The 51820-nt window shown below is 58.7% G+C and carries 49 protein-coding genes, 4 pseudogenes and 1 riboswitch; of the genes and pseudogenes, 26 read left to right on the forward strand and 27 right to left on the reverse strand.

The window, feature by feature from the left end; all coding sequences use genetic code 11:
* The first annotated feature begins 234 nt into the window (after nucleotides 1–234).
* The 7 genes from cyoA to EIEH_RS04280 all read left to right on the forward strand — a co-directional run bounded on the left by cyoA (nucleotide 235) and on the right by EIEH_RS04280 (nucleotide 8354).
* Nucleotides 235–1185 (forward strand): cytochrome o ubiquinol oxidase subunit II, encoded by a 951-nt coding sequence (cyoA, locus tag EIEH_RS04250; RefSeq protein WP_015871526.1) that lies wholly within the window; start codon nucleotides 235–237, stop codon nucleotides 1183–1185.
* Nucleotides 1186–1188: 3 nt separating this feature from the next.
* The gene (cyoB, locus tag EIEH_RS04255) at nucleotides 1189–3180 is read left to right on the forward strand and encodes a cytochrome o ubiquinol oxidase subunit I (RefSeq protein WP_015871525.1); all 1992 of its coding nucleotides are present in this window, start codon (nucleotides 1189–1191) and stop codon (nucleotides 3178–3180) included.
* Nucleotides 3170–3787, forward strand: a complete 618-nt coding sequence (locus tag EIEH_RS04260; protein WP_015871524.1) for a cytochrome o ubiquinol oxidase subunit III — start codon at nucleotides 3170–3172, stop codon at nucleotides 3785–3787. Before cyoB ends, EIEH_RS04260 begins: the two co-directional genes overlap by 11 nt.
* Nucleotides 3784–4122 carry a cytochrome o ubiquinol oxidase subunit IV gene (locus EIEH_RS04265; protein ID WP_015871523.1) on the forward strand — a complete coding sequence of 113 codons (339 nt, stop codon included), beginning with the start codon at nucleotides 3784–3786 and terminating at the stop codon, nucleotides 4120–4122. The genes EIEH_RS04260 and EIEH_RS04265 overlap by 4 nt, the downstream gene beginning before the upstream one ends.
* Before the next feature lie 17 nt (nucleotides 4123–4139).
* The gene (gene cyoE / locus EIEH_RS04270; RefSeq protein ID WP_015871522.1) at nucleotides 4140–5030 is read left to right on the forward strand and encodes a heme o synthase; all 891 of its coding nucleotides are present in this window, start codon (nucleotides 4140–4142) and stop codon (nucleotides 5028–5030) included.
* 256 nt (nucleotides 5031–5286) lie between these two features.
* Complete coding sequence (locus EIEH_RS04275; protein WP_015871521.1) at nucleotides 5287–6651, forward strand: MFS transporter; 1365 nt, start codon at nucleotides 5287–5289, stop codon at nucleotides 6649–6651.
* A gap of 818 nt (nucleotides 6652–7469) precedes the next feature.
* Nucleotides 7470–8354, forward strand: a complete 885-nt coding sequence (locus EIEH_RS04280; RefSeq protein WP_015871519.1) for an N-acetylmuramoyl-L-alanine amidase — start codon at nucleotides 7470–7472, stop codon at nucleotides 8352–8354.
* A gap of 573 nt (nucleotides 8355–8927) precedes the next feature.
* Here the strand turns inward: EIEH_RS04280 and EIEH_RS18820 are convergent.
* The 3 genes and pseudogenes from EIEH_RS18820 to tnpA form a co-directional block, all read right to left on the reverse strand.
* Nucleotides 8928–9080, reverse strand: a pseudogene (locus tag EIEH_RS18820) (IS630 family transposase); the annotation flags it as partial.
* 16 nt (nucleotides 9081–9096) lie between these two features.
* Nucleotides 9097–9794, reverse strand: a protein-coding gene (locus tag EIEH_RS17320) for an IS1 family transposase (protein ID WP_107775265.1) whose coding sequence is annotated in 2 segments (ribosomal slippage) — nucleotides 9097–9545 and nucleotides 9545–9794 — 699 coding nt in all. Because the reading frame shifts where the segments join, the coding sequence is not laid out codon by codon here.
* Nucleotides 9795–9826: 32 nt separating this feature from the next.
* Nucleotides 9827–10219 (reverse strand): IS200/IS605 family transposase, encoded by a 393-nt coding sequence (tnpA, locus tag EIEH_RS17330; RefSeq protein WP_015871514.1) that lies wholly within the window; start codon nucleotides 10217–10219, stop codon nucleotides 9827–9829.
* Nucleotides 10220–10241: 22 nt separating this feature from the next.
* On the opposite strand from tnpA, the pseudogene EIEH_RS17335 reads away from it, so the two are divergent.
* A pseudogene (locus EIEH_RS17335) lies at nucleotides 10242–11004 on the forward strand (RNA-guided endonuclease InsQ/TnpB family protein).
* 687 nt (nucleotides 11005–11691) lie between these two features.
* On the opposite strand, the pseudogene EIEH_RS18385 reads toward EIEH_RS17335, so the two are convergent.
* The 9 genes and pseudogenes from EIEH_RS18385 to EIEH_RS04335 all read right to left on the reverse strand — a co-directional run.
* Nucleotides 11692–11866: pseudogene (locus EIEH_RS18385) on the reverse strand (transposase); the annotation flags it as partial.
* Between the two features lie 340 nt (nucleotides 11867–12206).
* On the reverse strand, nucleotides 12207–13391 hold the full coding sequence (locus EIEH_RS04300; RefSeq protein WP_015871508.1) for an acetyl-CoA C-acetyltransferase: 1185 nt from the start codon (nucleotides 13389–13391) through the stop codon (nucleotides 12207–12209).
* A gap of 29 nt (nucleotides 13392–13420) precedes the next feature.
* Nucleotides 13421–14743 (reverse strand): TIGR00366 family protein, encoded by a 1323-nt coding sequence (locus tag EIEH_RS04305; RefSeq protein WP_015871507.1) that lies wholly within the window; start codon nucleotides 14741–14743, stop codon nucleotides 13421–13423.
* Complete coding sequence (locus tag EIEH_RS04310) at nucleotides 14740–15390, reverse strand: 3-oxoacid CoA-transferase subunit B (protein ID WP_015871506.1); 651 nt, start codon at nucleotides 15388–15390, stop codon at nucleotides 14740–14742. Before EIEH_RS04310 ends, EIEH_RS04305 begins: the two co-directional genes overlap by 4 nt.
* Nucleotides 15390–16052: an acetate CoA-transferase subunit alpha gene (gene atoD / locus EIEH_RS04315; protein WP_015871505.1), complete on the reverse strand. Its 663-nt coding sequence runs from the start codon at nucleotides 16050–16052 to the stop codon at nucleotides 15390–15392. The genes EIEH_RS04310 and atoD overlap by 1 nt, the downstream gene beginning before the upstream one ends.
* 232 nt (nucleotides 16053–16284) lie before the next feature.
* Nucleotides 16285–17661, reverse strand: a complete 1377-nt coding sequence (gene atoC / locus EIEH_RS04320; protein WP_015871503.1) for an acetoacetate metabolism transcriptional regulator AtoC — start codon at nucleotides 17659–17661, stop codon at nucleotides 16285–16287.
* Nucleotides 17658–19484: a two-component system sensor histidine kinase AtoS gene (gene atoS / locus EIEH_RS04325; RefSeq protein WP_015871502.1), complete on the reverse strand. Its 1827-nt coding sequence runs from the start codon at nucleotides 19482–19484 to the stop codon at nucleotides 17658–17660. The genes atoC and atoS overlap by 4 nt, the downstream gene beginning before the upstream one ends.
* A 74-nt stretch (nucleotides 19485–19558) precedes the next feature.
* A complete protein-coding gene (locus EIEH_RS04330) occupies nucleotides 19559–20320 on the reverse strand; it encodes a hypothetical protein (RefSeq protein WP_015871501.1) in 762 nt (253 codons plus the stop codon).
* A gap of 1187 nt (nucleotides 20321–21507) precedes the next feature.
* Nucleotides 21508–22374 carry a GHMP family kinase ATP-binding protein gene (locus EIEH_RS04335; protein WP_015871495.1) on the reverse strand — a complete coding sequence of 289 codons (867 nt, stop codon included), beginning with the start codon at nucleotides 22372–22374 and terminating at the stop codon, nucleotides 21508–21510.
* A 294-nt stretch (nucleotides 22375–22668) separates the two neighbouring features.
* Nucleotides 22669–22843, forward strand: a riboswitch (cobalamin riboswitch).
* A gap of 97 nt (nucleotides 22844–22940) precedes the next feature.
* Here EIEH_RS04335 and EIEH_RS04340 point away from each other — a divergent pair.
* The 15 genes and pseudogenes from EIEH_RS04340 to cobU all read left to right on the forward strand — a co-directional run bounded on the left by EIEH_RS04340 (nucleotide 22941) and on the right by cobU (nucleotide 35370).
* On the forward strand, nucleotides 22941–24320 hold the full coding sequence (locus EIEH_RS04340; protein ID WP_015871494.1) for a cobyrinic acid a,c-diamide synthase CobB: 1380 nt from the start codon (nucleotides 22941–22943) through the stop codon (nucleotides 24318–24320).
* On the forward strand, nucleotides 24317–25276 hold the full coding sequence (gene cbiB / locus EIEH_RS04345) for an adenosylcobinamide-phosphate synthase CbiB (protein WP_015871493.1): 960 nt from the start codon (nucleotides 24317–24319) through the stop codon (nucleotides 25274–25276). The genes EIEH_RS04340 and cbiB overlap by 4 nt, the downstream gene beginning before the upstream one ends.
* Before the next feature lie 12 nt (nucleotides 25277–25288).
* Nucleotides 25289–25921 carry a cobalt-precorrin-8 methylmutase gene (locus EIEH_RS04350; protein WP_015871492.1) on the forward strand — a complete coding sequence of 211 codons (633 nt, stop codon included), beginning with the start codon at nucleotides 25289–25291 and terminating at the stop codon, nucleotides 25919–25921.
* A complete protein-coding gene (gene cbiD / locus EIEH_RS04355; RefSeq protein ID WP_015871491.1) occupies nucleotides 25918–27057 on the forward strand; it encodes a cobalt-precorrin-5B (C(1))-methyltransferase CbiD in 1140 nt (379 codons plus the stop codon). Before EIEH_RS04350 ends, cbiD begins: the two co-directional genes overlap by 4 nt.
* Entirely contained in the window at nucleotides 27051–27656 is a 606-nt protein-coding gene (locus EIEH_RS04360) for a cobalt-precorrin-7 (C(5))-methyltransferase (protein WP_015871490.1), read from the forward strand. The genes cbiD and EIEH_RS04360 overlap by 7 nt, the downstream gene beginning before the upstream one ends.
* Nucleotides 27646–28215 (forward strand): decarboxylating cobalt-precorrin-6B (C(15))-methyltransferase, encoded by a 570-nt coding sequence (locus tag EIEH_RS04365; protein WP_015871489.1) that lies wholly within the window; start codon nucleotides 27646–27648, stop codon nucleotides 28213–28215. Before EIEH_RS04360 ends, EIEH_RS04365 begins: the two co-directional genes overlap by 11 nt.
* A complete protein-coding gene (locus tag EIEH_RS04370) occupies nucleotides 28208–28981 on the forward strand; it encodes a cobalt-precorrin-4 methyltransferase (RefSeq protein WP_015871488.1) in 774 nt (257 codons plus the stop codon). Before EIEH_RS04365 ends, EIEH_RS04370 begins: the two co-directional genes overlap by 8 nt.
* A complete protein-coding gene (cbiG, locus tag EIEH_RS04375; protein WP_015871487.1) occupies nucleotides 28962–30023 on the forward strand; it encodes a cobalt-precorrin 5A hydrolase in 1062 nt (353 codons plus the stop codon). The genes EIEH_RS04370 and cbiG overlap by 20 nt, the downstream gene beginning before the upstream one ends.
* Nucleotides 30017–30742: a precorrin-3B C(17)-methyltransferase gene (locus EIEH_RS04380; protein ID WP_015871486.1), complete on the forward strand. Its 726-nt coding sequence runs from the start codon at nucleotides 30017–30019 to the stop codon at nucleotides 30740–30742. The genes cbiG and EIEH_RS04380 overlap by 7 nt, the downstream gene beginning before the upstream one ends.
* Entirely contained in the window at nucleotides 30739–31524 is a 786-nt protein-coding gene (locus EIEH_RS04385) for a cobalt-precorrin-6A reductase (RefSeq protein ID WP_015871485.1), read from the forward strand. The genes EIEH_RS04380 and EIEH_RS04385 overlap by 4 nt, the downstream gene beginning before the upstream one ends.
* A gap of 10 nt (nucleotides 31525–31534) precedes the next feature.
* Complete coding sequence (cbiK, locus tag EIEH_RS04390) at nucleotides 31535–32329, forward strand: sirohydrochlorin cobaltochelatase (protein WP_015871484.1); 795 nt, start codon at nucleotides 31535–31537, stop codon at nucleotides 32327–32329.
* Entirely contained in the window at nucleotides 32326–33039 is a 714-nt protein-coding gene (locus EIEH_RS04395) for a cobalt-factor II C(20)-methyltransferase (protein ID WP_015871483.1), read from the forward strand. Before cbiK ends, EIEH_RS04395 begins: the two co-directional genes overlap by 4 nt.
* Nucleotides 33036–33176: pseudogene (locus EIEH_RS18390) on the forward strand (cobalamin biosynthesis protein CbiM); the annotation flags it as partial. The gene EIEH_RS04395 and the pseudogene EIEH_RS18390, both read left to right, overlap by 4 nt.
* 122 nt (nucleotides 33177–33298) lie before the next feature.
* The gene (locus EIEH_RS04405) at nucleotides 33299–34828 is read left to right on the forward strand and encodes a cobyric acid synthase (RefSeq protein WP_015871481.1); all 1530 of its coding nucleotides are present in this window, start codon (nucleotides 33299–33301) and stop codon (nucleotides 34826–34828) included.
* Nucleotides 34825–35370, forward strand: a complete 546-nt coding sequence (gene cobU / locus EIEH_RS04410; RefSeq protein ID WP_015871480.1) for a bifunctional adenosylcobinamide kinase/adenosylcobinamide-phosphate guanylyltransferase — start codon at nucleotides 34825–34827, stop codon at nucleotides 35368–35370. Before EIEH_RS04405 ends, cobU begins: the two co-directional genes overlap by 4 nt.
* Before the next feature lie 259 nt (nucleotides 35371–35629).
* Here the strand turns inward: cobU and EIEH_RS04415 are convergent, their stop codons facing one another.
* The 11 genes from EIEH_RS04415 to EIEH_RS19240 form a co-directional block, all read right to left on the reverse strand.
* Entirely contained in the window at nucleotides 35630–36034 is a 405-nt protein-coding gene (locus EIEH_RS04415) for a PPC domain-containing protein (protein ID WP_015871479.1), read from the reverse strand.
* Between the two features lie 405 nt (nucleotides 36035–36439).
* Nucleotides 36440–36745, reverse strand: a complete 306-nt coding sequence (locus EIEH_RS16835) for a hypothetical protein (protein WP_015871478.1) — start codon at nucleotides 36743–36745, stop codon at nucleotides 36440–36442.
* Between the two features lie 341 nt (nucleotides 36746–37086).
* Nucleotides 37087–38388, reverse strand: a complete 1302-nt coding sequence (locus tag EIEH_RS04425) for an SLC13 family permease (protein WP_015871476.1) — start codon at nucleotides 38386–38388, stop codon at nucleotides 37087–37089.
* 178 nt (nucleotides 38389–38566) lie between these two features.
* Nucleotides 38567–40516, reverse strand: coding sequence for a sigma 54-interacting transcriptional regulator (locus EIEH_RS04430; protein WP_015871474.1), 1950 nt, complete (start codon nucleotides 40514–40516; stop codon nucleotides 38567–38569).
* A gap of 87 nt (nucleotides 40517–40603) precedes the next feature.
* Complete coding sequence (locus EIEH_RS04435) at nucleotides 40604–41779, reverse strand: 2-methylaconitate cis-trans isomerase PrpF family protein (RefSeq protein WP_015871473.1); 1176 nt, start codon at nucleotides 41777–41779, stop codon at nucleotides 40604–40606.
* On the reverse strand, nucleotides 41769–42272 hold the full coding sequence (locus EIEH_RS04440) for a LeuD/DmdB family oxidoreductase small subunit (RefSeq protein ID WP_015871472.1): 504 nt from the start codon (nucleotides 42270–42272) through the stop codon (nucleotides 41769–41771). Before EIEH_RS04440 ends, EIEH_RS04435 begins: the two co-directional genes overlap by 11 nt.
* An 8-nt stretch (nucleotides 42273–42280) precedes the next feature.
* Nucleotides 42281–43546: a 3-isopropylmalate dehydratase large subunit gene (locus tag EIEH_RS04445; RefSeq protein WP_015871471.1), complete on the reverse strand. Its 1266-nt coding sequence runs from the start codon at nucleotides 43544–43546 to the stop codon at nucleotides 42281–42283.
* A 48-nt stretch (nucleotides 43547–43594) separates the two neighbouring features.
* The gene (locus tag EIEH_RS04450) at nucleotides 43595–44539 is read right to left on the reverse strand and encodes a hydroxymethylglutaryl-CoA lyase (protein ID WP_015871470.1); all 945 of its coding nucleotides are present in this window, start codon (nucleotides 44537–44539) and stop codon (nucleotides 43595–43597) included.
* A 22-nt stretch (nucleotides 44540–44561) separates the two neighbouring features.
* A complete protein-coding gene (locus EIEH_RS04455; RefSeq protein ID WP_015871469.1) occupies nucleotides 44562–45755 on the reverse strand; it encodes a CaiB/BaiF CoA transferase family protein in 1194 nt (397 codons plus the stop codon).
* Nucleotides 45756–45973: 218 nt separating this feature from the next.
* Nucleotides 45974–46429, reverse strand: coding sequence for an SgcJ/EcaC family oxidoreductase (locus EIEH_RS04460; protein WP_015871468.1), 456 nt, complete (start codon nucleotides 46427–46429; stop codon nucleotides 45974–45976).
* A 79-nt stretch (nucleotides 46430–46508) separates the two neighbouring features.
* The gene (locus tag EIEH_RS19240) at nucleotides 46509–46658 is read right to left on the reverse strand and encodes a hypothetical protein (protein WP_015871467.1); all 150 of its coding nucleotides are present in this window, start codon (nucleotides 46656–46658) and stop codon (nucleotides 46509–46511) included.
* 456 nt (nucleotides 46659–47114) lie between these two features.
* Here EIEH_RS19240 and ykgO point away from each other — a divergent pair, with 456 nt between their 5' ends.
* Nucleotides 47115–47240 carry a type B 50S ribosomal protein L36 gene (ykgO, locus tag EIEH_RS17340; protein WP_012848801.1) on the forward strand — a complete coding sequence of 42 codons (126 nt, stop codon included), beginning with the start codon at nucleotides 47115–47117 and terminating at the stop codon, nucleotides 47238–47240.
* Between the two features lie 174 nt (nucleotides 47241–47414).
* On the opposite strand, the gene EIEH_RS04465 is transcribed toward ykgO, so the two are convergent.
* A complete protein-coding gene (locus EIEH_RS04465) occupies nucleotides 47415–48299 on the reverse strand; it encodes a GNAT family protein (RefSeq protein ID WP_015871466.1) in 885 nt (294 codons plus the stop codon).
* Nucleotides 48300–48361: 62 nt separating this feature from the next.
* On the opposite strand from EIEH_RS04465, the gene EIEH_RS04470 reads away from it, so the two are divergent.
* A complete protein-coding gene (locus tag EIEH_RS04470) occupies nucleotides 48362–48781 on the forward strand; it encodes a hypothetical protein (protein WP_035608820.1) in 420 nt (139 codons plus the stop codon).
* On the opposite strand, the gene EIEH_RS20070 is transcribed toward EIEH_RS04470, so the two are convergent.
* The 3 genes from EIEH_RS20070 to EIEH_RS04480 all read right to left on the reverse strand — a co-directional run bounded on the left by EIEH_RS20070 (nucleotide 48689) and on the right by EIEH_RS04480 (nucleotide 50835).
* Nucleotides 48689–49114 (reverse strand): sugar transferase, encoded by a 426-nt coding sequence (locus EIEH_RS20070; protein ID WP_368288049.1) that lies wholly within the window; start codon nucleotides 49112–49114, stop codon nucleotides 48689–48691. The two genes, EIEH_RS04470 and EIEH_RS20070, sit on opposite strands and share 93 nt — an antisense overlap.
* A 186-nt stretch (nucleotides 49115–49300) precedes the next feature.
* The gene (locus EIEH_RS16840; protein ID WP_050977398.1) at nucleotides 49301–49930 is read right to left on the reverse strand and encodes a Rossmann-fold NAD(P)-binding domain-containing protein; all 630 of its coding nucleotides are present in this window, start codon (nucleotides 49928–49930) and stop codon (nucleotides 49301–49303) included.
* A gap of 461 nt (nucleotides 49931–50391) precedes the next feature.
* A complete protein-coding gene (locus tag EIEH_RS04480) occupies nucleotides 50392–50835 on the reverse strand; it encodes a GNAT family N-acetyltransferase (RefSeq protein WP_015871462.1) in 444 nt (147 codons plus the stop codon).
* A 388-nt stretch (nucleotides 50836–51223) separates the two neighbouring features.
* Here EIEH_RS04480 and EIEH_RS04485 point away from each other — a divergent pair, with 388 nt between their 5' ends.
* Nucleotides 51224–51487: a hypothetical protein gene (locus EIEH_RS04485; RefSeq protein WP_015871461.1), complete on the forward strand. Its 264-nt coding sequence runs from the start codon at nucleotides 51224–51226 to the stop codon at nucleotides 51485–51487.
* Nucleotides 51488–51820 lie beyond the last annotated feature (333 nt).

Raw genomic sequence — 51820 nt, forward strand, 5'->3', positions numbered from 1 at the left:
AATCGAAAGGGGACATTTCAACTGATTGGATGCATTGCCGAACCAGCTTACCATCTTGTTGATATTATGGGTAAATTATTACTACATGATGATACGTGTGATCCATTTGGCAAAAAGTATCAATGAAAGGATACCTTTTGCTGACAATCTTTACATTTATTTAACCATGCCATAAAATGTCAGTGTGAATGAGGCTACGGTAAATCATTATTATGATGTCATTGGGGTCGTTAGATGAGACTTAAGAAATACAATCGACGCATTGGGATGCTGTCATTGGTGGCAGCCTCTGGGTTGCTCAGTGGTTGCAATATGGTATTAATGGATCCCAAAGGTGCTATTGGTGTTGAACAACGGACACTGATCCTCACGGCAATCGCGTTAATGCTGATAGTGGTGATACCGGTTATCTTCATGACATTCATCTTTGCTTGGAAGTATCGCGCCTCCAATAAAGATGCTAAATACATGCCGAACTGGGCCCACTCCAACAAGATCGAAGTGGTCGTCTGGACAATCCCTATCATTATCATTGTCATCCTTGGCACGATTACCTGGAAGACAACCCACGAACTCGATCCATTCAAGCCGATTGTCGCCGACAAGAAACCGATGACGATCGAAGTAATTTCTCTGGATTGGAAATGGTTGTTTCTCTATCCAGAACAAGGTATTGCGACCGTTAATGAGCTCGCTTTCCCGCAGGATGTTCCCGTCGAGTTCAAGGTTACGTCGAATTCGGTAATGAACGCATTTTTTATCCCGCAGTTAGGTGGACAAATTTATGCGATGGCCGGGATGCAGACCAAGCTGCACCTGATCAGCAATCAAGCGGGCGCTTACAAAGGTATCTCCAGCAGCTACAGCGGGGCAGGTTTCTCCGGTATGAAATTTACCGCTATCGTTACCCCGACCGAAGGAGACTTCACGCAGTGGGTTGCTAAAGTAAAAACATCTCCTAACAACCTGAATACTATCGATAAGTTTAATAAATTGGCAGAGCCGAGTAAAAACAACCCGGTTGAGTATTTCGCTGCTTTCAAACCGAATTTATTCCAAGACACTATTGCCAAATTTATGGGTGACATGACGATGCACAATGGCGCTGGTGCGCACAAAGGCATGGACATGAACCAAGGTATGGACATGAGTGAACACACTGGTCACGTCGGATCCGAGGAATAATTGATGTTGGGAAAATTAACACTTGATGCGGTTCCGTACCATGAGCCGATCATCATGGTCGCTGTTGCTGGAATGCTTGTTGGGGGGCTGGTGATCCTGGCGCTACTGACCTATTTTGGCAAATGGACGTGGCTGTGGCGCGAATGGTTGACATCGGTCGATCATAAGAGAATTGGTATCATGTATATCATCGTGGCGATGGTCATGTTGCTACGCGGCTTCGCCGACGCCATCATGATGCGCGGTCAGCAGGCGTTGGCGTCCGCCGGTGAAGCCGGATTCCTGCCACCGCATCACTACGACCAAGTCTTTAGTGCGCACGGCGTGATCATGATCTTCTTCATGGCGATGCCGATGGTCGTCGGCCTGATGAACGTCGTGGTACCGCTGCAAATTGGTGCGCGTGACGTTGCATTCCCGTTCCTGAATTCACTGAGTTTTTGGCTCTTCGTGGTCGGTGTGGTATTGATCAACCTCTCTCTGGGGGTCGGTGAGTTTGCGCAGACCGGTTGGCTGGCCTATCCGCCGCTGTCAGGTAAGGAGTTCAGTCCTGGTGTCGGCGTTGATTACTGGATCTGGAGTCTACAAATTTCCGGTCTGGGCACACTGTTGACCGGTGTGAACTTTATCACCACCATCCTGAAGATGCGCGCCCCTGGCATGTCTTTGATGAAAATGCCGGTATTCACCTGGACGGCGCTGTGTTCTAATATTTTGATCACCGTTGCATTCCCTATTCTGACTGTCACTATCGCGCTACTGACCCTGGATCGTTATCTGGGTACCCATTTCTTCACCAATGAGATGGGTGGCAATATGATGATGTACATCAACCTGATTTGGGCCTGGGGTCACCCAGAGGTGTATATCCTGGTTCTGCCGGTATTCGGCGTATTTTCCGAAGTCACCGCCACTTTCTCTAAAAAACGACTCTTCGGCTATACCTCACTGGTATGGGCAACCATCGTGATCACCGTCCTGTCGTTTATCGTATGGCTACACCACTTCTTCACCATGGGTGCCGGCGCGAACGTTAACGCTTTCTTCGGTATCGCCACCATGATCATTTCCATCCCGACCGGGGTGAAAATTTTCAACTGGCTTTTCACCATGTACCGGGGGCGTATCCAGTTCAACACGGCGATGCTGTGGACCATTGGTTTTATCGTTACCTTCACCGTGGGGGGAATGACCGGCGTTCTGCTGGCGGTACCGGGCGCAAACTTCGTGCTGCACAACAGCCTGTTCCTGATCGCACACTTCCATAACGTCATCATCGGTGGTGTGGTGTTTGGTTGCTTTGCGGCCGTAAACTACTGGTTCCCGAAATCCTTCGGTTTCACGTTGAATGAAAAATGGGGCATTCGCGCCTTCTGGTTCTGGCTGATCGGCTTCTTCATCGCCTTTATGCCGCTATACGTATTGGGCTTTATGGGTATGACCCGTCGTATCAGCCAGGACATCAACGCTGAGTTCCATCCGTTGCTGTTGGTCGCCGCCGGCGGTGCAGCACTGATTGCCTGTGGTGTCTTGTGCCAGATAATCCAGATCGTCGTCAGCGTGCGCGACCGCGAACAGAATCGCGATCTGACCGGTGATCCGTGGGACGCACGTACTTTGGAGTGGTCTACGTCGTCTCCACCACCGTTCTATAACTTTGCCATCGTCCCGCAAATCCATGATCGTGATGAATTTTGGGAGATGAAGGAAAGAGGTGACGCCTATAAAAAACCGGCACACTACGAACCGATTCATATGCCTAAGAATACCGGCGCCGGCGTTATCATCGCCTGCTTCAGTTTGATATTCGGTTTCGCAATGATTTGGGAAATCTGGTGGATGGCGCTGGTTGGCTTTATCGGTATCCTCGTTGTCTGGATCGGCAAGAGCTTCGATCACGATGTTGACTACTTTGTGCCGGTTGATGAGATCGCGCGCATCGAGAACCAACACCACGAACAAATCCGTAACGCAGGCGTGAAACATGTCAACTGAAACTCTGACCCATCAGAATACAGCCCATGCAGAGCATGGACACCATGACGCAGGAGAGACCAAGGTCTTCGGATTCTGGATCTACCTGATGAGCGACTGCATTTTGTTTGCGGGCTTGTTCGCGACTTATGCAGTACTGGTAAACGGGACTGCAGGCGGCCCCACCGGAAAAGAGATCTTCGATCTGAAGTTCGTCCTGGTCGAAACCTTCCTACTGTTGTTCAGCTCGATCACCTATGGTATGGCGATAGGCGCGATGAATAAGGGGAGCGTCGGCGGTGTTAACGTCTGGCTGTTGCTGACTTTCCTGTTTGGTTTGGGCTTCGTGTCGATGGAGGTCTATGAATTCCATCATCTGATTACAGAAGGTTTTGGGCCGGATCGCAGTGGGTTCCTCTCCAGCTTTTTCGCGCTGGTCGGCACCCATGGTCTGCACGTAACGGCCGGACTGACTTGGATCGTCGTCATGATGATCCAGATCAGCAAGTTCGGCCTGACCGCCGCCAATAAAACCCGTCTGATGTGTCTGAGCCTGTTCTGGCACTTCCTGGATGTGATCTGGATCTGCCTATTTACAGCCGTCTACCTACTGGGGGTTATGTCATGAGCCATTCATCCCATGAAACCTCTCACGGTGGCGCAGGCCATGGCGGAGTGAAGTCATACCTGATCGGCTTTATCTTGTCGATCGTTCTGACGGTGATCCCGTTTGCGGTGGTGATGAGTGGTGGTGTTGCTCATTCCACCACCCTGGCAGTGGTCGTCGGGATGGCGGTTATCCAGGTAATTGTTCACCTGGTTTGCTTCCTCCATATGAACACCTCATCGCAAGGGCGCTGGAACCTGGTGGCACTCCTGTTCACCGCTGTGATCATCGGTATCGTTGTTGTTGGCTCACTCTGGATTATGTACAACCTCAACATCAATATGATGGTCGATTAAGGGCTGAGTGGCGCGTGATGATTAAGCAATACCTGCTAGTCACTAAACCAGGCATTATTTTCGGCAACCTCATTTCTGTTGTTGGCGGATTTCTGCTCGCGGCTAAAGGGATCATCGACTATCCCCTGTTTCTTGCGACTCTGGTGGGGGTCTCATTGGTTGTCGCGTCGGGTTGTGTGTTTAACAACTACATCGATCGCGACATCGACAAGAAAATGGAGAGAACGAAGAATCGGGTGCTGGTGAAAGGGCTGATTGCGCCGAGTGTTACCCTGATTTATGCGACCGTTCTGGGTATTGCGGGCTTTGTGTTGCTGTATATCGCGGCTAATCCGCTGGCCATGTGGCTGGCCGTGATGGGGTTTGTGGTTTATGTCGGCGTTTACAGCCTGTACATGAAGCGCCACTCGGTCTATGGCACGCTGATCGGTAGCTTGTCGGGTGCCGCACCGCCGGTCATCGGTTATTGTGCGGTCACCAACGCGTTCGATGCTGGTGCGTTGATCCTGCTGGCTATCTTTAGCCTGTGGCAGATGCCACACTCTTATGCCATCGCCATCTTCCGCTTTAAAGATTACCAGGCGGCTGGCATTCCCGTGTTGCCAGTGGTGAAAGGCGTTTCCGTCGCCAAGAACCATATCACGCTCTACATCCTGGCGTTTATGATCGCCACGCTGATGCTGGCCCTGGTGGGCTATGCCGGCTATAAGTACCTGATTGTTGCGGCGGTGGTGAGTATTTGGTGGCTGGGGATGGCGCTGCGTGGTTATAAGACCGAGAACGACAGCATCTGGGCGCGAAAACTGTTTGTGTTTTCCATTGTCGCCATCACCTCCCTGAGCGTGATGATGTCGATTGACTTCAGCGTCAGCAGCGCGTCGCCAGCACTGCTGACCTACGTTTGGTAAGTCAGTGTGTGGACAGACGCACTCAGGGCCACTTCTGTGAATGGATCGCGGATATAGCCAATGTTATTGGTTTATCACAATATTGTCGTATGCAGGGTGAGCGGTAGCGCAATGAGCCGTTATAAAACAGGCCCGCTCCTCTCTGTCCGACGCCGTTTGATTTACCCTTGCTCTCCCATACTGGACAGTTTTGTATAAACCCTGCGATCAGGCGCTCTCTCAACGCGTGATCGCATGATGTTTACCGAGGTTTGCTGTGAACGATAATTCAATGACCCCACAGGAGCGTCGCGCCACCTGGGGATTGGGTTGCGTATTCTCCCTGCGTATGCTTGGCATGTTTATGGTATTGCCGGTGCTAACTACGTACGGTATGGCGCTCAACGGTGCCAGCGAAACGCTGATCGGTATCGCCATCGGTATCTATGGCCTGATGCAGGCGCTGTTTCAGATCCCATTGGGTTTGCTCTCCGATCGTATTGGTCGCAAGCCGTTGATCATCGCTGGACTGCTGATCTTTGCCCTTGGCAGCGCCATCGCCGCCGTCACCGATTCGATCTGGGGTGTGATCCTTGGCCGCGCGCTGCAAGGCTCCGGTGCAATTGCTGCTGCAGTGATGGCACTGCTCTCTGATCTCACCCGGGAGCAGAACCGCACTAAGGCGATGGCATTTATCGGCGTCAGCTTTGGTATCATCTTTGCTATCGCCATGGTCTTGGGGCCTATCATCACCCACGCCTGCGGCCTGAGTGCATTGTTTTGGATGATCACCGTGCTGGCGTTGGCCGGCATCGTCATCACCCTGGCTATAGTACCTTGCGCTGATACCCATCTGTTGAATCGCGACTCAGGCATTGTGCGCGGTAGCTTCAGCCGAGTGCTGAACAATTCGCGTTTATTGAAGCTCAACATCGGCATCCTGTGCCTGCATACCTTGTTGATGTCGAGCTTCGTGGCACTGCCGCTGGCGTTGGAGAGAGCCGGTCTGGCGGCCAATATGCATTGGGTAATCTACCTGGTGACCATGCTGATATCATTTGTCGCCGTGGTGCCTTGCATCATCTACGCCGAGAAATGCCGCCGTATGAAACGGGTCTTTATGAGTTGCGTCGCGCTACTGTTCTGTGCCGAAGTGTTGATGTGGCTCTCCGGCACACGCCTGTGGGGTCTCATCGTTGGCATACAGCTGTTCTTTATGGCCTTCAATGTGATGGAGGCGATCCTGCCTTCGCTGATCAGCAAAGAGTCACCGGCAGGCTATAAAGGTACCGCGATGGGGGTTTATTCCACCAGCCAGTTTATCGGAGTGGCGCTTGGTGGCGGCCTCGGCGGCTGGCTGTATGCTTTGCAGGGGGCCGGTCTGGTGTTTATCGCCGGCGCCCTGGTGGCTGCCTTCTGGTTCTTGATCAGTCGTACCATGAAAGAACCACCATATGTCAGTAGCCTACGTATTATCCTGACAGAGTTGGCATTGCAGGATCCCACCCTGGCAAATCGCTTACAGGCGCAGCCTGGCGTTGTAGAGGTGATTGTTGTACCGCAAGAGCGCAGTGCCTATGTCAAGGTGGATACCAAACAGAGTCATCGGGCGCAGTTGGAAGCGTTGGCCAATTTGCGATAAGAGTACACATCTATCCCTGAAAACCCAAATTGATAGAGCAGGTTTTGACTGCGGTGTGCTGAGGGCATCGGTGGGTTATTCAGCCAGAGCGGCGTCAGACGGGTACTTGGCAGGGAAATGAGGGGGAGCCAGCGACGGTGCCGGGGAGTGCTGGATAGGGTTGCAAGTCAGGCGCTGGATCTGTTTTCTGCGGCAACACCGATAGGCATTCAGATAGTCATACTGTCCACAGTCTAAAAAGACTTTCCTATCGCCGAACAGTACACCGGTATTTGCTGACCGAATATAGATGTCAGTATCCTTTGGCCGCATCCGTTGAACAGCGCCCTTACATTATCACTAATAGCCTCAAACTATCCATAATGTTAATTTTCATTTGGTTAAGATATTGGTTCATTGTGCTAAAATACCCAGTTAACTTGAATTTATATTTTACAGTCTCTGTGAATTCCCACTGTAAATAATCATATAAAATTGTTGATAAATACTTCTTTAACATTTTTTGAAACTGCTTCAACTGGCTGTTTTTGTGGAGTGTCGGCTTGTTTGACGTGTTTTCATGGTGGCTGTCAGCATAGCCGTTTTAGCTCTATCTGCTTATTTAGCTTGGGGAAATGGCAAAGTATATTAATGGTTTTCTACAAGGTTGATTTGTAACAATTTTGTTTCTGGTTGTTTTGGTATTTGTGATTAATTTGTTTATATTTAGATTGTTGTTTATCAATCGTTTAATGAAATAGGTGATAATGGCTGCTGTTTTCAATAACTGATTCAAGCAAAGAAGCGGTGGCTTCAATTCATTAACGGAGTTTAAATTAATGCGTAAACCTCTGTTTTTACCCTGCTCAACGATGATTGAGAAATTAGTGGTAGTGACCATTCTGGCTTTTATGTTATCAGCTTGCGTAAGACATTCGGATAAAATTGAAGCGCGCGACGGTTATTTTGCCAGTCATGCTTTTACGGCTGTTGGCCAGAATGAAAGGATACGTTTTCTTGTTCTACACTATACGGCAGTGGATGATGTTAGTTCGCTGAATATTTTGACTAAAGAACAAGTCAGTGCTCATTATCTTATTCCAAAAGAGCCGAAGTCAATACATGGTCAACCCGTCGTCCTTCAGCTCGTTGATGAGAATAAGCGGGCATGGCATGCAGGCATCAGCAGCTGGAATGGCCGGTCGGGGCTGAATGATACCTCTATCGGAATAGAAATAGTCAACCTAGGGTATACTGATAATATGCTGGGGCAACGAACCTGGTATCCCTACACCGAAAAACAGATTGCTGCTGTCGCTGCATTAGCAAAGGATATTGTTAATCGCTATCATATTGAGCCTGATAATGTGGTTGGACACAGTGACATAGCCCCTCTCAGAAAACAGGACCCCGGAAAACTATTCCCTTGGGAACACCTGGCTGCAATGGGCATAGGTGCTTGGCCGGACAGAAGTACAGTAAATAAATATCTTGCTGATCGTTCCCCACATTCCCCTGTAAAAGTAAGTGTTATTCAGGCATTACTGAAGCAGTATGGATATGATCAAATCCCCCAGAATGGAGTCTTGGATGAGAATACCAGAAAAACGGTCAGTGCATTCCAGATGCACTTCCGGCCAAGTGATATCAGCGGTAATGCCGATGCCGAGACTGAAGCCATTGCCCGAGCTTTGCTCGAAAAATATAGAGGAATTTCGTTTTAGACTCGGCCAACAGGGAAATCTTGATGCTGGCAGAGATCAAATTGATTTGATGACAAGGCGCAGTAAACTGACAGAGTTAGTCATGGGGCTTATTTAAAAAGCTTAGAGACATGCTGTGAGCTTTGATCTGTGTAATGGCGGGAGTCAGGGACGACGGGTCTATAGTCCTGGCTCCAGCCCATCCAGTATGAACGTTGTTTGCCTTGACGATGGCTGCCCGTCAATTCACGATGACATCGGCGGGTACATCGATGATGAACATCACATAAGCAGGAATGGAGCCCACCCACAGCGGGTCTTGGCGCACCACAGCTGCTCCTGACCCCGCAGATGATCCCATCATAATCAAGAATAACCGGCTTCATTCTGGCTACATATTCTGGCAACCGGTAGATTTTTCGGCAAACTCAGAGAGTGTCATCCAGCACAGAATGGGGATAACGCTGGTTATCGTGCATGTGCCAGGCCTCGTTTTTGCACCGGTCATCCTTCAGAGATATGAATTCCTTCTCATTCAGATGTTCCTGCTTTAATCCTTCGCTGAAGGGCTCTAAATAGCTGCGCCAAATACCGCTACACTTTTGCCATCCCATGTTTACCTCCCGGGAACGGGCTGACGGTTTCCATAAAATGGCAGACTTTTTTCAACAGTTGCCACATTGAGCGACACTGATGATTGCGCGTTATTGTGTCGAGAAGTACCTGCCATAGCCGTTCCACATGATTCGGTCATGACTCAAATTTAGTGGTAATGGTTGATTGTTAGATACCAGCCGATGACCTTATCGTGCATTTCTTCTGAGTTGGAGAAGCAGATTGTCCTTCGGGTAAGCCGTTTGAGATGAGTTCGCAGATTCAAGTTATGGCGTCCTATGCGTTGGGTATATTTCTTGCTGACTACATGGTGAGCTGGATCCAGTAGCGTCCGGTATACCGGCCAGGCATCGGTCATGTAGAAGACAATATTAAATTTTCTCACTAACGCTAGAAGCCGCTGTAACGTCAACGCATTTCGAGGGCCAAAGACATGAGCAAGAACCCGCTTTTGAATACGGTCATACGCATAGAAGAGCCAGCGAGGATTGCTCTTACAACGAACGAATGACCACTGTTCATCAGCTTCACAGCAGATAACGACTTCGGCTCCCGGCTCTACGTGTTGCGCTCGCTGTCTCGGTTCCCGTTTTTTAGGTGGCGGAGGACAGTATTGAGGCTGATATCAAGAACCCGTGCCGTGTCACGACATCCGGAGCCGTTCATTGCCATAGCAATAATGGATTGATGTGTGTTGGGTTTAGCTGCGTTATATTGAAAGTTGAGCTGGAAGGTTTTCAGGCAGAGCTTGCAGCGATAGAGCTGAGCGCCAGAAGTGGAGTGACCATTACGGATAACTCCCTGAGTTTTGGTGCAGCGGGGGCAAACCAGATCAATCTTTGCCATTTCTTATCTAAAAGGTGAATAATACCACGACACTAATTTGGAGTCACTACCGAAATCGACGCACCGCCACAACGACTTGCAAAATAACTCGGAGTCCACAGAACGCCTTTGTAGTAATAGCGTAGAGCGATATCTGGCCGGTCACGGCGTAGCAGCCTGCTGGATACGCCTTTAAGACTGTTGACCAGATTTGATATTGCCCGCTTTGGCGGGTAGTTGATCAGCAAATGCACGAGGTCGCATTCGCCATCCATTTCAACCAGTTCAACATCAAAATCAGCACATACGCTGGCAAAGTAGCTGCGTAGCTTTTCGATGGCATCAAGATCAAATATATTTCGTCGACATTTGGCGACGAATACCAAGTGAATATGCATCAGGAAAACACAGTGTCCTCCTCGGCGAATATCAGTTTCTTTTGTCATAGATCAACGCATAATGGTATGGATGAAGCGACTTCCAGCTTTCAAATTCCAGTTAAGACCAAAGATCAGCAGGAGCGCGATATGCTGTGCTTCGCAGGAGCTTGTCGCTTCGTTTTTAACCGTACACTGGCACTTCAGAATGAGAACCATAAAGCGGGAAAGAACTCTATCCCCTACACCCAAATGGCTTCATGGCTCATTGAGTGGAAATCCGCGCCTGAAACACAATGGCTACAAGAATCACCCTCTCAGCCGTTGCAGCAGTTACTAAAAGCTCTGGAGCGCGGCTACAAGAATTTCCTCCAAAAACGCGCAGCATTCCCGCGCTTCAAAAAATGTGGTCAAAACGATGCTTTCCGCTACCCGCAGGGCGTGAAGCTCGATCAGCTCAACAGTCGGATATCGTTGCTAAAGGTACGGTAGAGCAGCACGGACGAAACGTCAAAGCCAAATCAGGGGTGAACCGCTTGATACTGGATCTGGGCTGGTATGAACTACGCCGCCAGATTGAGTACAAGCAGCTCTGGCGCGGTGGTCAGGTATTGGCGATTAATCCCGCCTACACCAGTCAGAAATGCGCCTGCTGTGGCCATACAGCGAAAGAAAACCGCCAGTCACAAAGCCATTTCGAGTGTCTGGAATGTGGATATACAGAGAACGCTGCTATCAACGGTGCCCGTAATATTTTAGCGGCGGGGCACGCCGCGTTAGCCGGTGGAGAGATGGCAGCTTTAGGCCGCCCGATGAAGCAGGAACCCACCGCAACGGCTCAGATCATGATTTGAGCGTAGTAGGAATCCTCCGCCTTCAGGCGGGGAGGATGTCAATCTCAGCGCTGAATTCACAAGCCGCCGCTCTCTGGGCTAACAGCCTACCCCAGTAGGAATATATTGTTGCACCCCGTTTGAGCATGGACAGCGCACAACAACCGGCGCGTACACGCAGTAAGTGAGGATCGTGAGCACGACTCAGGACCAAAATGGAAAATCAAATATCCTAATGGGATCGACGCTAAGGGTGGCGAGGCGCAGACGCCGGCTCCCCACGCCAGAGGGGATGACGCGATAGCGACGTTGTCACTTTTTGGGTGCAGTTCCTGCCCCTCCGCGACAGCGGGGATGAAATAATGGTGACGTTGTCACTTTTGTGCGTTTTCTGCCCCCGCACCAGCGGGGATAAACCATGCCTCTGGCCTTTTGGCATAAACTTTTTCTTTAGGTCGGTACGCTGTTTTTCTGACAGTTTATCCGTGATGCGCTCAAACCATGTATCAAGCGCTGTATCGTGTGGTACAACCGCGCAGGAATATGCAATGCCCCATGCAACAGCGGAGCGGCGGTTTTATCCTCTATCGCCTGCCGTATGGTGTAAGCGTGGATGGTTTTGCTAAAACGGGCTTGCGGTTTTACCCGGTGTGCCGTAAAGCCCCGTCCTTCATGGCGAGGATATAAGGCGCGGTTTTCGACCTAACGTGGTGTTTGCTGTTGCTCAATGTATTGCCGGATGATTGATATTGGCGCACCACCGCAACTACGGGCAAAGTAGCCGTGGAGTCCACAGGACGCCTTTGTCGTAATACCTTGCGGCAATGTCTGGGCGATCACGGCGAAGCAATCGGTTGAATATTCCCTTTAAGCTGTTAACCAAAACCGCTCTGCGGGATAAGGTACAGCGTAAGGCCGGTAAGCCCGGCCAGTGGTACAGACAGATGGGGAGCGCTTAGCGGTTGGCGGACGGGAAACGCCCTGCGACACGGCGACTGACACAGCGCAGGGCGGTGCGGACAGCGGTGCTGGCATGCGTCGGGTAAACGGAAAAGCCGTTATACCCGCGCTGTTGACACACCGTTGCCCATGTTAAGCGCCGCCAGTCAACGTTGTATAAAGGGGCTGGCCGGAGGCACGGTATTCCGTTGTGCCATGCGGACAGGCGGGCCGGGGGATAACCGCCTGCCCTGCAGACGCGCCGACGCGCGCCCGCTCCGGTCTCAGCTGATCCTCTCCACGATCAGGGCGATCCCCTGGCCGCCGCCGATGCACAGTGTCGCCAGCCCCAGGCTCTTATCCCGGGCGGAGAGCGCGTGCAGCAGGGTGACCAGAACCCGGGCGCCGCTGGCGCCGATGGGGTGGCCCAGCGCGATGGCGCCGCCGTTGACGTTCACCTTTTCGGCATCCAGCCCCAGCGCCTTTCCGACGGCCAGGAACTGCGCGGCAAAGGCTTCATTGGCCTCAATCAGATCGATATCGGCCATCTGCAGCCCGCACTGTCGCAGCGCCTTCTGGGTGGCGGGGACCGGCCCCATCCCCATCAGCGCCGGTGCGACGCCGCCGCTGGCATAGCCCTTAATCCGCGCCAGCGGTGTCAGTCCCGCCGCCCGGGCGGCGTTTTCCTCCATCACCACCAGCGCCGCCGCGCCGTCGTTGATCCCTGAGGCGTTACCGGCGGTGACGCTGCCCGCCTTATCGAACGCCGGGCGCAGGGCGGCAAGTCCTTCCGCCGTGGAGTCGGCTTTGGGGAATTCGTCGCGCTCAAAGAGGGTAGTTTTTTTACGCGACGTCACGCTGACCGGGACAATCTCGGCCCGGAAGGCACCGGCATGGATGGCCGCCAGCGCCTTTTGCTGGGAGAGCAGGGCCAGTGCGTCCTGCATCTCACGGCTGATGTCATATTCGCGGGCGATGTTTTCGGCGGTGATCCCCATCGGGTAGCCGTGGGTGGCGCACAGCAGGCCATCCTGCAGGATAACGTCGGTCAGCGTCCCGTCGCCGAGGCGGTAGCCCCAGCGCGCCTGTGCATTCAGCAGATATGGCGCCTGACTCATGTTTTCCATGCCACCGGCGATCACTGCCTGCGCCTGGCCCGCCTGAATGGCCTGGGCGGCCAGCGCCACGCTTTTGAGGCCCGAGCCGCAGACCTTGTTGACGGTAAATCCGCAGACCTGTTCGCTGAGGCCACTTTTTAACAGCGCCTGACGCGCCGGGTTTTGTCCCAGCCCGGCCTGCAGTACGTTGCCCATGATCACCTCATCCACCCGTTGCGGGTCGAGGCGGGCGCGTTCCAGGGCGGCCCTGATGACCGTGGCGCCAAGATCGATGGCGCTGGTTGCCGCCAGGGCGCCGTTGAAGCTGCCGATGGCGGTGCGCACTGCGCTGACGATGACACAATTTTTCATCTTCTTTTCCTTAAGGTGGGTCGATACCGTCAGAAGAGGGTCAGACCGACAACAAAAATAACGCCGGAGAACAGCAGGGCGGTGATGCAGTAGCCCATGATGTCGCGGACCCCAAGCCCGGCGATGGCCAGGGCGGGGAGCGCCCAGAAGGGCTGCGCCATGTTCATCCACTGCTCGCCGTAGGCGATGGCCATCACCGATTTACCGAGATCGGCCCCCAGGGTTTGCGCAGCGGGCAGGACGAATGGCCCCTGAATGACCCAGTGGCCGCCACCGGACGGCACGGCAAAGTTGATCAGCGCAGAGCTGAAGAAGGTCATCAGCGGGAAGGTGTCCTTATTGGCCACGTTGATGAAGAACTCGGTGATCAGGCCACCGAGGCCGGAGTGCTCCATCATCAGCTGGATCCCGGCATAGAAGGGGAACTGAACCAGAATACCGGCGGTGCTGCGCGCGGCGGCGCTGATGGCGCGCATATAGGCCATCGGCGTTTTGTGCAGCAGCAGACCGGCGATCATAAACATCATGTTGACGGTGTTGATGGTGATGTTGAACCCCTTCCCGGCGAAGTAGATCCCCAGATAGGCGATGCCCAGCGCGCCGATGATCAGCGCCAGAATACGGCTCTCCTCCAGCTTCTCTGACGGGGGGGCATCTGCCGGTAATTTTTTCTGGAAATCGGCCTCTTCCATCAGCAGCGCCGGATCGATGCTGACGACATCGGACGGTTTGGGGGTCATCAGGCGGGTAATAAAGGGCATCACCACGATCAGGGCGAGGGTGATGAAGATGTTAAAGCCGGTGAAGAGGGTATCGCTGACCGGAATTAACCCGGCAACGTGCTCCACCGGGTTACCCGGGGTGGCTGCCAGCAGGGGCATCGAGCCGGAAAAGCCGCCGCCCCAGGTCAGAAAGCCGATGTAGGCGCAGGCGATCAGCAGCGGGTAGTCTGACCCCGGTACGCGCCGGGCGACCTCACGGGCAAACATCGCCCCCACCACCAGCCCAAATCCCCAGTTGATGACGCAGGCGACGGAGCCGAAAAAGGTCACCAGCATCACGCCCTGAGCGGGGGTCCTGGCGGCCGATGCGGCGGTGCGCAGCAGGCTTTTCACCGGGGCGGAGCTCGCCAGCGCATGGCCCGTCACGATGATCAGCGCCATCTGCATGCCGAATGCCAGCAGGTTCCAGAAGCCATCGCCCCAGAAGCGCACCATGGCCAGCGGTGTTTGGGGTGTCAGCCACAGCGCGATAGCGAAGGTCAGCAGGGTCAGCAGCATGGCGAAAATCAGCGGATCGGGCAGCCAGCGGCTAACGAAGCGGGCCATAAAACGTGAGATGCGGCCAATCATGCGTCACCCCGCATGATCAACAGGTCGGCGGCGACGTCAAAATGGGCCTCGGTCTTGGTGCGCAGGGTGGCCAGATCGCACCCTGCGGCGAGTTCGGTCAGCCACATTTTGCCGTCCGTAAAGCGGAATACCGCCAGTTCGGTGACCAGCACATGCACCGCATGGCGGGCGGTGAGTGGCATGGTGCAATTACGCAGAATTTTCGCCGCGCCATCTTTCGCGCAGTGCTCCATGGCAATAATGACTTTGCGCGCCCCGGTGACCAGATCCATCGCACCCCCCATGCCCGGCACCATTTTGCCGGGAACCACCCAGTTGGCGAGGCTGGCCTGTTCATCGACCTGCAGCCCACCCAGTACGCAGGCGTCCACGTGACCGCCGCGGATCAGGGCGAACGACAGCGCGCTGTCGAACATGGCCGCGCCCGGTAAAATCCCGCAGGGCTGTCCCCCGGCGTTCACCAGATCGGGGTGGGCGGTGGTGACCGGCCCCAGCCCGAGGAATCCGTTTTCCGATTGCAGGGTGATGTGGATACCCTGCGGCAGATAATTGGCGACCATCGTCGGCAGGCCGATGCCCAGATTGACGATGTCGCCATCGTGCAGCTCTCGCGCCACGCGGCGCGCAATACGCTGTTTCGCATCCATTATTTATTCTCCTGAGGCAGGACGATATGGTCGATGACTGCGCCGGGCGTCACGATGTGGTCAGGCAGCAGCGCACCGGTCTCCACCAGTTCGTCCGGCTCTGCCAGGGTGATGTCGGCGGCGAGGGCAATCAGCGGGTTAAAGTTGCGGGCGCTGAGCTGGTAGGTCAGATTGCCCAGGGGATCGGCGCGATGGGCGCGGATCAGCGCCAGATCGGCGCGCAGCGGGCGCTCCAGCAGCCAGGTTTTGCCGTCGAGCGTCAGGCTCTGCTTGCCCTCGGCGACGACGGTACCGACGCCGGTGGGGGTCAGAAAACCGCCGAGCCCGGCGCCGCCGCAGCGGATCTGTTCAATCAGGGTGCCCTGCGGAACCAGTTGCACCGCCATCTCCCCGGCCATCATGCGCCGCCCGGTCTCCGGATTGGTGCCGATGTGGGAGGCGATGACGCGGCTGACCCGCCCGTTGACGATCAGCGGGCCGATGCCCGTATCGACAAAGGCGGTATCGTTGGCGATCAGGGTCAGGTCCCTGACGCCGGACTCCAGCAGGGCCGAGATCAGGCGGGGCGGGGTGCCTACCCCCATAAAGCCGCCCACCATAATGGTCATGCCGTCGCGAAACAGCCCGGTGGCACTCTGTAAAGTAATCAACTTGGTTTTCATTATTTTTCCCTGTTACGTACGCTAATTTAGGTACCTAAAGGGAATAGCAAGCCGGATGCCAGCGTGGCCTATAGATGAAATTATTGAATAACCAATTGAATAATATGATTTATAGTGGTGTGAGCCGCGTGGCAGTGAGCGGGGGTGATGTGCAGCGCTTTGCACACTGTGCAACATTTTGCACAGCAGATTCTGGCCGCAGGCGATGCACCGTCACCCTGTACGGCACCGCCTAGCACCCCGCCGGATCGATACCGTACTCCTGCAGTTTGTACATCAGGGCGCGACGGCTGATGCCCAGCATTAAGGCGGTGCGGGTGCGGTTTCCCTCCTGCTGCTCGAGCACTTCGCTGATGATGCGCCGCTCCTCGCGCTTGATCTCCTCTTTCAGATTGCGTTCGCCGGAGGGGGTACTTTTGACGCCGCTGATGGGCTGGTGCAGCGGGGCTGGCAGATCGTCAGCAAAAATGATCGCGCCGGTGCTCATTACCACCGCGCGCTCAATGACATTGGAGAGCTCGCGGATGTTACCCGGCCAGGGCCAGGAGCAGAGCAGCGCCAGGGCGGCAGGATCGATCTCAATCATGTCGCGCTGATTCTCTGAGCTGAATTTCTGTAAGAAATGGTTGGCGAGCAGGGCGATGTCCTGTCGCCGCTCGCGCAGCGGCGGCAGCTGCAGATGAATGACGTTCAGGCGATAGAAGAGATCGTTACGGAAGCGGCCCTCGCGCACCATTGCCTGCAAATCCCGGTTGGTGGCGGCCACGATGCGGATATCCACCCGAATGGTTTGATGCCCCCCCACGCGCTCGAACTCCCTTTCCTGCAGGATCCGCAGCAGCTTGGCCTGCAGCACCGGCGGCATTTCGCCGATTTCATCCAGCAGCAGGGTTCCCCGGTGGGCACGCTCAAACAGGCCCTGGCGCAGGGCCTGCGCCCCGGTAAATGCCCCCTTTTCATGGCCGAACAGCTCGCTTTCCAGCAGAGACTCCGGCAGGGCGGCGCAGTTGACCTTGATAAACGGGCCGTTTGCACGCCGCGAGTTGTAGTGAATGGCGCGGGCAATCAGCTCCTTGCCGGTTCCGCTCTCGCCGCTGATCAGTACGTTAGCCTGCGAAAGGGCAATTTTCGCGGTGTCTTTGCAGATATCGATCATGCGGGGGCTGTTGGTCAGGATATGCCCCCATTGCCAGCGGCTGCTCAGGGCCTGATGCAGGCTGCGGATCTCCTGCTTCATCGCCTGCAGCTGTAGCGCGCGCCGGATCAGTAAGTTCAGCTCCTCCAGATCGAAGGGCTTGATCACGTAATCGAATGCGCCGCTGCGCAGCGCCTCGACGGCGGTTGCCACCTCGGCGTAGGCGGTCATCAGAATGACGGGCGTGCGTGGCTGCCGGGTGCGCATGATTTTCAGGGCGTCGATCCCGCTCATTGTTGGCATGCGGATATCCATCAGCACCACGTCCGGCGGCGCGTCGGCAAAGCACTGCAGCGCCTCTTCACCGTTGCTGGCGTCGTACGTTTCATGCCCCTGGAGCGCAAACGCGGTGGTGAGCATGCGGCGCACATTCTCTTCGTCATCCACGATGAGGATACGGTAGCGGGATTTCATTCTGGCGGGCTCTCCGGCGGATGGGTCGGTAACATGAGGGTAAAGGCGGTACCGCCTCCCGGCGTGCTGGCCACGTCAATATCCCCCCGGTGGGCGTTGATGATGCGCTGGCTCAGGGCCAGCCCAAGGCCGGTTCCCGCGGCCTTGGTGGTGAAGAAGGGGTCAAAGATTTTTTTCTGCAGCGCGATATCGATGCCGCAGCCGCTGTCCGTGATGGTCACCGCCTGCTGTGCGGGGGTGGGTTGCCAGGTGCGTATGCGGATCTCGCCGCGCGCGCTGATGGCCTGCACCGCATTGATTAAGATGTTCAGCAGTACCTGCTTGAGCAGTTCGCGATCGGCCACGATCGCCGGCAGCGTGCTGTCCAGCGCGCAGTGGAAGGTGATCCGCGCCTGAACCCCGGAGGTTTGCACCAGGATCAGCGCCTCTTCGATCAGCACGTTGAGCGACACCCGCTGCCACTGGCTTTGCCGCGGTCGGGAAAAGTCGAGCAGCTGTTGAATGACTTTATTAATTGAATCAATCTCTTTCAGTACTACGGACAGATACTCCTGATGCGCTGGCAGGGCGGTTTGCTGACGGATGATCTGCACATAGCCGCGGATGGCAGTCAGCGGGTTGCGCACCTCATGGGCGACGCCGGCCATCAGCTCGCCCAGCGTGGCAAGCCTTTCGGTCTGCGCCAGACGCCGCTGGGCCTCTTTGCGGGCGGTCAGATCGGAAAAGATCACCAGCGCCCCCATCAGTTCGCCATGGGGGTTATGGATGCGGCTGGTGGTGACGCTGAGTTCAATGGTCCGATGACGCGCCGGGAAGCTGACCTCTTGCGCCAGATGTTCGGTGCCGTGTGCCAGGGTATCCAGCACCGGACTGGCGAAATGGGAGCCGGAGAACAGAGCGGCGTAGGGCTGGCCCACCAGCTCATCCCGCGTATAGCCGGTGATGGCCTCAGCCGCCGGGTTGATGGTGGTGAGATTGCCCAGCCGGTCGATGGCGATCACCCCGTCGGCGGCGTTTTCAATGATCAGATCGTTAAGGGTCTTGGTCTCACGCAGCGTTTGCGCCAGTGCGTTGACGCTGCGGCTGATTTGCCCCAGCTCGCCGGGCAGCTCGGGGAGCGGCTCAGGCGTTTTGTGCACCAGCGCTGACAGCCCTTCGGTGATGATGTCGATATGGGCGCTGAAACGCCGTGAGAAGAGGACGATCAGCAGCAGGCTGCACAGCAGGCCCGCCGTCAGCACCGCCATAATACGCAGATCCATTTGTCTGGCCTGACGACGGATATCCTGCGTCAGCTCATTGGCCCAGATGTAGCCCAGCACCTCGCCACCCCGCTTAATCGGGATCATCGAATTGAGGATATCGCCGCGCACCTGGTGGCCGGAAAAGACGAGCGGCGTATCGCTGCGCATCACCTCACGTCCGGGGTGGTCGGCGGCAATGGCCACGCCGACGTTGCTTTGATACAGCGCGAACGGGGCATAGGTAATGATCGCATCCAGCGTTTTGCTGTAGTAGCCCGCGCCGATGCCGGGAAACGCCTGGGTGATACGCTCGGTGATGGGGCTGAGCTCGGTATTCAGCGCCCGGATACGCTCAGCGCGCGGCAGCGTCGCGAAATGGTCAAAGTGTCCCTCCAGCGCCTGGTCGAGCAGCTGAACGACGGCGGCCAGCTTTTTCTCTTTTTCGGCCAGCACCGCGGAGCGTCCCTCGGTCTCGACGATATAGCCAATCGACAGCGTCGGCACGATGACCAGCAGGATCGCCATGAGTATCATTTGATTGCGTAATCGTCGTGGGTATAGCACTCTTAAAAAGCGCATGCAGGTATCCCGGTGGCTCGGCGTAGGCAAACCCCCATTATCGGCGTTTGCGCCGGCGGTTTCTCAGCGGCGCATCATAATCTCGTTAGCTGCCACTCCTCCGCTACCCAACTCTCCGTTTTCGTCCGGACCAGGTCTAACACCTGCGCTGTCGGCATATACGCCTGTTTCTGCATATGTCTTGGACCAATCACTGGATGATTGACAATGGCATCATAGGTGAGATCGTAGATGAGCGGTTTGATCTCTTTATTTAAATAGTTGAGCGCCTTGCTGGTTAATGATAACGCCTTGTCGGCTAACGTGTTGAGCTCAGCGGTTAGGCCGGGTCTGGCAAGGTTAAGTAATTGTTCATCTTTTTTCCCCTCCACGATTTCTCCATAGCCACACTCTGTCATCGCAGATCGCACGATTTCCGCACGGGCTTCAGGAAGGATTTTTTTCTTATGATATACCAGCACGTCGTCGATCACCGCATTGGCCCGCGCTCCGAGATAAGAGTCAAGATCCTGCCGCAGCCTCTTATGCACGTTATCGCTTTCTTCAGAGAGCGGTGTTCCATCCGTAATCATTCTGTTGGCCACTGAAGTGCTGATATTACAGAGCGCCTGTATTATGTCCAGTGGTCTGTGGCAGCCAAGCTTTGTCAGTTCCTTGCAGTGGCGCTCGTTGAGGGTGAATGTAATGAGAACGGGATGGTTTTTGTTTTTATCTGATATGTTTGTAAGGTAATCCAGTCTCACCGGACCCTCTGTATTGGCCGGCCGGTATTGATTGCCATCTATTTTATGGCTTCCTGTTCTATAAAAAAAACTCAGCAGGGACTCAATATTCATTGTGCACGCTCTATATATACAGAAAGTGTAAGGGAAAGTTGTTTTTCGCTATATCTATAGTATTCGCCAAAGAGCGAGATGTGATTTCACCACCATCGTTTTACATTTGTGATTATGTCAGTGAGGTACTGATTTTCCAGTTTATATTGCTGCTTATTTAAGCGTTGTTGATGTGGTCTGTTTTTGTGTTTTTTTATTTTTTTGCATTAGGTCGCCACCCCGGAGAGAGTTAAGCATGGTGCCATCAGGGGGAAGAAAACGCTCTGGCACGAGTCAAACCGTTTTCGGTGTTCGCGCTGGAGAATGAGAAAATTAATTACTAATCATAATGTTATATTTTTCTGGCGGGTGCTAAGTGCATTTTTTTCTGCGTGCTGCGTTCACTATTGCCATGCTGTGCCTGGATAACGCCGTGGGCGGGGCAGGCGTGCACGGCGCGTTACCGGCATCTCGCCCGGGCGAACGGTTTTCTGGTGCGCTCGGCGTCTGGCGCTCGCTGCGGTGGAAATATCGCGGGTGATCCAGTGGGCAGTGCTGAACATTTTCTTTGTGGCGTAATAACACATTGCATCATGGCAAGGCGCCGCCGCTGCGGTTCAGTGTACAGCGTCAATAGGGTTCGGAGTTATCTATTATTGGTATCGCCACGGCTGCGGTATAAATAGGAGATGTTCGCTGAGCGATATTTCCCTTTTTTGGCGGGATATTGATGATGGGATGTGGTTTCGTTTTTTACGCGCAACGGTATATAATTTTACTGATATGTGTCATAAAGCTAATTATTAAGTAAATAATCAGCATCGGTGCATCATTTTATATTGGCGGCGGGAGTATATGCTGTGACTATCGGTATTATTCTCCCCGTCACTGCGGATTTCCTCCGGGGATATTATCATGAATAACGGAAAAATTTGGCCCGTCGGCGCCGGGTGGGCTGCTGTTTGCCACGCTGATCGTCCCCGGGAGCACGCAGCCGAACGCTCTCTTCGACAACAGCATCCAGGCTGATGGCCATAAGCCGGAGACCCCCCGAACAGGCTGGTATCGTCCGCCCGCACGCCGCCATGCCGGACTCCTTAGGTACCTGATAGATAAGATTCGACAGGGTAGTCTGCCCCCGGGGGCAGACATCTTTAACCGTGCCTCTCCCTCTCCCGGTGAATGATGTCAGGCGCGTCGGCCGCGCCTCAGCGTAGCCTGACGCCGCCGCCGATCAGTTTGAGCAGATGCTGGGTGGGCCAATGGCGCGTTAACCCGTGCTGCGTGAGGTGGTGCCGCAGCGCCCCGACATCGTGCCGGCGGCGATCCAGCAGCAGCCCCACCACGCTGCCGCTGTGTGCCACGTTGACGCCATACAGGCCGAACTGCTCCACCATGGCCAGCAGCGCGGGGAAATCCGCCTTCGGCAACAGCCGCTGGCTGGCGATGGCGCTGAGGGTGGCCGCCTCTCCCAGGCGGTAAGGATCTTGGCGCTGACATCCCTCCTGCAGCTGTCGCCAGGCGCGTTGCAGCGTTGGCGCCTCCGCCAGTAACGCCCTCTGGCGCGCGCGGCGGTGGTAGTCGGCGGTGCGCAGGGTCAGCGGGCTTTCGAGCAGCAACACATCCAGTTCAGGCGCGTTGCCGCAGGCGAGCTGGGTGGAGGCATCGTTATGATCGAACAGGGTCAGCTGGCGAAACAGGGTGCTGTCGGTGGGTTCCAGCGAGACACACAGCGCCGCCAGCGTCGGTTCGTCCAGCCGTCGCCCCAGATGGTGCGCGGCCGCCACGGCGGTGGCGGCGATATCCGCCGTGCTGCTGGCCATCCCCTTGGCCAGGGGGATGGTCGAGTGAGTCTCGATGCGCAACGCTTGGCCCATCTGCGCCGGGTAGCCCCAGTGCTGTAGCAGGCGTTCAACCATCATTCGGGAGAGCGGGCGCTCCTGCGAAAGTGGCGCGCCGTTGCAGACTTCGACCGTGCTGTACCAGTCGACGGGACAGGAGACCAGCTTCTCACTGCCTAAAATCCAGCCCTGAATGAGCTCTCCGCATGATGCGGGGCACTGCGCAACCGCCACGCCTTCACCTTTTGAACCGATAATTTCGCCGCATAGTGGCATGGTGATGGCAGGAAAGCCATGCTTTTCACCCTGGCTCTGCCGTGCCGGAGGGATAGCGGGGGAAAAGCGTGCTATGGTGATAGCCTGATAATCAGCGGCAAATCTATTTGCATGATAATAACGGGTGGAATGACGTACCATCATGCTGTTTTTATGCTAAATTGCGCCGTCTTTTCTTCTGTGGTGGGCGATGAGGGCCGCACAGGAGTGAGCATGAATATCTATTTGTGATGCTGGGCGAGCGTTGCCCGCTCATCATTTAAGCCGACAGGTTTGCCATATTGATGGTAGGGAAGGGGGTGTAAATCCCCCGCAGCCCCCGCTGCTGTGATGCTGACGACCCCGTGTACACCACTGATCGCAAGATTGGGAAGGACGGGCGAGGAGGACGCTAAGCCAGAAGACCTGCCCGTCGGTAACTACCAACAACTTCGGTGGGAAGTGGGTTGATCTGATGCATACAGTCGCAAGACTGGGTAGCGGTGTATCTATACCCTCCAACCACCCTGAACAGGATCAGGGGCATGACGGCAAAGCAGTACGCGTTCGTTCTGGCGGGCACCGGCAGCGGCTGTGGCAAAACCACGCTGACGCTGGGGTTGCTGAGTCTATTGAAACAGCGTGGGCTGCGCGTCCAGCCGTACAAAGTGGGGCCGGACTACCTCGATACTGCCTGGCATACGGCCGTGTGCGGCACCGCCTCCTGCAATCTCGATAGTTTTATGCTGCCCGAACCGACGCTCAACGCGCTGTTTGGCGAGCGGATGCAGCAGGCCGACATCGCGGTCATCGAGGGGGTGATGGGGCTGTATGACGGCTACGGCACCGATCCGGACTACTGCAGCAGCGCGGGGATGGCCAAGCAGCTCGGCTGCCCGGTGATCCTGCTGGTGGATGGCAAGGCGGTCTCCACTTCTATTGCCGCCACGGTGATGGGCTTTCAGCGCTTTGATCCCACCTTGAATATCGCGGGCGTGATGGTGAATCGCGTCAACAGCGAGGCGCATTTCGCGCTGCTTAAGACGGCCATCGAACGCTACTGCGCCATTCCCGTGCTCGGCTATATCCCACAGACGGCGGGGGTTGCCCTGCCTGAGCGCCACCTCGGCCTGGTGACCGCCCGGGAGTCCGTCGTGCGGGCGCAGCCCTGGCAGACGTTTGCCGCCGTACTCGAACGCACCCTGGATATCGATCGCTTGCTCTTTTTGTGCCAGATGGCGTCGCTGCCGCCCGGCGCCTGGCCTGCGCTGCCCACCGCCGACGCCGGACGCGGATTGACGCTGGCCATGGCCGAGGACGAGGCGTTCAACTTCTATTATCCGGACAACGTTGCGCTGCTCGAGCGCACGGGCGTTAGGATCGTCCGCTTTAGCCCCCTGCATGACGCCCGGCTGCCCGACTGCCAGATGGTGTGGCTGGGCGGCGGCTACCCGGAGCTGTACGCCGGGAGGCTGGCGGCCAACGCCCCGATGCTGGCGAGCCTGCGCGCGGCGCACCGGCGCGGCGCGGCGATCTACGCCGAGTGCGGCGGGCTGATGTACCTTGGCAGCACGCTGGAGGATGCCGACGGCGAGATCCACCCCATGGCCAATATTATTCCCGGTCACAGTAAAATGGGGCGGCGGCTGACCCGCTTTGGCTACTGTGAGGCACAGGCGCGTCAGCCGACGCTGCTGGCGGATCGCGGCGAAACGCTGCGCGGACACGAGTTCCACTACGCTGACTTTTCACCGCAAACCCCCGCGCTGCTGGCGTGCCGCAAAGTGCGCGATGGGGTGACCACCCAGACGTGGGACGGGGGATGGCAGGTCGGCAGCGCCTTTGCCAGCTATCTGCACCTGCATTTTGCCCAGCGCCCACAGATGCTGAACCGCTGGCTGGCGGCCGCCAGGGCGGCCCTATGACGCTCCTGGCCTGGTGTCTCGCCTGGATCCTCGACGCCGCGATCGGCGATCCGCCGCGCTGGCCGCACCCGGTACGCTGGATGGGGCAGCTGATCACCGCCCTACAGCGTTGTGTACGCCGTCGCTGCCGCAGCGAGGGCGCGCTGCGCATCGGCGGCGGCCTGATGTGGCTGACGGTGGTGGGGGGGACGTGGAGCGTGGCCTGGGGGGGCGTGACGCTGGCGCGGGCGATCCACCCGTGGCTGGGGTGGGCGGTGGAGGTCTGGATGATCTTTACCGCGCTGGCCGGCCGCTGTCTGGCGGACGCCGCCCGGGAGGTCGAACGGCCGCTGCGTGCCGGTGCGCTCGCCGAGAGCCGCGAAAAGCTCTCCTGGATCGTAGGGCGCGATACCTCGTCGCTGCAGCCGCCGCAGATCAACCGGGCGGTGGTGGAGACCGTCGCCGAGAATACGGTGGATGGCATCATCGCGCCGCTGTTCTTCCTGCTGCTGGGCGGCGCGCCGCTGGCGATGGCCTACAAGGCGGTCAATACCCTCGACTCAATGGTGGGCTACAAGCATGAAAAGTACCGGGCGATCGGCATGGTGAGCGCCCGGATGGATGATGCGGCGAACTACCTTCCCGCGCGGCTGAGCTGGCTGCTGCTGAGCGCGGCGGCGTGGCTGTGCCGCGACGATTTTTCCCGTGCACTGCGCATCGGCTGGCGCGATCGCCGCTGCCACAGCAGCCCCAACTGCGCGTGGTCAGAGGCGACCGTGGCCGGTGCGCTGGGGATCCGGCTGGGGGGGCCGAATGACTACTTCGGCCAGCGGGTGGATAAACCCTGGATCGGCGATGCGCGCCGCGCGGTGACCCCGGACGATATTTCCCGAACGGTTCGACTGATGTGGGTCGCGTCAGCCCTGGCGCTGGCGCTGTTGATGGCGGTGCGCTGGCTGGTGGCCGGTGCGGCCTGAGGAGACGAGAACATGCAATATATCCAGCAACCCCGGGCGATTGAGGCCAAAAGCTTCGACATCATTGACGGGATCATCCGTGAGACGCGCCCGGCGTATCGGTTCGCCAGCCCGCTGCACGAGGCGATCGTCAAGCGGGTTATCCACACCACCGCCGATTTTGACTGGCTGGATATCCTCTGGTTCTCCCCGGATGCGCTGACGCAGCTGTGCGCGGCGCTGAGCCGCCCGTCCGTTATCTATACCGATACGACGATGGCCCTCTCGGGGATCAACAAACCCCTGCTGGCCACGTTTGGCGGCGAGTGCCGCTGCTATATCAGCGATGCGCAGGTGGTGGCGCAGGCGCAGGCGCAGGGGATCACCCGCTCCATGGCGGCGGTCGATCGGGCGGTGGCGGAGGCGGAGTGCCCGGTGTTCGTCTTTGGCAATGCGCCGACGGCGCTGTTCCGCCTGCTGGAGCACGATATCGCCGTCGGCGGCGTGGTGGGGGTGCCGGTGGGGTTTGTCGGCGCGGCGGAGTCGAAAGCGGCGCTGACGCACAGCGGCTTGCCCGCCATTGCGGCGCTGGGGCGCAAGGGCGGCAGCAACGTGGCGGCGGCGATCGTTAACGCCGTGCTGTACCACCTGCGGGGGGCAACATGAGCGATCGGGCCTTTGATACGCCGGTGTGGCACCACGGAAAGGCGCTGCGCAAGGGCTATACCACCGGCTCCTGCGCCACCGCGGCCGCCAAGGTCGCCGCGCTGATGGCGCTGCGCCAGCAGCCGATCCACCAGATCGCCATCGTGACCCCCTCCGGCGTCACGCTGAACCTGAGCGTGGAATCCCCGCATATCGAAGGGGAGCAGGCCATCGCCGCCATTCGCAAAGACGGCGGCGATGATGTCGATGCGACCCACGGTATGCTGATTTTCGCGCGGGTCACGCTCAACGACAGCGGCGCGATCTCGCTGTCGGGGGGCGAGGGGATCGGCACCGTGACGCGCAAGGGCATTGGCCTGCCCATCGGCAGCGCGGCGATCAACCGCACGCCCCGCCATACCATTGAGTCGGCGGTGCGCGAGGCGATCGGCCCGACGCGCGGCGCCGCGGTCGAGATCTTTGCGCCGGAGGGCGTCGCGCGGGCGCAGAAAACCTATAACGCCCGCCTGGGTATCCTGGGCGGCATCTCGATCATCGGCACCACGGGCATCGTGACGCCGATGTCGGAGGAGAGCTGGAAGCGTTCGCTGGCGCTGACCCTGGAGATGAAGCGCGCCGCCGGGATGACACGGGTGGTGCTGGTGCCGGGCAACCACGGCGAGCGCTTTGTGCGGGAGCAGATGGGGATCGCGGCCGATGCGGTGGTGACGATGAGCAACTTCGTCGGCTATATGGTCGAGGAGGCGGTGCGTCTGGGGTTTCGCCAGATCGTGCTGGTCGGCCACCCGGGCAAGCTGATCAAGGTCGCCGCCGGGATCTTCCACACCCACAGCCATATGGCCGATGCGCGCATGGAGACGCTGGTGGCGCATCTGGCGCTGCTGGGCGCGCCGCTGGCGCTGCTGACGCGGGTGCGTGACTGCGACACGACCGAGGCGGCGATGGAGCATATCGACGCCTACGGCTTTCAGTCGCTGTATGACCATCTCGCCGCCCGTATCTGCCAGCGCGTGATAGAGCGGCTGCGTTTTACCCAGAATCTGCCGATCTGCGACGCCATTCTGTTCTCGTTTGATAACCGGACGCTGGGCAGCAACCGCCCGGTCGCCGCCATCGTGGAGGATCTGCGGTGTTGACGGTCGTGGGGGTGGGCCCCGCGGGCGTCCATCTGATAACTCCCGCGGCGCGCGATGCGATCGCGCAGGCGGAGTGCCTGGTGGGCGGGGCGCGTCATTTACGGCAGTTTCCGGACTTTCGCGGCGAGACCTTCGCCCTCGGCGCCAACGTCGCGGCGCTGTTGGCCTGGCTCGAGGCCCGGCGCCTGCGCCGCGTGGTGATCATCGCCTCCGGCGATCCGCTGTTTTACGGCATCGGCACGCGGATCGTGGCGCACTTTGGCATTGAGCATGTGCGTATCATTCCCGGCATCAGCGCGGTGCAGTACCTCTGCGCGCAGGCGGGCATCGACATGAACGGGATGTGGCTCACCAGCAGCCACGGCCGCCGGGTCGATTTTGATCAGTTGGCGCGCCATGACAGGGTGGCGATGGTCACCGACGCGCGCTGTGGACCGAAAGAGATCGCCGCGCAGCTGGTGGCGCGGGGGAAGGGGCATCGCTGGATGGTGATCGGTGAAAATCTGGCGATGGAGAGAGAGCGGATCCACTGGCTGCCCGTCAGTGAGGTCTGCGCCGACTATGAGATGAACACCGTGGTGATCCTCGATGAACGATGAGCTTTTTCTGCGCGGCGAAACGGTGCCGATGACCAAAGAGGCGGTGCGCGCGCTGGCCCTCAGCAAACTTGAGCTGCACCGTGCCAGCCATCTGATCGATATCGGGGCGGGAACCGGCAGCGTATCGATTGAGGCCGCGCTGCAGTTTCCCTCTCTGCGGGTGACCGCCATCGAGAAAAACCCCGCGGCGCTGCGCCTGCTCGAAGAGAACCGCCGGCGCTTTGCCTGCGGCAACGTCCGCATCCTGCCCGGCAGCGCGCCGATGCCGGTGGCGGAGCGGGCCGACGCCGTGTTTATGGGCGGCAGCGGCGGCCATCTGACGGCGCTGATGGACTGGTCGATGGCCCAGCTGCATCCCGGCGGGCGCCTGGTGATGACCTTTATCCTGATGGAGAACCTGCATAGCGCGCTGGCCCATCTGGCGCAGCGGGGAGCGCAGGGCGTGACGTGTCAGCAGATACAGACGGCGTCGTGGGTTCCGCTCGGTCAGGGCCACTACTTCAAACCGAATAATCCCGTTTTTGTTATCGCCTGCCAGAAGGAGGAACATCATGTCTGAGACCTTTGATGCCCGCTGCGTGTGGTTTGTCGGCGCCGGGCCCGGCGATCGTGAGCTGATTACCCTCAAGGGCTATCGGCTGCTGCAGCAGGCGCAGGTGGTCATCTATGCCGGCTCGCTGATCAACCCTGAGTTACTGGCGTACTGTCCGCCCGGGGCCGAGTGCCACGACAGCGCGGCGCTGCATCTGGCGCAGATCCTCGATCTGATGGAGGCTGGGGTACGGGCCGGGAAAACCGTGGTGCGTCTGCAGACGGGCGATCTCTCCCTGTACGGATCCGTACGTGAGCAGGGGGAGGAGCTGACCAGGCGCGGCATCGCCTGGCAGGTGGTGCCGGGGGTCAGCGCCTTTCTCGGCGCGGCGGCGGAGCTCGGCGTGGAGTACACCGTGCCCGACGTCGCGCAAAGCCTGATCATTACCCGCCTTGAGGGGCGTACACCGGTGCCGGCGCGTGAGCAGCTGGAGTCGTTCGCCCGCCATCAGACCTCGATGGCGATTTACCTCTCCGTCCAACGGATCCAGCGGGTGGCGGAGCGGCTGATCGCGGGGGGCTATCCGGCCACCACGCCGGTGGCGGTTATCTATAAGGCGACCTGGCCGGAGAGCCGCACCGTCCGCGGCACGCTGGCGGACATCGGCGACCGGGTCCACGCTGCGGGGATCCGTAAAACGGCGCTGATCCTTGTCGGCAGTTTCCTTGGCGATGAGTATCACTACTCAAAGCTCTATGCGGCGGACTTTAGCCATGAATACCGTAAAGCCTGAATCCATCGCACTGTTTTGCCTGACCCCCGGCGGCGTGCAGCTGGCCAAGCGGCTGGCGACGCGGCTGCCGCTGACCTGCTTTACCAGCGTGGCACTGTGGGAGCCGGGGTTTATCCCGTTCGAGGGCGGCTTCGCCCAGACCGCCCGCCGTGCGTTCACCCGCTATTCGGCGCTGATTTTTATCGGCGCGACGGGGATCGCCGTGCGGGTGCTGGCACCGCTGATCAATGACAAGTTCAGCGATCCGGCCGTGGTGGTGATCGATGAGCGCGGCCAGCACGTGATCAGCCTGCTCTCCGGACATGCGGGGGGGGCGAACGCCCTGACCCGCGATCTGGCGGACATGCTGGGGGCCGATCCGGTGATCACCACCGCCACGGACGTGAACGGGATGGCCGCGCTGGATACGCTTGCGTTCCAGCTTGATGCCCGGATGAGTGACTTCCGCCCGGCGGTCCGGGTGGTCAATCAGATGCTGGTCAGTCAGCGGCGGGTCGGGCTGTGGTGGGATCCGGCGCTGGCGGCAGAGGTCAGCCGCTGCGATCGGCGGGGATTTATCACCGTGACCGACCTGCAGGCGTTGCCCGCGCTGGATGCGCTGGTGTGCATCACCCTGAGCCGCGATCTGCCGGAAATTCCGCTGCCGCACTGGAAGCTGGTGCCGCAGCGGGTGGTCGCCGGCATCGGCTGTCGGCGGGGTACCCCTTTCCCACTGTTGGCCGCGCTGCTGGCGCGCCAGCTGGAGGCGCAGCGGATCGACCCGCTGGCGCTGAGGGCGATCGGCAGCGCTGCGCTGAAGCGCGATGAGCCGGGGCTGATCCAGCTCGCCGCCCGCTGGTGCATCCCGTTTCACACCTTTAGCGCCGATGCGCTGCGCGCACATGAGCACCGCTTTCCGATCTCACCCTTGGTGCGCCGCACGGTCGGCGTCGGGAGCGTCTCGGGACCGGCGGCCTGGCTGCTGAGTCATGGACAGCTATTAGGCGACACCCTGCGGGAGCAGGGCGTCACGATTACCTTAGGAGTTTCATCCGCATGTTAACCGTTATTGGGATCGGCCCCGGCTCACAGGCCATGATGACGATGGAGGCCGTTGAGGCGCTGCAGGCGGCGGAGATCATCGTCGGCTACAAAACCTATACCCACCTGGTGAAAGCCTTTACCGGCGACAAGCAGGTGATCAAGACCGGCATGTGCAAAGAGATCGAACGCTGCCAGACGGCGATTGATCTGGCGCAGGCGGGGCATAACGTCGCCCTGATCAGCAGCGGCGACGCGGGGATCTATGGCATGGCGGGGCTGGTGCTGGAGCTGGTCAGCCGGCAGGGGCTGTCGGTCGGGGTGCGCCTGATCCCCGGGATGACCGCCAGCATCGCCGCCGCCTCGCTGCTCGGGGCGCCGCTGATGCATGATTTCTGTCATATCAGCCTGAGCGATCTGCTGACCCCCTGGCCGGTCATCGAAAAGCGCATCGTCGCCGCCGGCGAGGCCGACTTTGTGATCTGTTTCTACAACCCGCGCAGCCGCGGTCGCGAGGGGCATCTGGCGCGTGCCTTTGCGCTGCTGTCCGCCGTCAAAAGCGCACAGACCCCGGTGGGGGTGGTGAAGTCCGCCGGGCGTAAAAAGCAGGAGAAGTGGCTGACCACCCTGGGGGAGATGGATTTTGCGCCGGTGGATATGACCAGTCTGGTGATCGTCGGCAATAAGGCCACCTACGTGCAGGACGGCCTGATGATCACGCCGCGGGGCTACGCGCTGTGAACCATGGCGGGGTGCTGGTGATCGGCGGCACCAGCGACGCCCGGGCGCTGTGTCAGCAGCTGGATGCGGCCCGGGTGGCCTACACCCTGTCGGTGGCGACGCCGACCGGTGAGGCCCTCGCCGGCGCGATCCGCGGGCGGGTGCGCTGCGGGCGCATGACGCAGGCGGAGATGGTCGCCTGGCTTGGCGCGCACCGGACCCGCTGGGTGATCGACGCATCGCATCCCTATGCCGAGCTGGTCAGCCACAGTATCACGCAGGCCTGTCAGATGGCAGGGGTGCTGCTCAGCCGCTATCAGCGCCCGGAGCAGCTCGGCGATCTGACCCATCCGCTGCTCCACCGCGTCGCCGGTATTGAGGCGGCCAGCGCGCTGGCGCGGCGCTTTGGCGAGCGGGTATTGCTAACCACCGGCAGCAAGGATCTGGCGCGCTGGTGCGCGGCGCTGCCGGAGAAAACGCTGCTGGTGCGCGTGCTGCCGCTGGCGGAGGTGATGGCGCAGTGCGCCCGGCTCGGCCTTGGCGTCGGGCAGATCTTCGCGCTGTGCGGCCCCTTCAGCGCAGAGTTTAATGCGGCGTTTTATCGCCAATGCCGGGCTGACGTGGTGATAACCAAAGCCTCCGGTGCCGAGGGCGGCTATCGGGAAAAGGTTCAGCCCTGTCTGGATGCCGGTATTCCCTGCATCGTTATTACACGTCCGGCGCCGCTGGTGACGGGTGCGGAGTTACTGGAGAGTCAGGCCGCCTTTCAACGCCGTTTAGCGCGCTGGCTGGCCATGGCTTAAGGAGAATGAGATGAAAAAGGCGCTTCTGGTGGTCAGCTTTGGCACCAGCTACCGTGAGACCGCAGAGAAAAATATCGCAGCCTGCGAGCGTGAGCTGGCGAACCATTGCCCCGATCGCGATCTGTTCCGGGCATTTACCTCCGGGATGATCATCCGCAAGCTCAGAGCGCGCGACGGAATTGCGATCGACACGCCGCTGCAGGCGCTGCAGCGGCTTGCGGAGCAGGGATATCAGGATGTCGCGATTCAGTCGCTGCACATTATTAACGGCGATGAGTATGAGAAGGTGGTGCGCGAGGTACAGAGTATGCGTCCGCTGTTTTTCCGCCTGACGCTGGGGGCTCCGCTGCTGAGCAGCCATGATGACTACGTATCGCTGATGGGGGCGCTGCGGCAGCAGATGCCGCGCCTCGGGGCGCAGGAGAAAGTGGTGTTTATGGGGCACGGCGCGACGCATCACGCCTTTGCGGCCTATGCCTGCCTCGATCACATGATGCGGGCGCAGGGTCTTCCGGCCTGCGTGGGCGCGGTGGAGAGCTATCCGCAGGTCGAGATCCTGATCGAGAGCCTCCGTCGGGAGGGGGTCCGCGCGGTGCATCTGATGCCGCTGATGCTGGTGGCCGGTGATCATGCGATCAATGACATGGCCTCAGATGAGGCGGACTCCTGGAAAACGCAGTTCAACCGCGCCGGGATCCCGGCGACGCCGTGGCTGAACGGTCTGGGTGAGAATCCCGCCGTACGGGCGATCTTCGTGGCGCACCTGCAGCAGGCGCTGAGCGCTGCCATGGAGGCGGCGGCATGAGCGGCAAACTGTACGCCCTGAGTACGGGGCCGGGCGCCGCCGATCTGATCACCGTCCGCGCCGCGCGGATCCTCGGCTCGCTGGATATCCTCTACGCCCCGGCGGGACGCAAAGGCGGCGACAGCCTGGCGCTCTCCATCGTCCGCGACTATGTCGGCCCGCGGACGGAGGTGCGCTGCTGCCACTTTCCCATGAGCGGCGACGACGCGGAAAAAGAGGCGGTCTGGGATACGGTCGCGGCAGCGCTGGAGGGGGAGGTAACGGCCGGAAAGCGGGTTGGATTTATCACGCTCGGCGACGCCATGCTGTTCAGCACCTGGGTCTTCCTGCTCCAGCGTCTCGGCAGACCCGACTGGCTGGAGATCGTTCCGGGCGTGACCTCGTTTGCCGCCATCGCCGCGCGCGCCGGGATGCCGCTGGCGATGGAGCAGCAGTCGCTGGCGGTGATGGCGTGCACCGCGCCGGAGGCGGAGATCGTGCAGGCGCTCTTGCACCATGACACGCTGGTGCTGATGAAGGTCTATGGCCGGTTTGCACGGATTAAGGCGCTGCTGGCGCAGGCCGGGCTGCTGGAGTGCGCGCTGATGATGTCCGACGCCACGCTGCCCGGCGAGCGCTGCTGGCGGCATCTGAATGAGGTCGGCGATGGGCAGGCGCTGCCCTATTTCTCGACTATTTTAGTCAATAAGCGCTGGGGGGGAGCGCGATGAAACCCGAACAGCAGCGACAGCGGCTCTCATTCAGTGGCCTGGCGGCGGCGCTGTTGCTGAGGGTAACGCCGCAGCAGGCGGTTGCGATGCATATCATGGTGGGGCTTCTGCCGCTGGCGGGGTGGCCGCGCTTTCTGTACACCGTACCGGCGGATGTGATGACCTCCGTTGTGACCCCGTCAGCGCTGGGGCTGGCGCGCTATAAGCGTGAAGAGAAGTTTTTCCGGCGTATGCGATACAACGCGATAAAGGAGGCCCGATGACGCAGGCGATGGCGATTATGCTGCAGGGAACCGCTTCTGACGTGGGTAAAAGCGTGCTGGTGGCGGGGCTGTGCCGCATTTTTTATCAGGACGGTCTGCGCACGGCGCCCTTTAAGTCACAGAATATGGCGCTGAATTCCGGTATCACGCCGGATGGCAAAGAGATGGGGCGCGCCCAGATTTTTCAGGCGCAGGCGGCGGGCATCGCGCCGGACGTGCGGATGAACCCGGTGTTGCTCAAGCCGACCAGCGACCGCAAAGCACAGGTGGTGCTGATGGGGGAGGTGGCGACCGACATGGACGCCGTCAGCTACCACCAGTACAAGCCGCGTCTGCGTGAGCGCATTCTGGCGGTCTACCGGAGTCTGGCGCAGCAGTATCAGGTGCTGGTGCTGGAGGGGGCCGGCAGTCCGGCGGAGATAAACCTACGCGATCGCGATATCGTCAACATGGGGATGGCCGAGATGGCGCGCTGCCCGGTGATCCTGGTGGCAGATATCGACAAAGGGGGCGTCTTCGCCTCTATCTATGGCACGCTGGCACTGCTGCGTCAGGGCGAGCGGAGCCGGGTCAAAGGGGTAATTATCAATAAATTTCGCGGCGATGTGGCGCTGCTGCACTCCGGCATTGAACAGATTGAGGCGCTGACGGGGGTGCCGGTGCTGGGCGTGATGCCGTGGCTCGATCTGGATCTCGACGATGAGGATGGCGTCGCGCTGCAGAAGGGCAAATACCGGCAGACGGCGCCGCGTGATCTCGATATCGCCGTGGTGCAGCTGCCGCATATCTCTAACTTCACCGATTTTAACGCCCTGGCGGCGCAGCCGGATGTCAGGGTGCGCTATGTCAGCCATCCGCAGGCGCTGGCCGACGCCGATCTGGTGATTTTGCCGGGCAGTAAAAATACGCTGGGCGATCTGGGCTGGCTGCGTGAAAGCGGCATCGCCGCTGCGCTGCTGCAGGCGCACCGGCAGCGGGTGCCGGTGATGGGGATCTGTGGCGGTTACCAGATGCTGGGCCGCACCATTATCGACGAGGTGGAATCGGGGCTGGGGACGCAGCCGGGCCTTGGCCTGCTGAATATCGTCACCCGCTTCGCGCCGCGGAAAACCACCGTGCAGAGCGCGGCACAGGTGACGATGACGCCGCCGGGGTGGCTGCACGCCGCCGCCGGTGTCGCGGTGAAAGGCTATGAGATCCACATGGGGGAAACGCAGCGGGCGGCCGACTGCCGCCCGGCGCTGTTTATCGGGCGAGACGGCGGGCGGGTGGCGGATGGCGCCATCAGCGACGATGGGCTGGTGTTCGGCACCTACCTGCATGGACTGTTCGACAGCGACGCCTTTACGCACGCCGTGCTGGACAGCCTGCGTCATCGCAAGGGGCTGGCGCCGCTGGAAAGGACCCTGGACTATGCGGCCTACAAAGCCCAACAGATCGATCTTCTGGCCAGTGCAATGAGAGAGCATATTGATATTAAAGAAATTTATAAAATAATGCGCGGGCATCGGGAGGCGGAGGCATGATTTTGGTTACCGGAGGGGCGCGCAGCGGAAAGAGCGCGCATGTCGAGCGGCTGGCAGCTCAGCGCTGCGCGCGCATTCTGTATATTGCGACCTCCACCGTCACCGATGACGAGATGGCGGCGCGCATCGAGAAGCACCGCGCGCAGCGGCCGGCGCACTGGCGCACCTGGGAGGGGTATCGCGATCTGGGCGGGGTGATTCGCCACCGGGTACGACCCGGCGAGGGGGTGGTGCTGGAGTGCATCACCACCATGCTGGCCAACCTGCTCTATGAGGCCAGCGGCGGCGCATCGCCGGAGACCCTGGATTTTCCCGCGCTTGAGGTGGTGCTGCAACGGCAGGTGGACGATCTGATCGCGGCGTGCCGGGCGTCGTCGTCGCCGGTGTATATCGTGACCAATGAGCTGGGCATGAGCATCACCCCGGAGAATCGGCTGGCGCGCCACTTTGTCGATATCGCCGGCCGGGCGAACCAACGGCTGGCGCAGGCGGCGCAGGAGGTGTGGCTGGTGGTGTCCGGGATCGGCGTACAGATTAAATAGGGGAGAGCCTCGCCCGGGCTGAGACAGTGTAGCGCTGCAGGTAACGCTGGCCGGGTTGGTGATGCACGGGTGTGGGGACGATGGCGGGCGTGAAGGCGTTGACGGCGGTCGTCAAACCGCGCGATACGCACAACAGGCGGCGGGCCGCCCGGCGCATCGCGTCCCGCCGGGCGATTTGCTCTCGCTCCGGTGCCCCTGCGCGCAGGCGATCCCGTCGCGGGCCGTCGTCCTGCCGGGCTGTGCGTGATTGGCGCGGGGGTTAGCGCGTGATCTGCAGCGTGAAGCAATACGGCTTCACCTCGTTGCGCCGGGCCTCTGCGCGGCTTTGTAATATCCGAATTTCATACTTTCCGGAGGCGGGCAGAGTATAGCGCCCCTGGCTATCCAGCGCCGATGAGTATTGCCCTAAGTCGATCGTATCGTCGATGCCCGGACCGAATAAAACCGCATCGACCGTCTCCTTGGGCAGGGTAAGGCGCAGGTGCTGATCTTTGGCGGCGCGGAAGGAGTAGGTGTCGTAGTCGTACCCCTTGATGGTGCCGGAGTAGCGTGCGCTGTCATGTCCCTTGGGGAAGAGGACGTCGATCTGCCTGCCGGCGGCGCAGGCGGTCGCGCTGAGCGTAGACAGCAGTAGGGCGATTGATACGGTGGCCGTCAATTTCATGTTAAGTTGTCTCCTGGTGCCTATTCTGTGCTGATTTTAGCGTATGCCCATTGCGGGGCTTAATCAGATTTTTCTTGCAATCCATGGCATTGGTGCTTCCCGGGTGTCGGATAAAATCTATCCCGATAGATTTAGGCTGCTCCGCGCAGCAAGGTCCCCGGAATAGCGCCGGAGCCATGATCGCGAACCGCGTGGCAAATATATCCAGACCTTTTCCGCAGAGGATGTCCGGAGCACCATTGTTATAGTGCCTCCCGGACATGGCCATATCTATTTCGAGATAGGCATTCGAGATAGTCAAAGGCATATTTTTTACACGCGCTGGCGATATTAAACCGATCTTTATCGGTGCAGATGATGGCGCTATCGAGTGAGGCGGTGATGGTGACGTTCTGCGGCAGCGCATTAAAATTTGTCTGGCCGAAAACGGGGATAAATGTCCAGCGGCGGAATAACATATTTATCACCCATCTGTCGGGTGATAAACCTTTGGGCGTTGAGCGTCGTTGTCAGTGCATTAATGCATTGATTTCTGTTGATCAACATGTGGGAGGCGATCTTTTCATTGAGCATCTGCGGCGGCAATGGCTGGATCTTGCGGTTGAAGTCATATGTGAAACCCTTGGCATTTAACCTGTTATCGCTGAGCCGCAGGGGATGCAGCATCTTAAGCTGATAGGTGACCCCTGTTAATAGCCATTTGGCCGTCATGGCAACCTTCCCCTTGGATAACGATAATGTCGAATGGTTTTACTTTTACCGCGCCCACGTAATTATGTGATTTATTTATGGGATTAAATCATACAGGGTTTTTTACGCCAAGAATAAATGTCAGCTAAACGGGAATGGCGTTAATAATAATTTCAATTTTGAATCATAACCATGGTTATCAGCTGCCGCCAAAAACATGCCGTATTCTCTGGCTGCCGCGTGCGGGTAATTCTGACGGGGGAATCTAATGAGGGGATGTAGCAGAACGCAGCATGCGGCGTGACATCCACCGGCCGATGGCCGCCGGTGGATGTCACACGCCGTACACGCGGTGCGCGGGGCTAGAGCAGGGAGAGCACCAACAGCAGCAGCAGCGCGGCACAGATGATAATGGCGATCGGCAGCACGATGAGCTGCACAAACAGGCGTCGGCTCTCGGCCGCATCGTTCCCCACGCCGGCCAGTACCAAGGCGCCGCCGCTGGAGAATGGCGAATAGCCGGTAAAGGTGGCGAACGCTGCGATCACCGAGAACAGCAGGGCGGTATGCTCGGTATGGAGCCTGGCGGCGATGGGGAACATGGTCGGCATCACCGCCCCCATGCTGGAGGCAAACAGCGACATGGTGGAGGAGAGTCCCCCCATGATATACACCACGCCATAGCCGCGGCTGCCTTCGCCCTGTACGCCGTTAACCCAGTTGGCTATCTGATCAACGGCACCGCGATCGACCGCCAGGTTGATCAGCATCCCCAGACCGCAGATCATGATAATGATCGGCCAGGGAATATTTTCCATCGCCTTACGCTCATCGGCCACCTTCAGCAGCAGGCAGGCGACGATGCCGATAAAGGAGAGGAAGGTTGGATTCAGCGCCTGGGTCGCCGTTTTGAGCGCCGCCGACGCCGGTAGCAGCGATGACAGCAGCGCCGGAAGGATGATTAGCAGGAAGACGCCGCAGACCAGCCACAGCGTGCGCTTCTGCCCGGTGGTAAACGGCGCCGGCCGCGCCATGTTTTCCACGGCCTGAATCCGGTATCCCTTGAGCAGCACGTAGCTGACGGCAAAGATCGCCGTATGGGCCAAGAACATGCTCAGCCCGATGGTGTAGGTATAGTGCAGCGCCAGCGGGGCGGGAATGTTCAGGTTCTCCAGCATCCCGTTGACCACCCGTCCCCCCAGGGTAAAGGGGTTGAAGCCCCCGGCGCAGGCGCCGCTGTAGACGATCACCGCTGCCAGCATCTTGCTCATCCGGATCTGGGTGGCAATCAGCATGATCAGCGGCGAGAGAAAGGCAAAGGCGGCATAGTGCCCCGGCCCGATCCCGGAAAACACCACCACGCACAGGTAGAAGATCACCGGCATCAGCCAGGGAGAGTGGCGGCTCATGTATATCGCATGCTGGGCGCCGCGGTTGAGCGTGCCGTTGGCGATGGCGAAGCCATAAAAATAGGTGATGGAGAAGAGGATGAAAAAGAGATTCAGCGGCCATAGCGCCAGCTGCTTTCCGCCTGAGAGGCCCGCCATGTTGGCCAGGATAAAGGCGAAAATAATGGCGAAGATGCCGATATTTATTTTGATAAAGTAGCCAAGGGCGATGGAGACGACGATGGCCAGGATGATAAGGGTGTTGATGTCCGGCATGGTGTGTCCTCTTGTTTATGATTGATGAGAGAAAAAGCAAGAGGTGTGCCAAGCTGGGAATGGGCTATTTTTGTGATATGAATCATATGTATCCAGGTGATGTGCCGCACTGCTGTCGCCCCGGTCACACTTTATTCTCCCCGGGGTAACAGGCGCGGCGTAGCGCGTCACAACTTTGTTATGGCTCGGACGCGTCGTGGCGATCCGCCTCCGGGGATTGGCCGTGAATATGACGGTAGATACTCATTTTGCTGATATTCAATTGGCGCGCCGCCTTCTGCTGATTCTGCTGATTGCGCGCCAGATAATATTGTACGATTTGGCGTTGGCAATGGCCGGTCATGAGTTTGAAGTCGTCCAGCAGCGGGATGCGGCAGGTCAGGACGCCGCGCCCGCCCGCCTCGCTGACGGCCTCGTCTGGCTGGCAATAGCGCTGCAGGATCTGGGTCGGCGTCAGGGCGGGGAACACCCGGTAGAGGATGGCGAAGCGCTCGATGATGGCCCGTAGCTCGCGGACGTTGCCGTGAAACGGGTGGCGGCACAGCGCCGCCAGCAGCACCGCTTCCTGCTCCCCGTCGAGGCAGCACCCGAGGGTTTGCAGAAAGTGGCGCCCCAGCAGGCGGATATCGTCGTCGCGGCTACGCAGCGGCGGCAGCAGGATGTGCAGCGTATTCAGCCGGTAATACAGATCGCCGCGGAACAGCCGCTCGTCGATCCGGCGTCGCAGATCCTGGTTGGTGGCGGTGATGATGCGCACGTCGACCGGCAGTACCCCGCTGCCGCCGATGCGCATGATCTCCTTTTCCTGCAGGGCGCGCAGCAGCTTGGTCTGCATACTCAGCGGCAGCTCGCCGATCTCGTCCAGAAACAGGGTGCCGCCGTGCGCCAGCTCGAACAGCCCGGCCTTACCCCTGCGATTGGCGCCGGTGAAAGCGCCGTCCACATAGCCGAACAGCTCGCTCTCCAGCAGGTTCTCCGGGATCGCCGCGCAGTTAATCGCCACGAAGGGCTGGCTGCGCCGCGCGCTGCTGCGGTGCAGGCTCTGGGCAAACAGCTCTTTGCCCGTGCCCGACTCCCCCTGGATTAAGACGTTGGCCTGCGTCGCAGCATAGTGGCGCGCCAGCGTTTTGATATCCTGCATCTTTGGGTCGGCGGTATGGATATCGTCAAAGTCATAGCGCGCGACGAACCCCTGCCGCCGCCCCTCCTGCTGGCGCAGGCGGTGCTCGGCGTGGCGGATCAGGCGCGAGGCCGACAGGGTGCAGACCACCCCGAGGCTGCGTCCCTGGCTGACGATGGGTACCCGGTTAACGATAAAGGTATCGCCGTTAACCTCCACCACCTGTCCCAGCTGGCTGCGCTGACTCTTCAGCACATCCCGGGTGCGCGAATCCGGGATCAGCGTGCGGATCTCGCGGCCGATCACCGCCGACAGCTCGCGCCGCAGGATGGTCAGCGCCGCCGGATTGACCTGGATGATGCGATCCTGCGCATCGGTGACGATCAGTGCCTCGGCGATGGTCGCCAGCATGGTATCCAGCTGCGCGGCCTTCCTGCGGCTCTCATCTTCCGCGTGCGCCAGCAGCATCGCCTGATGCAGCGCCCGGTAAATGGCGTCGTCGTCGGCGGTCAGCAGCCGCGCGCTCACGCCGTGCCGCTGCGCCGCCCGCACCACCAGAATGCCACCGATGACGACATCCAGGGCGCGAATCTCCTCGCTGAGCAGCAGCGCGTCGATATCCTCGTGGCCATGGAACACCTCCTGACGGATCTCCATCGCCAGCGCCTGGGCGATCGGCGCCACCCCGGGCAGTGGCTGACGGTAGCTGATCACGCCGACCCGCGCGACCTCTCCCCGCAGCGGCAGCAGCAGCGTCAGCAGATCGAGGGCGCTGGTTTCGATGGAGACCACCGGCTTGAGCGTATACAGGCGGATTTTTTCGGCGGTGCCACCGCGGCTGATCACCGCCGAGATGTCGTCCGGCAGGCGCGCGACCTGACGGGCGACGGTGTCAAAGGCACCGTCGATCACCGTCAGACGGCAACCCAGTGCCGCCGCCTGCTGTCGCGCCAGAGTCGCCAGCTGGGGGTAGGGGGCGATAAAGGCAAAGTGAAATTCGGCGCTCATGGAAACTCCTTGGTCAACGGTACCGGGTGAGCCCGCCAGCAGAGGGGCCGCGTGAGCGGCCCCCGTGGCTCAGCCCGGCGTGAGGCGCTACTTCCCGTCGGACGTCGGAGCCAACAGGCTGTTTCGCAGGTAAAATTGTCCGTCCAGCAGGATCCGGGCGGTGCGGGTCACCCGCGACTTACGCAGCTGGTATGTCTCCCCCTGTCGTCCGACGGCGCAGTCGGTCACGATCACCCCGCTGGGATGGCCGATGCGCAGGCGATCGCCGGCGTGGGCCGCCGGTGCCATCCGTTGGTATACCAGGGTGCCGGGAATGCGGGCGGCGGCGCCCAGCGCGACGGTACCCGTCACCGGGTGGGCCTTGTGCAGCGCCTGCATAAATACCAGGCGTGAGACAATGTCGCACTGGTCCGCCTCAATGTGCTTACCGTTAAAGGTATCATGCGTGCGCGGTGAACTGACAATGCTAAAAAAGGGCGCATAGGGGATCTGCTGCGCCGCCTCGCGCCAGTCATCGATCAGTCCAATCCGCTGCGCGGCCTTGGCGCGGATCTCTTCGATCAGTGCCATCCGCTGCGCATCGCCGCTGATTTCGGCCGGGGTCTCCGTACCGCGCAGCCCCAGCGCCCCGGCATCGATAAACACCGTGACGTTGCCCGCATCAATGATGGAGACCTGATACTCACGTCCGCCGGCCTCAATGGTGTCACAGGGTGCTCCGCTGGGCAGCAGCGCGCCGGTGGTCTCCCCGCCGCAGTCGGCCCAGTCGAGATCGATGCGGGCGCCACTGCCCGGTACGCCGTCGATACTGCAGTCGCCCTCAACCCGCGGCATACCGTCGGCGACCGGCACATCGGCGATCAGGATCCGCCCGGTGTTCACCATATGTATCCGCACCCGGGTCAGCGGTACCTCAGCAGCGATCATCCCCTTCTGGATCGCGAAGGCGCCGACCGCCGCCGAGATGTTGCCGCAGTTGCCGCCGTAGTCGATGAAGGCCTCGCTGAGGCTGACCTGGCCGAAGATATAATCCACATCCGCGTCGGGGCGGCTGGCGGGCGCGATGATGGCCAGCTTGCTGGTCAGCGGATCGGCGCCGCCCAGCCCATCGATCTGGCGCAGATCCGGGCTGCCGAAGACGGAGAGGATCACCCGATCGCGCAGGGCGGGATCGGCGGGGAGGGCGTTCTTCATGATGAAGATGCCCTTGCTGGTGCCCCCGCGTACGATAGCGACGGGGAGCGCAGTCACTTCAGTTTGCATCACAACCTCCGGTTTGTCTGAGATGGTTTACCAGTCCGCCGGCGCGGATCATCGCCATAATGTTATCCGGCAGACGGGTGCAGGGGTAGATCTCCTGCTGGGTGATATTGTGGATGATGCCCTGGGCGATATCGATGGAGAGCGCGTCGCCCTGGCGGATCTCGTCAGCGCGCGGCGCGCTGAGCGCCGGGATCCCCAGATTGATGCAGTTACGGTAGAAAATGCGGGCGAAGGAGCAGGCCACCACCGCCTGGATCCCCAGATACCTGAGGGTGAGCGGCGAGGTTTCGCGCGATGAGCCGGATCCCAGGTTATTGCCGGCCACCAGAATATCCCCGGGACGCACCTGTGCGGCGAAGTCGGGATTGACGGCGGACATGCAGTAAGGGGCGGCCTCGGCGATGCTCAGCTCCATATACTGCGGCGGCGAGATGATATCGGTATTGATATTGTCGCCAAACTTCCAGACATTGCCGTGTAGCAGCGTATCCATCGGGGACCTCACAGAAGCGTTTGCGGTGAAATGATGCTGCCGGTCAGGGCAGCGGCGGCCACGGAGAGCGGAGAGGCCAGATAGATGTTGGCATCGCGGCTGCCCATGCGGCCGATGAAGTTGCGGTTGCTGGCCGAAATGCAGTTTTCACCGCCCGCCAGCAGCCCGGAGTGCAGCCCGACACACACCCCGCAGGTCGGCGCCAGAATGGTGGCACCGGCCTCCGCCAGCTGGCTGAGAATACCGCTGCGGCTGGCCTGCTGCCAGATCTGCTGCGAGGCGGGTGAGACCAGCAGGCGCACGCCGCGGGCGATCCGTTTGCCGCGCAGTAGGTCGGCGGCGGCGGCCAGATCGCTATAGCGTCCGCCGGTACAGGATCCGAGATAGGCCTGATCGATTCGGGTACCGGCCACGTTGTCGATATCGGTCACGTTATCGACGTTGTGCGGGCAGGCAATCTGCGGAGCCAGCGCCGGTGCCGCAAAGCGCAGCTGGCGTACATAGATGGCGTCATCGTCCGGGGGATAGACCGTATAGGCGTCGCGGCCGATTCCCTGCGCGGCGAGGTAGGCCTCCGTCAGTGCGTCTACCGACATTAGCCCGGCTTTGGCCCCCATCTCCACCGCCATATTGGCGATGGCCATACGCTGATCGATAGGCATGTCGGCAAAGGTGGAGCCGCAAAACTCCACGGCCTGATAGGTCGCCCCGGCGTGGCCGATGTGGCCGATGGTCTTCAGGGCGATATCCTTGGCCATCACCCCGGGGGGCAGCGGACCGCTCCACTCAACCCGCTGGCTCTCTGGCACCTTTAGCCAGGTTTTGCCGGTGGCCAGGATCCCCACCATCTCGGTGGAGCCGACGCCAGTGGCGAATGCCCCCAGCGCGCCGCCCATGCAGGTGTGGGAGTCGGTGCCCAGGATCAGGGTGCCGGGCAGTACGTGTCCCTGCTCTGCCATGATCTGGTGGCACGGCCCCTGAAATTCATAGTAGCGATCGATGCCCTGTTCGGCAGACCAGTCGCGGGTAAACTTGACGATCTCCGCCTGACGCGCGTTGGCGGGCGGCGTATAGTGATCGGCGATGACCACTACCCGCTCGCGGTGGCGGATCGGCATCTTCAGGCTTTCCAGCTGTTCGGCGATCTGCACCCGTGGTCCCAGGATGTCATCCATCATCGCCTTATCGACGTCGACCCAGACCACATCACCGGCCGTCACCTCTGTCAGCCCGGCCTTGGCGGCCAGGATCTTCTCTGCTACGGTTTTACCCATATCTCCTCCATCGGAAAGGGCGGGGGCGTACCGCCCCCGCGCGGAAAGCTACGGCTGGCTGAACTCGAATTCGTCGTAGCGCCGGGCGTGCGACAGCATGCCGCTCAGCGCCGCCGGTGCCAGTCCCTGCAGGCGATCCACCACTTGCAGCAGTCGTCCCAGATCGACGCCGTGGGCAATGCCCATGCGATCCAGCATGTTGACCAGATCCTCCGTCGCCGCGTTGCCGGCCGCGCCGGGGGCGAACGGGCAGCCTCCCAGCCCCCCGGCAGCGCTTTCGAAGCGGGTGACGCCCTGGCTGATGGCCGCATAGATATTGGCCAGCGCCATGCCGTGGGTGTTGTGCATGTGCAGGGCGGGATCGAGCCCCGGCAGCGCCAGGCGCAGCTGCTGCAGCAGCTCTACGGTCTGGCGGGGATTGGCCACGCCGATGGTGTCGCACAGCGTGAAGCGGCTGATCCCCATCTCGCGCCCGGCCCGCAGCAGCGCCGCCACGTCGGCGATCGGCACCGCCCCCTGGAACGGGCAGCCGAAGGCGGTGGCGACGATCAGCGTCACCTCCAGCTCCGGCAGGGCGCAGCGCAGGGTCTGCAGTTCTGTCAGCGACGCCTGCGGCGTCCGGTTGATATTCTTCAGGTTGTGCTGCGGGCTGGCGGAGATCACGTAGTTGACCTTGGTGATCCCGCAGGTTAGCGCCCGCTCGGCCCCTTTCAGGTTCGGCACCAGCGCCGCGATCTCCACCCCCAGCGAGTGGGCCTGCGCCACCGCATGGCGCGCGACGATGTCGGCATCCTTCATCTGCGGGATCGCCGCCGGATGCACAAACGAGGTCGCCTCGATTCGCTTCAGGCCGCTGGCCATCAGGCCGTCGATCAGCGCCAGCTTCTCCGGCGTCGGGATCCAGGCGGAGATATTCTGTAGCCCGTCGCGCGGGCATACTTCGGTCAGGCTAACCTGAGTCGGCCAGTCACACATTCGCATTTCGGTCATCATCAGGCTCTCCGTATCGCGTGGTTCATAGCGCCCCCTGGCGTGTCAGGCGCTCGATCTCCTGCGCGCTTAGCCCCAGGTAGCGCTGCAGGATCTCGGCGGTGTGCTCTCCGAGCCGGGGAGAGGAGCGCGGGGGAAGGTAGCGATCGTCGCTGAGCTTGATCGGGTTGCCGGTGACGCGGACCTCGCCGGCGATGGGATGGTGCATCGGGACAAACATCTGCCGCGCGCCGGCGATATGCGGATCGTTGACCACCCGGTCGATGGTGTTGATCGGCCCGGCGGGGATGCCGGCCTCCAGGATCATGGTGGTGGCCCGATCGATGGTTTTATCGCTCAGCCACTGCTCTATCCGTATCTTTAGCTCGCGGTGATGCTGGACGCGCAGCGGGTTGGTCAGGAAGCGCGCGTCGCTGATCAGTTCGGGCATCTCCATCAGCTCGCACAGCGCGTGGTACAGCTTGTCGTTGCCGGCGCCGATCACCATGCTGCCGTCCTGACACTTAAACGAGTCGTAGGGATAAATGGACTCGTAGCGGTTACCGTTGCGCCCCGGCAGCTGTCCGCTGCTGAGGTAGATCTGATTGATGATCTCCAGACCGGCGACCACCGAATCGACCAGCGCGACATCGACCTTCTGCCCCTGACCGGTGATCTTGGCACGGTGGTGGGCGGCCAGGACGCCGATGGTCATGAACATGCCGGCCAGCACGTCGGAAATCGCGGTGCCGCAGCGGGTCGGCTCGCCGTCCGGCCAGCCGGTGGTACTCATCAGTCCACCCATCGCCTGGCCGATAATGTCGTAACCGGCGCGTGCCGAATAGGGGCCGTAGTGGCCGAATCCCGACACGCAGCCATACACCAGACGCGGGTTGATCTCTTTTAGCTTCTCATAGCCGATGCCCAGCTTTTCCATGGTATTGGGGCGAAAGTTCTCGATCAGAATGTCGGCCTTGGCCACCAGACGCAGGAAGAGGGCGACGCCGTCGGGATCCTTCAGATTCAGGGTGATGCCCTGTTTATTACGGTTCAGATTCATGTAATAGGCGCTTTCTCCGTTAATAAACGGGGCAAAGCTGCGGCTGTCATCGCCGTGCTCCGGCGTCTCAATTTTGATGACGTGTGCGCCCATATCCGCCAGCAGCATGCCGCTGAAAGGCCCGGCCAGTACGCGGGTCATGTCCAGTACCACTAAATCACCAAGGGTCTGATTCTTCATTGCAATTACTCTCTCCGTTATGGCGTTAACTCAGTGTCGCCATAGCAGGAGCAGGTTACGTGCCAGCTTTTACCTGGAGAGAGATGTTTTTAATTCAATGAAAAATAAGATGATTTATTTTTCGCCTCAGCGAGTGCCGCGCGAGGGATAACAAATATGTTGCTATGGTTTCATTTTTGAAGGGGGCGGGCGCGTTTCGGGATGGCGCCCGGGTTGGATTAGGAGGAGGGCATCAACGATGAGTGGTGGGTGGCTATCTTCCACGTCTGGCCGTTCCAGGCGTAGGTAAAGGTATAGCGGGCGGCGGCGCTCGACCGATCCGCAAAGGTAAAGGTAAAGGTATAGGTGCCGGTATCGGTGGCGGTATTGCAGTCTATTTTTATGGTGCGGCTATCGATGACACCCACCGGTTTCCTGGCGAGAAAGTAGCTGAAGTCATCCAGCCGTTCTTTCTGGGTATAGCGCGTTTGAGCGGATACGGTGGGCAGTAAAACTGCGTCGGGCAGATAGGTATCGACCACCTTCTGTGCATCTCCCGTCTTTAGCGCCGCATTCCACTGGTCAAACAGCGCGGCGATTTGCTGTGGATCTACGCTGACGCACTGCTCGGTCGCGGCGGACACCGGGTTAACCATCCAGGCTGATACGACGGTGATAAGGTAGATTTTTTTCATACGGCTTCCTTGTTGTTAGGGGAGATCGACACCTTCATATTAATAACGTAAGTAAATAGTGTGGTGGTTATATCATCGCCTATCGCAGCGATAGCCGGGTCTCCGTCTGGCAGGGAGAGCTCCCCATCCCGGCGCTCTGGCTGCGGGCGTGTCCCAGGCTGATGAAGCGGGCGCTGACGCTGTCATAGATGATCTTACTGTCTGTATTTGTCGGTACGGCAGTTGTCATCTGTCAGCCAGCTCTAGGCTGGTCGTCGTTGGCGATTTGGTTCACCAGCGGGGCATGCAGATGCTTTTACGCGGTGGCATAGAGGAGTTCGGCGGGGGGGCCTGATATCCACCGGGCGCTCTGACGTCCAGACCATCCCCGGGTTCTGGAGCAGGGTAATCCCAGGGCTGCGGGGCGACAGAGGGCCGGACAGCGCCCACTGCCTAACAGGGGAGAGGCCGCGCTCAGATGCGGCGGAAGGGGGGATCGCCTTACCGACAGCGTGGCTAAATGGATCTTGCGAATGGTATCCGATCTCAATTATAATTGAATTGTTATAACGTAACATATTCTAGGAGCCGAGATGAAAACACCTATTTACCCGGAGCGCCGTTGGGTACCTTTTTTCGCGATTGCGCTGGATGGATCCCCCCTGTGGGGGATCCGCGTTGTCGCGTTGGGTGGAGGAGCGTGCCGATGAAGATTCTCTCTTCCCTGAAAACGGCAAAACATCGTCACCCCGACTGCCGTATCGTGCGTCGCCGCGGCAGGTTGTACGTTATATGCAAAAGCGATCCCCGCTTTAAGGCGCGCCAGCGCTGATGGGGTGGTTTTTCACGATCCTGCGTGGTGCTACGTGCCTTGGGAACGCACGATGCTCCCTCCTGGCGCTATTAACAAAGCTGTATGAGGGGCGTTGGCGATCGTCCGCCCACTGCATTCTGGCGCAGTGGGCTTCGGTGACGTATCCGTCGCTGGACGAAATAGGTGATGTGGCTATATCAGGGTTTTGCCGACGCCGACCGGATTACACCACCGTTGCTTGTATTTTCCTGACATAAAGCCGAAGGAGAAATGTAGCGGTAGGGCGAGCGCATGGGCTCTCGCTGTCGCTTTTTCCAGATTGTTCCACATGAGGATAGTGCCGATTGAATGCGCTTTTATCTCCATATCATAACCAATATTGATAAAGTCAACGAAGAAGCCCAGTGTAGACGTTGAGGTGATCAGTAGCTGGATCCCGACGGGGCTATCGTTAAGGTAGAGGACCTCACCGAGAAAGTTATTTTTAAACTTAACAAAGAAATCGATATTGATCTCTCGGTCAGGAATAGTAGTTTCCCTGCGCATAAAAAATAAATTTTCATATATTGAAAACAACTCTTCCCCGCTAAACTGGCTGATGTCGACAAAACTCCCGCCGTCGGCGATAAATTTTTTAATCTCACGCCGTCGGGTTGAAATGGTCTTTTTGGAAAAGTCTGTTTCGATGTTTTTTGCAAAGGCTGCGGTCCGCTTGGTAAAAAAGTGAAATGATGCGTTGATGATATTTTTTCTGAGCGGGCTGAGGCATTTGGTTTTGAATGGTGCAATACATTTGACCTCCGATGAGAACGGCAGAACGATAGATGAGCTGGGGATTGGCAGGTTGCTCATCGACTTATTGGGGTTTTTAAAGTCATTTACCAGCCATTTCCCATCAAGACAGGCAGCGCCCAGCAATTTATTTTTTCTATAGGCGATAAACCTCAGATCCGCACCATGATGTAACATAAACTCGATATAATGAGGAGATGATTCTGAGTTGTAGCCATATTTTGAACAGCAATCGGTATAATCGTTGATGCTGCACTCATCCCACCCAGAGAATTTTAAAAACATAGCAATGCCTTAATATTTTTTCCTTATAACTTGTTACTGAATATTATAATATATATTTTTATATGTCTATTGTTGAGATTTTATTGATTTTCTGGATGTCGATCAATGTGGCGGTGCCTGTTTTTTCAGCTATGCGGGGTGGCTATTCTTCCATCAGTGTCATGTTTTTGTGGTTTTCCTTCAGGGAGGCGGGGCTTCCCGCAGTACCACTGGCTATAGCTATTACCTGCGCAGGGGGGAACCCCGGCAGCAACGCTGTACGCCGGAATGTCGTGGATGACGGTAGCACCAGCACCTATTGTTTCATCGCTGCCAGTGGCGACGGGGCCGATAATTCAAGTGCCGGTGCCGATATAGAGCCGATCGCCGGTGACGGCTGTCGGCGTCTGTCAGGTGTCGACGGAGGAGACGTGGGAATGGTTAATGGTGCTGCCGATGATCGCCGTTGGGCTGATCACGATACAGTCTGCGTGCCCGGATAAAGTCCGTAGCCGACCCGGATCTGGCGGGATCTCCAGAGAGCCATTTCGTTTAAAGCGAAAATGCTGTAGCGGTACCGGGAGAGGCAGAGGCTGTGGCACAGGCGCATGCTCATCGATGACTTCCGGTAGCGTTATCTGCCAACCGACGCTACTGCTCATCGTGTGCAATGGTGTGCGGTGCGGCCTGACGATCGAGATACTGCCCTGTAATACGCTGATCAGCAGAGGCTGCTCATCCAGTGCGGAGCGGCATGGAAAAGCGTTGAAGGGGGTTATCCGCAGATCATGCTGGGTGACATTAGTGACGTTGTCACTATTTTCCTGCGCCTTGATGGCATGAAACTTTCAGACGTTGATATGTTGGCCGTTCACTCCATAGCGTACCTGCCCGGAGAGTCGCGGAGCGGGTGGGATGAACCGGATAGTCAACGTAATCGGTAGCACAGCGGCGTACTGAACAGCATGATCAGGGTGCCGGGGAGCCGATCTTCGCTGCGCTTGGTCAGCGCGCCAAGGCGGTTAAAAGGGGGAGGAAAAGATGCTGATGGCCTGAATATTGCCTATTTCCGTAGCTGGGAGAGATGGATAGCATAGGAACAGCGATCGGGAACGATATAGGCCTGGGCTGTGATCTCTGACAGCAGGAAGCTGAAAGTGGTGGATACGCTTCCGTGCGATCATGGGCAGAGCGATGTAGATCTCATCGATGTGGCCCACCCTGACCTCGGCAATCGGGCGGTTGACGGCACCCCGGTAGGGGCTCTTGGCCAGATAGCCAAAACGTCCCGCGCTGCGATTGTCATAGCAGGCCGGGGCGAGACGCATGTCGGCGCACTCTTGGAGCAGCGTTTTTTCTACCGCGCGTCTGCCGGACATCAGGCAAGAATGGCAACTTGTGCTTTGGTGTGGCGTGTATGTACAAAGCGCCGCAGGCGCAACAGCAGGGCGGTCCGGAGAGCAGAACCGCGATGTCATGAAATCGGATCCCTGAAGGGAGCTTGGCAGCAGGTAGGGGAATCGCTGGCAGATGGCCTCGGGAAAGGCGATAGTCAGCTGCTGGATCGCGGCCAGGCGGGATATTGCGACGTCGCTGATCTTTTCAATTTGCTGGAACGTGGCACCGGTATATTTACTGATAATAAATAACATATTAAAAACGTCAGGATAATAGTGAGTTCGGCATTGGGCTTGTCGCTGAGCCAGACCCAAGCGCCGCCGATAAGGCAGAGGGTTAATCGTCAGAAAGTCGATCTCCCCTGAACAGGGAAACGACGATACCATCGCTGGCGTTCAACCATTTATGTGTATTTAATTATCGCTTAACGGAGATAATTAACTCTATCCATTTGTTAAATATACCCGGCACCTGAACGGTGCACTGACCCTGTGATCCAGAGAGAAGGGGGCACAGGGAGCGCGTGACACCGTACAGGAGATCGCAATAATCTTGCGGATTGCGGTGGGTTTATTCTTGATCATGGGTTATGTAATCGCGTAATACCGGTAATTATGTCTGTAATGAGATGGATGTCAGACTTTTCTTTTGATATTGCTGGACGTGATGGGCGATTGGTGTGGGCCAGCGGGGTGCCCGGCGGCCCGATAGGCTTTTATAGGGTCAACTGATAGTGGTAGAAGGCGCGGTCGCGGACGTAGCCCTGCTTCTCATACAGCGCCTGGGCACGGGTATTGTCCGTGCCGGTATCCAGGCCGATAAATGACGCACCGCTGGCGCGGGCAAAGGACTCTGCCCGCTGCATCAGCCCGCGCGCAACGCCGTGACGACGTGCCTGTGGGGCGACAAACAGATCGTATAGCAGCCAGGTTGGCTTCATCTCCAGCGAGCAGAACAGGGGGTAGAGCTGGGTAAAGCCAACAGCATCTCCCCGCTCATCGGTCGCGTAAAAGATCACCGATTCGCCGTTACCGAGGCGCTGCTGCAGGTAGCGCAGCGTCTGTGCAGGGTTGGAGGGAACGTCATAGAACTGACGGTAGGCAATAAACAGCGGATTGATACGCTCGGCATCAGTGGGAGTTGCTTGATAAATGGACATGAGATATCTCCTTCGGGGCTGCTGCACTGCAGTGAGGTGCTGTGTGGGTAAAGCGCCGCCTGCGCGGACGGCGAATGGGCGATTATTCCCTATAGGCTATCGTGTCGCCGAGTGTGCCGGGTTCGCGTGCGCTAAACTGTGTATTTGTGTAACCGGGCGCGAATTCAATCCGAGGAGAGGTTTTGTGTATCTATCGGGCGTCTAAATTTATGCTACGGCACACGTCTGACCAGACGCTGCTGTAGCATAAATTTATACTTATTGCATAATCCTCTCTGGTTATTTTTTATTTCGTGATCCATTGTTTCTAAGGTTAAATTTTAGTCTTGAATTATTACTGAATTGTACTAGGTTTTTAATGCAGGAATTATTTCACAAGGAGATTGTCATGTTTAAAAAGGCATTCGCTGTTGCCGCATTGGCTGCCGGTGTGGTTTCCTTTTCAGCACTGGCTGCAGATACTGCGGTAGCTAAGCATGAGGATGCAGCACAGCACCATGAGGCGGTGGTTAAGCACCATAAAAAAGCCGCTAAGATGCATGCGGAAGGTAAGCACGCAGAGGCGAAGAAAGAGTCTCACATGGCAATGGAAAAATCGAAAGTCGCGTATGAAAAAACGCAGATGAGCAACGAAGTGACCCAAAAGCAGTAATAGTTTTATAATGTACGGTGGGCGGCCATTTGGCCGCCCATTATTTATATAAAAATGACCGACCGGATGGCAATGTACGGAGTGTAAACACCCTGGCGGAAATCATGCGTTTTGTGCCACCGGGAGCATCGCCACAGTATGCCGGGCTACAAACCGCGTTTTTGAATAAATAGATTTTATACTGTCAGCTCAATACAGTGACTCACCCCAGTGACAAAAAAGTATGTGGTTGAGACGGGTAGGGAAATATGCCTCCTGAAATGTATTAGTCTCGACTTGATCTGACACATTGCCTTGAAATATTGAGAGTTGCTTGTTAATCATGCTGCCGGA

This window comes from Edwardsiella ictaluri ATCC 33202 (assembly GCF_000264785.1).
Taxonomy (GTDB): domain Bacteria; phylum Pseudomonadota; class Gammaproteobacteria; order Enterobacterales; family Enterobacteriaceae; genus Edwardsiella; species Edwardsiella ictaluri.

Excerpts from the sequence above, each read along its gene's own strand:
- cyoA (WP_015871526.1), top strand. The coding sequence starts at position 235 with ATGAGACTTAAGAAATACAATCGACGCATTGGGATGCTGTCATTGGTG.
- cyoB (WP_015871525.1), top strand. The coding sequence starts at position 1,189 with ATGTTGGGAAAATTAACACTTGATGCGGTTCCGTACCATGAGCCGATC.
- EIEH_RS04260 (WP_015871524.1), top strand. The coding sequence starts at position 3,170 with ATGTCAACTGAAACTCTGACCCATCAGAATACAGCCCATGCAGAGCAT.
- EIEH_RS04265 (WP_015871523.1), top strand. The coding sequence starts at position 3,784 with ATGAGCCATTCATCCCATGAAACCTCTCACGGTGGCGCAGGCCATGGC.
- cyoE (WP_015871522.1), top strand. The coding sequence starts at position 4,140 with ATGATTAAGCAATACCTGCTAGTCACTAAACCAGGCATTATTTTCGGC.
- EIEH_RS04280 (WP_015871519.1), top strand. The coding sequence starts at position 7,470 with ATGCGTAAACCTCTGTTTTTACCCTGCTCAACGATGATTGAGAAATTA.
- tnpA (WP_015871514.1), bottom strand. The coding sequence starts at position 10,219 with ATGACAAAAGAAACTGATATTCGCCGAGGAGGACACTGTGTTTTCCTG.
- EIEH_RS04300 (WP_015871508.1), bottom strand. The coding sequence starts at position 13,391 with ATGAAAAATTGTGTCATCGTCAGCGCAGTGCGCACCGCCATCGGCAGC.
- EIEH_RS04305 (WP_015871507.1), bottom strand. The coding sequence starts at position 14,743 with ATGATTGGCCGCATCTCACGTTTTATGGCCCGCTTCGTTAGCCGCTGG.
- EIEH_RS04310 (WP_015871506.1), bottom strand. The coding sequence starts at position 15,390 with ATGGATGCGAAACAGCGTATTGCGCGCCGCGTGGCGCGAGAGCTGCAC.
- atoD (WP_015871505.1), bottom strand. The coding sequence starts at position 16,052 with ATGAAAACCAAGTTGATTACTTTACAGAGTGCCACCGGGCTGTTTCGC.
- atoC (WP_015871503.1), bottom strand. The coding sequence starts at position 17,661 with ATGAAATCCCGCTACCGTATCCTCATCGTGGATGACGAAGAGAATGTG.
- atoS (WP_015871502.1), bottom strand. The coding sequence starts at position 19,484 with ATGCGCTTTTTAAGAGTGCTATACCCACGACGATTACGCAATCAAATG.
- EIEH_RS04330 (WP_015871501.1), bottom strand. The coding sequence starts at position 20,320 with ATGAATATTGAGTCCCTGCTGAGTTTTTTTTATAGAACAGGAAGCCAT.
- EIEH_RS04340 (WP_015871494.1), top strand. The coding sequence starts at position 22,941 with ATGACGGCAAAGCAGTACGCGTTCGTTCTGGCGGGCACCGGCAGCGGC.
- cbiB (WP_015871493.1), top strand. The coding sequence starts at position 24,317 with ATGACGCTCCTGGCCTGGTGTCTCGCCTGGATCCTCGACGCCGCGATC.
- EIEH_RS04350 (WP_015871492.1), top strand. The coding sequence starts at position 25,289 with ATGCAATATATCCAGCAACCCCGGGCGATTGAGGCCAAAAGCTTCGAC.
- cbiD (WP_015871491.1), top strand. The coding sequence starts at position 25,918 with ATGAGCGATCGGGCCTTTGATACGCCGGTGTGGCACCACGGAAAGGCG.
- EIEH_RS04365 (WP_015871489.1), top strand. The coding sequence starts at position 27,646 with ATGAACGATGAGCTTTTTCTGCGCGGCGAAACGGTGCCGATGACCAAA.
- EIEH_RS04370 (WP_015871488.1), top strand. The coding sequence starts at position 28,208 with ATGTCTGAGACCTTTGATGCCCGCTGCGTGTGGTTTGTCGGCGCCGGG.
- cbiG (WP_015871487.1), top strand. The coding sequence starts at position 28,962 with ATGAATACCGTAAAGCCTGAATCCATCGCACTGTTTTGCCTGACCCCC.
- EIEH_RS04380 (WP_015871486.1), top strand. The coding sequence starts at position 30,017 with ATGTTAACCGTTATTGGGATCGGCCCCGGCTCACAGGCCATGATGACG.
- cbiK (WP_015871484.1), top strand. The coding sequence starts at position 31,535 with ATGAAAAAGGCGCTTCTGGTGGTCAGCTTTGGCACCAGCTACCGTGAG.
- EIEH_RS04395 (WP_015871483.1), top strand. The coding sequence starts at position 32,326 with ATGAGCGGCAAACTGTACGCCCTGAGTACGGGGCCGGGCGCCGCCGAT.
- EIEH_RS04405 (WP_015871481.1), top strand. The coding sequence starts at position 33,299 with ATGACGCAGGCGATGGCGATTATGCTGCAGGGAACCGCTTCTGACGTG.
- cobU (WP_015871480.1), top strand. The coding sequence starts at position 34,825 with ATGATTTTGGTTACCGGAGGGGCGCGCAGCGGAAAGAGCGCGCATGTC.
- EIEH_RS04415 (WP_015871479.1), bottom strand. The coding sequence starts at position 36,034 with ATGAAATTGACGGCCACCGTATCAATCGCCCTACTGCTGTCTACGCTC.
- EIEH_RS16835 (WP_015871478.1), bottom strand. The coding sequence starts at position 36,745 with ATGACGGCCAAATGGCTATTAACAGGGGTCACCTATCAGCTTAAGATG.
- EIEH_RS04425 (WP_015871476.1), bottom strand. The coding sequence starts at position 38,388 with ATGCCGGACATCAACACCCTTATCATCCTGGCCATCGTCGTCTCCATC.
- EIEH_RS04430 (WP_015871474.1), bottom strand. The coding sequence starts at position 40,516 with ATGAGCGCCGAATTTCACTTTGCCTTTATCGCCCCCTACCCCCAGCTG.
- EIEH_RS04435 (WP_015871473.1), bottom strand. The coding sequence starts at position 41,779 with ATGCAAACTGAAGTGACTGCGCTCCCCGTCGCTATCGTACGCGGGGGC.
- EIEH_RS04440 (WP_015871472.1), bottom strand. The coding sequence starts at position 42,272 with ATGGATACGCTGCTACACGGCAATGTCTGGAAGTTTGGCGACAATATC.
- EIEH_RS04445 (WP_015871471.1), bottom strand. The coding sequence starts at position 43,546 with ATGGGTAAAACCGTAGCAGAGAAGATCCTGGCCGCCAAGGCCGGGCTG.
- EIEH_RS04450 (WP_015871470.1), bottom strand. The coding sequence starts at position 44,539 with ATGATGACCGAAATGCGAATGTGTGACTGGCCGACTCAGGTTAGCCTG.
- EIEH_RS04455 (WP_015871469.1), bottom strand. The coding sequence starts at position 45,755 with ATGAAGAATCAGACCCTTGGTGATTTAGTGGTACTGGACATGACCCGC.
- EIEH_RS04460 (WP_015871468.1), bottom strand. The coding sequence starts at position 46,429 with ATGAAAAAAATCTACCTTATCACCGTCGTATCAGCCTGGATGGTTAAC.
- EIEH_RS19240 (WP_015871467.1), bottom strand. The coding sequence starts at position 46,658 with ATGACAACTGCCGTACCGACAAATACAGACAGTAAGATCATCTATGAC.
- ykgO (WP_012848801.1), top strand. The coding sequence starts at position 47,115 with ATGAAGATTCTCTCTTCCCTGAAAACGGCAAAACATCGTCACCCCGAC.
- EIEH_RS04465 (WP_015871466.1), bottom strand. The coding sequence starts at position 48,299 with ATGTTTTTAAAATTCTCTGGGTGGGATGAGTGCAGCATCAACGATTAT.
- EIEH_RS04470 (WP_035608820.1), top strand. The coding sequence starts at position 48,362 with ATGTCTATTGTTGAGATTTTATTGATTTTCTGGATGTCGATCAATGTG.
- EIEH_RS16840 (WP_050977398.1), bottom strand. The coding sequence starts at position 49,930 with ATGTTATTTATTATCAGTAAATATACCGGTGCCACGTTCCAGCAAATT.
- EIEH_RS04480 (WP_015871462.1), bottom strand. The coding sequence starts at position 50,835 with ATGTCCATTTATCAAGCAACTCCCACTGATGCCGAGCGTATCAATCCG.
- EIEH_RS04485 (WP_015871461.1), top strand. The coding sequence starts at position 51,224 with ATGTTTAAAAAGGCATTCGCTGTTGCCGCATTGGCTGCCGGTGTGGTT.